Annotated in this window: 65 protein-coding genes (2 of these 65 cut by a window edge); 8 read left to right on the plus strand and 57 right to left on the minus strand. The window is 68.6% G+C overall.

Translation table 11 applies throughout. The features are described from left to right. The 3 genes in view from AB6V31_RS12610 to AB6V31_RS12620 are tightly spaced (at most 16 nt apart) and all read right to left on the minus strand, a layout consistent with a single transcriptional unit that may run on beyond the window. Window positions 1–236 carry the 5' portion of a PPOX class F420-dependent oxidoreductase gene (locus AB6V31_RS12610; RefSeq protein WP_369366027.1) on the minus strand. 142 nt of this gene lie to the left of the window's left edge, so the window shows 236 of its 378 coding nt (coding positions 1–236); it begins with the start codon at window positions 234–236; the stop codon falls past the left edge of the window. Beyond that, window positions 230–763, minus strand: coding sequence for a 2'-5' RNA ligase family protein (locus tag AB6V31_RS12615; protein WP_074696445.1), 534 nt, complete (start codon window positions 761–763; stop codon window positions 230–232). Before AB6V31_RS12615 ends, AB6V31_RS12610 begins: the two co-directional genes overlap by 7 nt. 16 nt (window positions 764–779) lie before the next feature. Next, the gene (locus AB6V31_RS12620) at window positions 780–1157 is read right to left on the minus strand and encodes a hypothetical protein (RefSeq protein WP_056226325.1); all 378 of its coding nucleotides are present in this window, start codon (window positions 1155–1157) and stop codon (window positions 780–782) included. Between the two features lie 168 nt (window positions 1158–1325). Between AB6V31_RS12620 and AB6V31_RS12625 the strand changes: the two genes are divergently transcribed. After that, window positions 1326–1619 carry a hypothetical protein gene (locus tag AB6V31_RS12625; protein ID WP_056226322.1) on the plus strand — a complete coding sequence of 98 codons (294 nt, stop codon included), beginning with the start codon at window positions 1326–1328 and terminating at the stop codon, window positions 1617–1619. A 3-nt stretch (window positions 1620–1622) separates the two neighbouring features. On the opposite strand, the gene AB6V31_RS12630 is transcribed toward AB6V31_RS12625, so the two are convergent. Further along, window positions 1623–1949, minus strand: coding sequence for a hypothetical protein (locus AB6V31_RS12630; RefSeq protein ID WP_369366030.1), 327 nt, complete (start codon window positions 1947–1949; stop codon window positions 1623–1625). 186 nt (window positions 1950–2135) lie between these two features. On the opposite strand from AB6V31_RS12630, the gene AB6V31_RS12635 reads away from it, so the two are divergent. After that, window positions 2136–2591: a MarR family winged helix-turn-helix transcriptional regulator gene (locus tag AB6V31_RS12635; RefSeq protein ID WP_056226316.1), complete on the plus strand. Its 456-nt coding sequence runs from the start codon at window positions 2136–2138 to the stop codon at window positions 2589–2591. Between the two features lie 6 nt (window positions 2592–2597). Here AB6V31_RS12635 and AB6V31_RS12640 read toward each other — a convergent pair whose 3' ends face one another. Next, window positions 2598–2918 carry a hypothetical protein gene (locus tag AB6V31_RS12640; RefSeq protein ID WP_056228297.1) on the minus strand — a complete coding sequence of 107 codons (321 nt, stop codon included), beginning with the start codon at window positions 2916–2918 and terminating at the stop codon, window positions 2598–2600. A 75-nt stretch (window positions 2919–2993) separates the two neighbouring features. Here AB6V31_RS12640 and AB6V31_RS12645 point away from each other — a divergent pair, with 75 nt between their 5' ends. Together AB6V31_RS12645 and AB6V31_RS12650 are read left to right on the plus strand one after the other, a co-directional pair. Beyond that, window positions 2994–4019, plus strand: a complete 1026-nt coding sequence (locus AB6V31_RS12645; protein ID WP_369366033.1) for a glycoside hydrolase family 6 protein — start codon at window positions 2994–2996, stop codon at window positions 4017–4019. A 121-nt stretch (window positions 4020–4140) separates the two neighbouring features. Next, entirely contained in the window at window positions 4141–5079 is a 939-nt protein-coding gene (locus AB6V31_RS12650; protein WP_176786377.1) for a response regulator transcription factor, read from the plus strand. Window positions 5080–5171: 92 nt separating this feature from the next. Here AB6V31_RS12650 and AB6V31_RS12655 read toward each other — a convergent pair whose 3' ends face one another. Beyond that, on the minus strand, window positions 5172–6641 hold the full coding sequence (locus AB6V31_RS12655; protein WP_056226312.1) for a glycosyltransferase: 1470 nt from the start codon (window positions 6639–6641) through the stop codon (window positions 5172–5174). A 143-nt stretch (window positions 6642–6784) separates the two neighbouring features. Between AB6V31_RS12655 and AB6V31_RS12660 the strand changes: the two genes are divergently transcribed. Then, a complete protein-coding gene (locus AB6V31_RS12660; RefSeq protein WP_369366036.1) occupies window positions 6785–7864 on the plus strand; it encodes a hypothetical protein in 1080 nt (359 codons plus the stop codon). Window positions 7865–7879: 15 nt separating this feature from the next. Here the strand turns inward: AB6V31_RS12660 and AB6V31_RS12665 are convergent, their stop codons facing one another. After that, on the minus strand, window positions 7880–8677 hold the full coding sequence (locus AB6V31_RS12665) for a fructose 1,6-bisphosphatase (RefSeq protein ID WP_369366245.1): 798 nt from the start codon (window positions 8675–8677) through the stop codon (window positions 7880–7882). 180 nt (window positions 8678–8857) lie between these two features. Between AB6V31_RS12665 and AB6V31_RS12670 the strand changes: the two genes are divergently transcribed. Further along, window positions 8858–10525: a sensor histidine kinase gene (locus AB6V31_RS12670; RefSeq protein WP_369366037.1), complete on the plus strand. Its 1668-nt coding sequence runs from the start codon at window positions 8858–8860 to the stop codon at window positions 10523–10525. After that, the gene (locus AB6V31_RS12675) at window positions 10525–11640 is read left to right on the plus strand and encodes a hypothetical protein (RefSeq protein ID WP_056226306.1); all 1116 of its coding nucleotides are present in this window, start codon (window positions 10525–10527) and stop codon (window positions 11638–11640) included. The genes AB6V31_RS12670 and AB6V31_RS12675 overlap by 1 nt, the downstream gene beginning before the upstream one ends. On the opposite strand, the gene AB6V31_RS12680 is transcribed toward AB6V31_RS12675, so the two are convergent. The 48 genes from AB6V31_RS12680 to AB6V31_RS12915 form a co-directional block, all read right to left on the minus strand. After that, window positions 11641–12279, minus strand: coding sequence for a hypothetical protein (locus AB6V31_RS12680; protein WP_369366039.1), 639 nt, complete (start codon window positions 12277–12279; stop codon window positions 11641–11643). A gap of 114 nt (window positions 12280–12393) precedes the next feature. Continuing rightward, on the minus strand, window positions 12394–13086 hold the full coding sequence (locus tag AB6V31_RS12685; protein ID WP_074696433.1) for an endonuclease/exonuclease/phosphatase family protein: 693 nt from the start codon (window positions 13084–13086) through the stop codon (window positions 12394–12396). Window positions 13087–13155: 69 nt separating this feature from the next. Beyond that, window positions 13156–14013 carry a tRNA pseudouridine(38-40) synthase TruA gene (truA, locus tag AB6V31_RS12690; protein ID WP_369366041.1) on the minus strand — a complete coding sequence of 286 codons (858 nt, stop codon included), beginning with the start codon at window positions 14011–14013 and terminating at the stop codon, window positions 13156–13158. Between the two features lie 114 nt (window positions 14014–14127). Further along, window positions 14128–14691, minus strand: a complete 564-nt coding sequence (gene rplQ, locus AB6V31_RS12695) for a 50S ribosomal protein L17 (RefSeq protein WP_056226294.1) — start codon at window positions 14689–14691, stop codon at window positions 14128–14130. Window positions 14692–14733: 42 nt separating this feature from the next. Continuing rightward, window positions 14734–15723, minus strand: a complete 990-nt coding sequence (locus AB6V31_RS12700) for a DNA-directed RNA polymerase subunit alpha (RefSeq protein WP_056226291.1) — start codon at window positions 15721–15723, stop codon at window positions 14734–14736. 178 nt (window positions 15724–15901) lie between these two features. Continuing rightward, on the minus strand, window positions 15902–16300 hold the full coding sequence (gene rpsK / locus AB6V31_RS12705) for a 30S ribosomal protein S11 (RefSeq protein ID WP_013583990.1): 399 nt from the start codon (window positions 16298–16300) through the stop codon (window positions 15902–15904). Between the two features lie 36 nt (window positions 16301–16336). After that, window positions 16337–16711 (minus strand): 30S ribosomal protein S13, encoded by a 375-nt coding sequence (rpsM, locus tag AB6V31_RS12710; protein ID WP_056226287.1) that lies wholly within the window; start codon window positions 16709–16711, stop codon window positions 16337–16339. Window positions 16712–16854: 143 nt separating this feature from the next. Beyond that, window positions 16855–16971, minus strand: a complete 117-nt coding sequence (rpmJ, locus tag AB6V31_RS12715) for a 50S ribosomal protein L36 (RefSeq protein ID WP_005050492.1) — start codon at window positions 16969–16971, stop codon at window positions 16855–16857. Between the two features lie 61 nt (window positions 16972–17032). Further along, entirely contained in the window at window positions 17033–17254 is a 222-nt protein-coding gene (gene infA / locus AB6V31_RS12720; RefSeq protein WP_013583992.1) for a translation initiation factor IF-1, read from the minus strand. Window positions 17255–17395: 141 nt separating this feature from the next. After that, on the minus strand, window positions 17396–18100 hold the full coding sequence (locus tag AB6V31_RS12725) for a thioredoxin domain-containing protein (protein ID WP_056226285.1): 705 nt from the start codon (window positions 18098–18100) through the stop codon (window positions 17396–17398). Then, window positions 18100–18939, minus strand: a complete 840-nt coding sequence (map, locus tag AB6V31_RS12730; protein WP_369366043.1) for a type I methionyl aminopeptidase — start codon at window positions 18937–18939, stop codon at window positions 18100–18102. Before map ends, AB6V31_RS12725 begins: the two co-directional genes overlap by 1 nt. A gap of 1 nt (window position 18940) precedes the next feature. Then, entirely contained in the window at window positions 18941–19537 is a 597-nt protein-coding gene (locus tag AB6V31_RS12735) for an adenylate kinase (RefSeq protein WP_056226282.1), read from the minus strand. Beyond that, window positions 19534–20856: a preprotein translocase subunit SecY gene (gene secY, locus AB6V31_RS12740; protein ID WP_056226277.1), complete on the minus strand. Its 1323-nt coding sequence runs from the start codon at window positions 20854–20856 to the stop codon at window positions 19534–19536. The genes AB6V31_RS12735 and secY overlap by 4 nt, the downstream gene beginning before the upstream one ends. 109 nt (window positions 20857–20965) lie before the next feature. Next, on the minus strand, window positions 20966–21499 hold the full coding sequence (rplO, locus tag AB6V31_RS12745) for a 50S ribosomal protein L15 (protein ID WP_369366044.1): 534 nt from the start codon (window positions 21497–21499) through the stop codon (window positions 20966–20968). Further along, the gene (rpmD, locus tag AB6V31_RS12750) at window positions 21499–21684 is read right to left on the minus strand and encodes a 50S ribosomal protein L30 (RefSeq protein WP_013583998.1); all 186 of its coding nucleotides are present in this window, start codon (window positions 21682–21684) and stop codon (window positions 21499–21501) included. The genes rplO and rpmD overlap by 1 nt, the downstream gene beginning before the upstream one ends. Further along, on the minus strand, window positions 21684–22340 hold the full coding sequence (rpsE, locus tag AB6V31_RS12755) for a 30S ribosomal protein S5 (RefSeq protein WP_225310208.1): 657 nt from the start codon (window positions 22338–22340) through the stop codon (window positions 21684–21686). The genes rpmD and rpsE overlap by 1 nt, the downstream gene beginning before the upstream one ends. 20 nt (window positions 22341–22360) lie before the next feature. Next, window positions 22361–22720, minus strand: coding sequence for a 50S ribosomal protein L18 (rplR, locus tag AB6V31_RS12760; protein WP_056226271.1), 360 nt, complete (start codon window positions 22718–22720; stop codon window positions 22361–22363). 2 nt (window positions 22721–22722) lie between these two features. Beyond that, window positions 22723–23259, minus strand: a complete 537-nt coding sequence (gene rplF, locus AB6V31_RS12765; RefSeq protein ID WP_056226268.1) for a 50S ribosomal protein L6 — start codon at window positions 23257–23259, stop codon at window positions 22723–22725. Between the two features lie 6 nt (window positions 23260–23265). Next, complete coding sequence (rpsH, locus tag AB6V31_RS12770; protein WP_013584002.1) at window positions 23266–23664, minus strand: 30S ribosomal protein S8; 399 nt, start codon at window positions 23662–23664, stop codon at window positions 23266–23268. 92 nt (window positions 23665–23756) lie between these two features. Continuing rightward, window positions 23757–24347 (minus strand): 50S ribosomal protein L5, encoded by a 591-nt coding sequence (gene rplE, locus AB6V31_RS12775; protein WP_056226265.1) that lies wholly within the window; start codon window positions 24345–24347, stop codon window positions 23757–23759. A 2-nt stretch (window positions 24348–24349) separates the two neighbouring features. Continuing rightward, entirely contained in the window at window positions 24350–24709 is a 360-nt protein-coding gene (gene rplX / locus AB6V31_RS12780) for a 50S ribosomal protein L24 (RefSeq protein ID WP_056226262.1), read from the minus strand. Between the two features lie 2 nt (window positions 24710–24711). Next, window positions 24712–25080 (minus strand): 50S ribosomal protein L14, encoded by a 369-nt coding sequence (gene rplN, locus AB6V31_RS12785; protein ID WP_013584005.1) that lies wholly within the window; start codon window positions 25078–25080, stop codon window positions 24712–24714. A 35-nt stretch (window positions 25081–25115) separates the two neighbouring features. Beyond that, window positions 25116–25442: a 30S ribosomal protein S17 gene (gene rpsQ / locus AB6V31_RS12790; protein ID WP_369366047.1), complete on the minus strand. Its 327-nt coding sequence runs from the start codon at window positions 25440–25442 to the stop codon at window positions 25116–25118. Then, complete coding sequence (gene rpmC / locus AB6V31_RS12795; protein ID WP_056226256.1) at window positions 25442–25753, minus strand: 50S ribosomal protein L29; 312 nt, start codon at window positions 25751–25753, stop codon at window positions 25442–25444. Before rpmC ends, rpsQ begins: the two co-directional genes overlap by 1 nt. Further along, on the minus strand, window positions 25753–26172 hold the full coding sequence (gene rplP / locus AB6V31_RS12800) for a 50S ribosomal protein L16 (protein ID WP_056226254.1): 420 nt from the start codon (window positions 26170–26172) through the stop codon (window positions 25753–25755). The genes rpmC and rplP overlap by 1 nt, the downstream gene beginning before the upstream one ends. Then, complete coding sequence (gene rpsC, locus AB6V31_RS12805; RefSeq protein ID WP_013584009.1) at window positions 26172–26930, minus strand: 30S ribosomal protein S3; 759 nt, start codon at window positions 26928–26930, stop codon at window positions 26172–26174. Before rpsC ends, rplP begins: the two co-directional genes overlap by 1 nt. Further along, on the minus strand, window positions 26930–27328 hold the full coding sequence (gene rplV, locus AB6V31_RS12810) for a 50S ribosomal protein L22 (RefSeq protein ID WP_013584010.1): 399 nt from the start codon (window positions 27326–27328) through the stop codon (window positions 26930–26932). The genes rpsC and rplV overlap by 1 nt, the downstream gene beginning before the upstream one ends. 22 nt (window positions 27329–27350) lie before the next feature. Further along, on the minus strand, window positions 27351–27632 hold the full coding sequence (gene rpsS / locus AB6V31_RS12815; protein ID WP_013584011.1) for a 30S ribosomal protein S19: 282 nt from the start codon (window positions 27630–27632) through the stop codon (window positions 27351–27353). Between the two features lie 12 nt (window positions 27633–27644). Then, a complete protein-coding gene (gene rplB / locus AB6V31_RS12820; protein WP_013584012.1) occupies window positions 27645–28484 on the minus strand; it encodes a 50S ribosomal protein L2 in 840 nt (279 codons plus the stop codon). Window positions 28485–28508: 24 nt separating this feature from the next. Beyond that, entirely contained in the window at window positions 28509–28808 is a 300-nt protein-coding gene (gene rplW / locus AB6V31_RS12825) for a 50S ribosomal protein L23 (protein ID WP_056226248.1), read from the minus strand. Beyond that, window positions 28805–29467, minus strand: a complete 663-nt coding sequence (gene rplD, locus AB6V31_RS12830; protein WP_369366049.1) for a 50S ribosomal protein L4 — start codon at window positions 29465–29467, stop codon at window positions 28805–28807. The genes rplW and rplD overlap by 4 nt, the downstream gene beginning before the upstream one ends. 2 nt (window positions 29468–29469) lie before the next feature. Then, window positions 29470–30129 (minus strand): 50S ribosomal protein L3, encoded by a 660-nt coding sequence (gene rplC / locus AB6V31_RS12835; protein ID WP_369366051.1) that lies wholly within the window; start codon window positions 30127–30129, stop codon window positions 29470–29472. Between the two features lie 8 nt (window positions 30130–30137). Then, complete coding sequence (gene rpsJ / locus AB6V31_RS12840) at window positions 30138–30446, minus strand: 30S ribosomal protein S10 (protein ID WP_013584016.1); 309 nt, start codon at window positions 30444–30446, stop codon at window positions 30138–30140. A 443-nt stretch (window positions 30447–30889) separates the two neighbouring features. Further along, window positions 30890–31105, minus strand: a complete 216-nt coding sequence (locus tag AB6V31_RS12845; RefSeq protein WP_369366053.1) for a hypothetical protein — start codon at window positions 31103–31105, stop codon at window positions 30890–30892. A gap of 179 nt (window positions 31106–31284) precedes the next feature. Then, on the minus strand, window positions 31285–32478 hold the full coding sequence (gene tuf / locus AB6V31_RS12850) for an elongation factor Tu (protein WP_056226238.1): 1194 nt from the start codon (window positions 32476–32478) through the stop codon (window positions 31285–31287). A gap of 161 nt (window positions 32479–32639) precedes the next feature. Next, complete coding sequence (gene fusA / locus AB6V31_RS12855) at window positions 32640–34754, minus strand: elongation factor G (RefSeq protein ID WP_056226235.1); 2115 nt, start codon at window positions 34752–34754, stop codon at window positions 32640–32642. A gap of 87 nt (window positions 34755–34841) precedes the next feature. Continuing rightward, a complete protein-coding gene (gene rpsG / locus AB6V31_RS12860) occupies window positions 34842–35312 on the minus strand; it encodes a 30S ribosomal protein S7 (protein ID WP_013584050.1) in 471 nt (156 codons plus the stop codon). Between the two features lie 5 nt (window positions 35313–35317). Then, entirely contained in the window at window positions 35318–35686 is a 369-nt protein-coding gene (gene rpsL / locus AB6V31_RS12865) for a 30S ribosomal protein S12 (protein WP_013584051.1), read from the minus strand. A 355-nt stretch (window positions 35687–36041) separates the two neighbouring features. Continuing rightward, on the minus strand, window positions 36042–37115 hold the full coding sequence (locus AB6V31_RS12870; protein WP_369366055.1) for a hypothetical protein: 1074 nt from the start codon (window positions 37113–37115) through the stop codon (window positions 36042–36044). Continuing rightward, window positions 37112–38671, minus strand: coding sequence for a DUF5684 domain-containing protein (locus AB6V31_RS12875; RefSeq protein ID WP_369366056.1), 1560 nt, complete (start codon window positions 38669–38671; stop codon window positions 37112–37114). The genes AB6V31_RS12870 and AB6V31_RS12875 overlap by 4 nt, the downstream gene beginning before the upstream one ends. Continuing rightward, entirely contained in the window at window positions 38668–41178 is a 2511-nt protein-coding gene (locus tag AB6V31_RS12880) for a DUF3488 and transglutaminase-like domain-containing protein (RefSeq protein ID WP_369366058.1), read from the minus strand. The genes AB6V31_RS12875 and AB6V31_RS12880 overlap by 4 nt, the downstream gene beginning before the upstream one ends. Beyond that, a complete protein-coding gene (locus AB6V31_RS12885) occupies window positions 41175–42551 on the minus strand; it encodes a DUF58 domain-containing protein (protein WP_369366060.1) in 1377 nt (458 codons plus the stop codon). Before AB6V31_RS12885 ends, AB6V31_RS12880 begins: the two co-directional genes overlap by 4 nt. A 46-nt stretch (window positions 42552–42597) precedes the next feature. Next, window positions 42598–43563, minus strand: a complete 966-nt coding sequence (locus tag AB6V31_RS12890) for a MoxR family ATPase (RefSeq protein WP_056226224.1) — start codon at window positions 43561–43563, stop codon at window positions 42598–42600. A gap of 49 nt (window positions 43564–43612) precedes the next feature. Continuing rightward, window positions 43613–49564, minus strand: coding sequence for an Ig-like domain-containing protein (locus tag AB6V31_RS12895; RefSeq protein ID WP_369366062.1), 5952 nt, complete (start codon window positions 49562–49564; stop codon window positions 43613–43615). Continuing rightward, window positions 49561–50697, minus strand: a complete 1137-nt coding sequence (locus AB6V31_RS12900) for a serine/threonine-protein kinase (protein WP_369366064.1) — start codon at window positions 50695–50697, stop codon at window positions 49561–49563. The genes AB6V31_RS12895 and AB6V31_RS12900 overlap by 4 nt, the downstream gene beginning before the upstream one ends. 101 nt (window positions 50698–50798) lie before the next feature. After that, on the minus strand, window positions 50799–51461 hold the full coding sequence (locus tag AB6V31_RS12905) for a hypothetical protein (protein WP_056226214.1): 663 nt from the start codon (window positions 51459–51461) through the stop codon (window positions 50799–50801). A gap of 68 nt (window positions 51462–51529) precedes the next feature. Continuing rightward, window positions 51530–52012: a hypothetical protein gene (locus AB6V31_RS12910; RefSeq protein ID WP_295841943.1), complete on the minus strand. Its 483-nt coding sequence runs from the start codon at window positions 52010–52012 to the stop codon at window positions 51530–51532. A gap of 10 nt (window positions 52013–52022) precedes the next feature. Beyond that, complete coding sequence (locus AB6V31_RS12915) at window positions 52023–53114, minus strand: ABC transporter (protein WP_369366066.1); 1092 nt, start codon at window positions 53112–53114, stop codon at window positions 52023–52025. Between the two features lie 119 nt (window positions 53115–53233). Here AB6V31_RS12915 and AB6V31_RS12920 point away from each other — a divergent pair, with 119 nt between their 5' ends. Beyond that, the gene (locus tag AB6V31_RS12920) at window positions 53234–53821 is read left to right on the plus strand and encodes a hypothetical protein (RefSeq protein WP_369366067.1); all 588 of its coding nucleotides are present in this window, start codon (window positions 53234–53236) and stop codon (window positions 53819–53821) included. Between the two features lie 22 nt (window positions 53822–53843). On the opposite strand, the gene AB6V31_RS12925 is transcribed toward AB6V31_RS12920, so the two are convergent. Both AB6V31_RS12925 and rpoC read right to left on the minus strand, forming a co-directional pair. Next, entirely contained in the window at window positions 53844–54443 is a 600-nt protein-coding gene (locus tag AB6V31_RS12925) for a hypothetical protein (protein ID WP_369366069.1), read from the minus strand. Window positions 54444–54625: 182 nt separating this feature from the next. Then, window positions 54626–55443, minus strand: the end of a protein-coding gene (gene rpoC, locus AB6V31_RS12930) for a DNA-directed RNA polymerase subunit beta' (protein ID WP_369366071.1). 3058 nt of this gene lie beyond the right edge of the window; 818 of the gene's 3876 nt are visible here — the last part of the coding sequence; its start codon lies off the right edge, out of view — the gene reads right to left on this strand; its stop codon occupies window positions 54626–54628.

Here is a 55443-nt window from a genome sequence, read left to right on the forward strand (position 1 = left end):
CGCGCCGCACCCTCGAAACTGATCCACTTCGCCCCGTCGACCGAGCAGATGGAAGCCCGACCACTGCGCTCCGCGTTGACGAACTTCTGCGTTCCCCGCGAACCGATGACGCGGACGACGCCGTCCTCGTAGGTGAAGCCGACCGGAACGGAATGCACCCGCCCCGACCGCCCGATGGTCGACAGGGTGGCCAGGTGGTATTCGCGGAGGAACTCGAAGGCGTCGTCGGTCAGCACGATTCCAGGGTGCCACGTCCCACGAGATCCGTGACCGTCTTCGTCGCAGCGTCCCACCGGCGGATGCCGACCGCTCGCGCTGCGAGATCCTCGCCGCCTCGTTCCTCCAGGACGCCGAGCGCGTCGCCCAGGCGCTCCAGGGGCACCCGCCGGGCGAGTGTCACGTGCGCCGTCCACGCGCCGGGAACCGAGTGGTCGACGTCGGCCCCCGGCCCGGCGAGCTCGTGGACTCGCGCGTGCAGCGAGAGGAGCTCCTCCGTCGGGACCACGGAGCGCGCGATGACCCGGTTGCGTCCCCTCCCGAACAGGACGGGGGCCCCGAGGCGGAGCGCGAGCGGAAGAGCCGCCTCCAGGGGCGCGACATCGAACGGCGCCAGGTCCGGTCGGACGAGGAGGGTCACGTGGGGGCGGTTGCTCTCGCCACGGTGACGGGCCTGACTGGGCAGGTCGGCGCTGACGAGGGCGTCCCACTCTGCGCGGACGGCGGAGTCGGTCTCGTCGTCGAAGACCAGCTCCAGGCTGACCACATCCGTCATCGTCGCGTCACCGGGTGGACCACCACGCGGCCGCCACCAGGACGGGCTGGAAGAACAACCGCCCGAAACGCTTCTGGTCGGTGTCCAGCCCGAACGCCGAACGACCCTTGCGCCACTGGTCGATGTTGCCGGGGAAGATCGCCACGAAGAAGGCGGCGAGCGCGGCTCCGATCCGACGCCGCTCCTTCGGGAGGACGAGGAGCGCAAGCCCGAAGGCCGCCTCCACCACGCCGGATGCCACGACCACCGCGTCGCGATCGAGCGGACCGTTCTCGACCAGCACGTCGGGCACCTGGGCCTGGAAGTCGCGGCGGGCGAAGGTCAGGTGCGAGACACCGGCGAACAGCATTGCCAGGGCGAGAGCCCAGCGCACGACAGATTTCATGGAGACACCGTACGACGGTCCTCGGTCGCCGCGGGCAGGCTTGACGCCACGTTCCGGCGCTCCCGCGCTCCCCTCACCGATCGCTACGGCACACGTCCCGATCGCGCAACCCCAGGCCGCCGACGGCGCACGGCGGTTGACTGGCATCACGGACGAAGGAGGTGCACCGTGACCATGACCGATACCGCGACCCGCGAGAGTCGAGAGCAGGATCTCGACGCCCTCCTCGTGCGCGCAGCCTCGGGCGACTGCGACGCCTTCGTCGAGTTCTACGACGCCACCTCACCCCGCATCTATGCGGTGCTGCTCTCCCTCACGGGGATCGCGGCGCGCGCCGACGCGCTTCTCGAGGGCATCTACGTCGAGGCGTGGGAACGCATGCGCGGGCGTTCGGCTCCCCCGTGCCCCGGCATGGAGTGGATGTCGGCCATCGCTCACCGCCACGCCACGGCGTCGCGGTGAGTCTCAGCGGGCGTCCGCGACGAGTGCAACGGTGCTGTCGCCGAGATCGAGCGTGAGACCGCTCGATGAATTCGCCGCGTTCGCCAGGCTCTGTAGCACGGCGGGGTCGAGCACCTCGGGCTCCGCAGACCCGAACACGAACCGCAGGGGAATCGACGGCTGGATCCAGAGGGTGCTCCGCCCGGCGGGTTCATCCGATGGATGCCGCCACGAGACGGTGAAACTCTCGCCGCGACGCAACTTGGTCGCGATGACGACCTTGACGTGGGCGAGGACGCGATCGGGGATGCGGATCGGGCTCGGAGAAGATCCGTAGAACAGTGAGCCCATCGGCGTCTCCTTCCGGGTGGTTCCGGTCCCCTGATCATACGAGATCCGCCCGGCTGAGCACATGAACCGAAAGGGAAGTCTCAGCGTGATCTCCCTTGTCGGACTCGAGCCGGAATGCATCGTTCGGCTGGAATCTCGGCGACCTAACTAGAATGCCTACACGGGGGCTCTACCCCGAGGAGACTCATGACGCTCGAGACGCAGGACGATCACGCGATGACGGCGGCGCGCGCGGTCGAAAGGCTCCGCCTCGCGGAGGCCCGGCTCGCTCGGCGGCGGCAGACGGATTGCGGTCCCAGCGAGAACGCCCGCGCGGCAATGCGTCTGATCCTGGAACGCGCCGACGCCGGAGTCACCGTCACCCCGACGGAGATCGCCCAGGCGCTCGGAATCTCCACCGCCTCGGTCACGGGGATGCTGGACCGCCTGCGCGCGGGCGGGTTGATCGATTTCGTCGCGAACCCCTCGGACCGCCGGAGCAAGTTCGTCGTCCCCTTCGATCGCGGCGCCGATCCGGATGCCATCGACCCGGTGACCGCGCGCATCCGCGAATTCGCCCTGGGCCTTCCGGAAGACACCGCGGATCAGCTCGCTGTGTTCCTGGACCGTGTGCGCGAGGTCGTCGACGCCGAGTGCGCCTGAGGGAGCTCAGCCCACCGAGGCGGAAACCGCGTCGGGGTCGGGCTCGGCCGTGATGCTCAGTCCCTGCGGGGAACTCGCCTCGTCCATGAGAGCTTCAACCCACCGACGATTGAGCTGCGGCGCTCGACTGCCGTAGAAGTGGAAGACCAGCGGGATCGACGGTGAGATCCAGAGCGTGCGGGTCCCGCTGCCGTCCCCCATCGGGAACTGGAACATGAAGGGTTCGCCGCGGCGCAGCTTGTTCATGAAGACCACTCGGAGGTGGGACAGGGTCCGATCCTCGATGTCGAAAGAATGCCCGAGGGTGTTGTAAACCAGTTTGCCCACGGCCACAGTCTATAACGCTTCACCCCCTTAACTACCTCGGCCCTGGCCCCGCTCACCTCGACTAGAGTCCTGAACGTGGCGAGATCACCCCGGCCGAGGCGGCCCCGACGGCGGGCCCCGCGCGCGCTCATCGTCGCCGGCGCGATCGTCGCCGTCGTCGCTCTCATCGCCGGAATCGGCGTCGTCGGGAGCCTGGTCACGAACCTCTTCCAGACGCTGTCGGCGAAGCCGCCGGCGGTCGGCACCCGGATCGTCGCGCCGGACGAGTCGAAGGCCGCGCAGGCCGCACGCTCGGGAGAGGGCGACACCGACCAGGTCGCGGCCGCGCAGTGGCTCTCCACGCAGCCCACCACGTACTGGCTGACGCCCGAGCTCGACCCCATCGATGAGGTGTGGGACCGAATCGCTCACCTCGCGGCCGAGGCGCGAGACCAGAAGGCATCCATCTCGGTCGCGGTGTACGGACTCCCGGACCGCGATTGCGGCAATCATTCCGCGGGGGGCCTCGACCCCGCGTCGTACGCGCAGTGGACCAAGCGCATCGGCGACGCCCTCCGCAACGCCTCCGACATCCAGAAGATCGTCGTGCTCGAGCCGGACTCCATCGCCCTGTCCTCCTCGTGCGGGTCGGTGAGCGATCGCGCGGGCTATCTGCAGCAGGCGGTTCAGAACATCCGTGGAACGAACACCTGGATCTACGTCGACGGCGGCCACTCCGCGTGGCATCCCGCCGCCGAGATGGCGAGCCTGATCCAGGCGATGGGAGTCCTCCCCGACGTCCGAGGCGTGGCCCTGAACGTCTCGAACTACCAGGACACCGCCGCGGAGTTCGCCTACGCCCACGAGCTGTCCGACCTTCTCGGCGGAACTCACGCGGTCGTCGACACTTCGCGCAACGGCGCAGGCCCCGCCGGGTCGGAGTGGTGCAACCCCTCGGGCCGCCTGGTCGGCAGCCCCGGCGGCTCCTACGGCGATGGAGTGGTCGACACCAACCTGTGGATCAAGCCGGCCGGTGAGAGCGACGGCGAGTGCAACGGGGGTCCCGTCGCCGGCGCATGGTGGCCGGCCGCAGCGGCGGAATTGACCCGCGAACAGCGCTGACCCAGGGGTCGACCGCGACCGTGCCGGGAAGTGTGTCAAAATTGCGCTCGTCGCGCTGCGACACCGCGACTCGGGGGAGAACGCGGGCACGGTCCCGTGCGAAGCCGGAAGAGTGGGTGACATGAGCGACAGCACCGAGATGCTGAAGACAGCCGTAATCGTGGAAGACGATCCCGATATCCGCCACCTGCTGGTCGAGGTGCTCGAATCAGCGGGCTTCTCCACCGTGTCCGTCGGCAACGGGATCGACGGGGTGCGCGCGGTCATCGCCTATCAACCGCTCATCACCACGCTGGACGTGAACATGCCCGGCATCGACGGCTTCGAAGCCGCGCGCCGGATCCGCCAGCAGAGTGACACCTACATCATCATGCTCACCGGTCTCGAAGAAGAGGCCGACGTGGTCCTCGGTCTCGGCGCCGGCGCCGACGAATACGTCGTGAAGCCCTTCCGCCCGCGCGAGCTGCGCGCGCGCATCGAGGCGCTGCTGCGTCGCCCCCGGGGCGGAGAGTCGGCCGTCTCGTCGGCACCGCGCCAGGACAGCGTCGGCCCGTCCTTCCCGGCGGGCCGCTCCGAGGTCCCCAGCGTGCAGCCCGCCGCCACCGGTCCCACGGCGGCCGTCATCGTCCCGTCGTCGCAGGGACCGGAGCCTCGACAGGCCGCTCCGGGCGGAGAGGTCGTCCCGCGGTCGGCACCGGGAGAGCTCACTCCGACCGGCGGCGCCTGGGTCGCGCACCGCGACCTGCTCCTCGACCCCGACAGCCGGCTCGTCCGGGTCGGTGGGGAAGAGCTGGAGCTCACGCGGACCGAGTTCGACCTTCTCGCGACCCTCATGGAATCGAAGCGACGCGTCCGCAGCAAGGCCGATCTCACCCTCGTGCTCCGCGGGGAGTCCTACGTCACGAGCTATTTCGTCGGCGAGGCGGACAAGCGCGCGATCGAGGCGCACATGACGAACCTGCGTCGCAAGCTCGGCGACAACCCCGCGAACCCGCGCTACATCGAGACCGTTCGCGGAGTGGGCTACCGGCTCACCTCCGAGCTGCTCGCGACGCCCTGACGCTCCGCGCATACAACGGATGCCTCGACCCTCCCCAGGGCCGAGGCATCCGTTTTCTCTGATGCGTTCGGGCGTATCAGACCGGGTGTCCGTCAGACCTTGAACCCGTGGTGGCGACGGACGAGCTTGGAGAACATGAGGAGCGTCTGAAGGACGGTCACGACGCCGACGATCGGCCAACCGATCCACAGGATCGACGACTGCACCATCGGACCGACCATCACCCAGATCACGGCGAGCGCGATCGCGACGGCGACCAGCACGACCATCGGGGTCCAGTGGCCGAGACCGCCACCGCGTTCGGCCTTGGCCTGCATGGCCCAGTTGTCGACCTTCTTGCGCGAGAGGAATCGGGTCCAGGAGCGCACGAAGTGGCTGATGCGGATCCACATGAAGATCTCGGCGGGGAAGAACAGGACGGCGAAGAGCACGTCCGTGCGATCGACGTTCTTCATCGTGCGGGCGATGCGCAGGTTCAGCAGCATCGCGATCACCGGCGGGATGAGCCACAGCGGCGAGAACACGAAGGCGCCGATCGAGAGCGAACCCGCCAGCAACGTGAGGAAGGCCACGCGGACGAAGAGGTTCGTGAGCATGCCGAAGTTCTCGAACCAGCGCAGGCGCAGGTTGGGGTGGAACGGCTGGCCCTTCGTATCGCCGCGCTGGCCCGGCCACATCAGCTCGATGGCACCGTAGGTCCACTTCACCTGCTGGGCGTCGTAGCCGGAGAGGGTGGTCATGCCGCCCACGTCGGCGCGGGCGTACGGGCTGATCTTCGTGAGGTAGCCCGCGCTCTTGATCTGCAGGGACAGCAGCGAGTCCTCGACCTCGGAGTCCTTCACCCAGGGGGTGGACTGGTGGTTCTGCTTCATCGCGTCGCGCAGGGCGTTCGTCGAGAAGATCGAGAACTGCCCACCGAGCACGGCCATGTTACGGCCGCGGAGCATGTTCTGCAGGTTGAACGCCGCGAACTGCGTGCGCTGACCCGCGGTGAGGAACCGCGCGACGAGACCCTTGATGGGCTTGTCGTCGATCGTGTAGATCGCCGAGATGCCACCGATGCGCGAGTCCGAGATCGCCTCGGTCTCGAGGTACTCGACGGCCTTGGAGTCGGCGATGGTGTCACCGTCGACGCCGAGAAGGTAGTCGTACCCCTCGACGAGCGAGTAGCCGTAGTTGAGCGCGCCGACCTTCTTGTCGGGGTTCTTCCCGATGTCGTGCACGAAGACCTCGGTGAACTGCTCGCCGAGTTCGGTGTGCAGCTCGTGCGGTCCGCTGAACTCCGACGCGATCTTCACCGTGGCATCCGAGGTGTTGTTCACGACAACGTGGATGACGTCGGGCACACGGGTCTGAGCGAGGAGGGCCTCGATCACGTCCGCGATCGACTCCTCCTCGTTGTAGGCCGGGATGACGCAGCCGATGGTGGACCGGTGCACGGAGGTGTTCTCCAGCACGGCCGCGAAGTCGTCGGCGAAACCGTGCTCACCCGCGGCCTCGAGCGCACCCTGGTGCATGTCGAAGTCCCTCGTGTGGGGGGTGAAGCTGCGCGCATCAGTCATGGCGGTGTCTTCCTGTCGGTTCTCGCGGCGTATCGGCCGAGTCCTACTCTGATAGGTTCGCCGCAAGACGACCGCTGTACACGACCACCGTCGCCGCAAGATTTGCTCAAGATTGCGGCGGCACCCGAAGGAGACGTCCGTCCGTGATCGTCCTCGCCCTGCTGGCATCCATCGCCGCCGCGGGAGTCGCCCTCACGATGCTCTTCCTGGCCCACGGTCGACCCGACGACGATCGGGGCGGAGAACGCGCCGACATGGTCCGGTACTTCGGTATGTCGGCGATCGCCGCCCTCGTGTGCGGGGCGATGAACGTCATGGAGACCGCGTGGGACTCGGTCGCCGCCGCGGCCGCCGGGAACGCGACCAACATCGTGGCGGTCGGACTGCTGTGGGCCGGCGCGCGTCGATTGAACGGTCGACGTGCGATCGGCGCCGTGAGCACGGGCGCCGGCGGCATCCTCCTCTTCGGCCTGACCTTCCTCGTCCCCCTGGACGACGCGACTCTCCTCAAGACGGCCGGTCTCGTCGTGTTCTCGGCGCTGTGCGCGCTGGAATGCGCGCGCCCACCGGTCGGGCAGCTGGGCGGGGCCCGGCTCCTCTCCTGGACGTTGAGCCTCTACGCCGCCTACAACCTCGCCCGCCTCACCGTCGCCGCCGCCTTCGGCATGGGGCCGCTGCTTCGGCCCGGGCCGGTATCGGCTGAGACCACGGCGGCCGTGAGCGCGGTCGCGATCGCCCTGGTCTCCGTGGGCGCCGTCTGGGTCGGTCGGCAGCTCGACGACGACCCCGCGCCCGGAACGCGGGCCTTCGCGCGGGGAGCCCTCCGCCGTGAGACCAGTCGCCTGCTCTCGGAGCACGCCATCATCCGCGCGACCCTCGTCCGCGTCCCCGAGATCGACCTGATCCGCGCCGCCCACAGCGGCGAGCGGGGAGAGACGATGCTGCGCACCGTGGCCGCCGCCGCGATGGATGCGGTGCCCGGTGCCGTCACCGGGATGCCGGCGCGCGACACGGTGTTCGTCGTCGCCCCCGCAGCGACGGACGCAGCCGGGGTCGAGGAGTCGCTGCGCAACGCCTTCGCGCGCCGGATGCCGTCGATCGATTACGACGACGTCCCCGATCTCGCCTTCGAGCACCATCTACTCAGAGACGTCGACGACCTCTCGTGGCTCATGGAGAGCCGGCGGTCGCGACCGCGTCGGACGCAGTCCGGAAGCGAGTGAGTCCGACGCGCAGGGTCAGCCCTGGTTCGTCGTCTGTCCCCAGCCGGGCGCGCGTCCGTTCGTGCTCGATGTGCCCGTGCTCTGCCCGTTCGTAGACTGTCCCTCGTCGGCGAAGATCGCGATCGGGAGGTACTGGTAGACGGTCTGCTGGCTGAACGAGGTGTCGGTGTTGGCCGTTCCCTCGACGGCGACGTTCAGCGCGAACTCCAAGGTGATGCCGTAGGTGTCCGTCGGCAGCTGCCGGATCGAGGTGGTCGGCACGAGAAGACCACCCTGGAAGCTGTTCAGAAGCAGTCCCCGGTCGGAGCGCAGGGTGTCGGAGGGAACCAGGGTCCGCGGGTCGGCGCTGAACTGGAAGGGACTCGACACCTGGCCGCTGGTCTGCGCGGTCTGCGAAGTGATCGAGATGGACGAGACGTAGACGCGACGCTTCTGGGCGAGGACGGCCTTCTCGTCCACGCGGTTGTCGACGATGTTGACCGCGAACCCGAGCTGCTTCTCGTTGGTCGCGGTCCACTCCATCGTCCGCTTGGGATCGACCGCCCAGACGTCGAGGCGCAGCTCGAGGCCGTCCGCGACTTCCGACGTCAGACGCACGGACCCGTCGTAGGTGAACTGCGAGTCGAAGGGCTTCGTGCCCGCCGACGACTGCGGCACGGGTGCGGGGACGACCACGGAGGCGTTGCTTCCGGCCTGTCCGGGGAATTGTCCGATGGCGTCGGCGATCTGGCTGCAGCCGGACAGCATCGTCGGGACGACGAGGGCGAGGGCGACGGCGGTTGCGGCTACGCGTGCACGACGGCGAGAGGGCATGCTCACAGGTATCTCCTGAGGAACGAGCGCGAAACGCGCGAGAGGTCGATGATCGACCATCACGCTGCAGGATGCAGGCCTCAGGGGGAGTCTGACCGGGCGACGCGATCGGGATCACGCGCGGCGAGCAGAGACAGGATGGCGCGCAGAAGACTACACCACTCTCTATACACTCGGAGAATGGCATCCTTGAGGAGCGTCCCCCCGGCGGTTCCTCCGGAGGGCATTCCCGACGACGACACGACGAATCCGGGCAGTCGCACGCGTTCGGTGTGGCTCCTGCAGTTGGTGCTGGGCGCGAGTGTGGTCATCACGGTGCTGCTGGTCCAGGCTCTCGAGCCCTCCCTCTTCTCGCTGTGGCCGTTCTCGTCCGGTGTGGGCGTCATCATCGCGCTCACGGCGATCGCCATCGTGGTGCCCTGGCAGAAGTTCCCTCGGTCGGCGGTCGCCGCGATCCCGTTCGGCGACATCATCGGCATCGGTCTGCTGAGCTTCGGAACCGACCTCCGCTTCGGTTACTTCTGGGTCTTCCCCATCATCTGGATCGCCACCCACTTCACCCTCGTCTACCTGATCTCGGCGATCAGCGCGGTCGGCGTCATCATCGTCGTAGATGCCACGGTGAACGCGTCCGGCCCGGTGACGGCGCTCCGACTGATCGTCGTCCTCCTGTCGCTCGCCTTCATCGCCATCACGTCGTTCCTCTCGGCCCGGCAGACGAGGGCGTTCAAGCAGCTGCTGCGACGGCAGGCCAGCCGTCTGCAGGGAACTCTCCAGCGCGTGTCCGGTCAGGAACGGCGCGTCTCGCAGATGCTGAACGGGCTCGACACCGGCATCGCGCGCCTGTCGGTGGACGGCGAGGTGCTCGCCCTGAACGACACCTACGTCGCCCTCTACGGGGTCGAGCGCGACGAACCGCAGCGCCCCGGGTCGGCTGTCGAATACGCGACGCTGAGAGGCGAGCCCCTGCCCGAGGCGGAGCGACCCTTCGCGCGCGCGTCGCGGGGCGAGCAGTTCGACGACGAGCGTGTGTGGCTGTTCGATCCGCACGGGGAGTGGCACGCCCTGTCCGCCTCGACCCGACGACTCATCTCCTCAGACGAGCCCGAGAGCACGCTGCTGATCGTCCACGACATCACCGCACTGATCGAGTCGGAGCGCGCCCGTGAACGCCTCGCCGCCACGGTGTCCCACGAGCTGCGCAACCCGCTGACGGCGATCATCGGACACGCGGATCTCGCCCTCGACGATCCGAACCTGTCCCCCAAGGTCCGGGAGCAGCTCGAGGTGATCGCTGGCGCCGGCGAGCGGATGCAGAAGCTCATCTCCGAGATCCTCGCGACGTCTCGAGGTGTGTTCCGCGAAACCTCCTCCCCCGTCGCCGCCGACGCGAGTCGGATCATCGCGTCGTCGCTGGCGTCGTTCCGCCCCGCGGCCGCAGCGCGTCGGGTGAGCGTCGTGGACGATCTGCCGGAATCGGCCGAGGTCGGAGGAGACGCCTTCCGTCTCCGCCAGGCGTTCGACAACATCCTGAGCAATGCCATCAAGTACACCCCGGCGGGGGGAACGATCCGCATCTCGGGCGAGGTCTCGGAGGAGGACGTGATCCTGAACTTCGCGGACACGGGGATCGGCATCCACCCCGATGACCTCGAGCGCGTCTTCGATCCGTATTTCCGCGCGCAGTCCGTCCGCGAGAGCCCCACACCCGGGACCGGGCTCGGAATGGGCATCATCCGCAGCATCGTCGAGGATCAGGGCGGTTCGCTCTTCCTCGAGAGCGAGCTGGGCGCAGGCACGACGGTCACGGTGATCCTGCCCGCCCGCGCCGAAGCCGGAGCCGCCTGATGCCGTCGGACGTCCTGTCCAATCTCGGTTTGGCGCAGGCGACGGTCGCGACCCTCGGGACCGTGATGATCATCGGGTTGGGCTTCTTGCACCGTCCCTCCCGATCCGCGCTGCTGTGGTCGCTGGCGTTCGTGTTGGCGATGTCGAGCACCTGGGTCTCGGTCACCGGGGCGATCCTCGAGGACGAGACCGTCCGTCGCGCCGGCCTCGGTCTCATGCTGGGGGCCCCCGCCCTCATTTGGTCGGGCTTCCGTGCGCGTCGCGGGGCGCGCGCCCTTCCCTGGGTCGGGGCCGCCCAGGCCGTGGCGACGGCGCTCGTGTTCGTCCTCGTCACCGATCTCAGCGCCTACGGTCTGGTGTTCCGCTTGGCGTTCGTCGGCTCCTCGGTCTTCGCGGGTCTCACCGTGTGGGAGTTGCGTCTCGCCGCCGACCGCCTTGAACGCTTGGCGCTCCCCCTGACGGTCGTCTCGGCCGCCTTCGTGGCGCTGGGGGTCGGGACGCTTATCTCGGGGCTCGCCGCGCCCACGACGCTGGGCGATCTCGAGCTGCCGCGAGTCCTCAACGGGCTGGGGATGCTGATCTTCCTCGTGTGCGCCACGGTCTCACTGCTGTATTTCACCTCGGTCTCCCCGAGTGGCCGACGCGCGGCATCGAGCTGGCCGCACTTCGTCGTCACCGCCACCGACCGCCTGTCTCGCGCGGAGCGCGCGCACGAGGAATCGTGGGCCGTCTTGAGCGTCCGTCTCGACGACCCCGCCCAGCTGCGCAGTGCTGCGGGCGAGAGCGGTTGGCTCAGCCTGGTCGCGCAGTTCGAGGCGATCGTGGCCGATACCTTTCCCGCCGAGGCGGACTTGGGCCGGGAGATCCGCGGCCGCGTGGTGGTCGTCGTCTCCCGTCCGGACTCGGTACTCCGCGAGCACGTGCGCTCCGTCCTCCGCCGGGTCACCGAACTCGACGTCTCCGCCTTCATCGACATCCAGCTCTCCGCGAGCGTCGGATGGGTTCCGGCGGCGACCGGCGGTTACGATCTGACCTCGCTCATCGCCGCAGCGGACGCGGCGGCCGGGGAGGCGACGCGCCACGGCGGCGACCGGTGGGAGCGCGTCAGAGCCTGATCAGCCGCCGGTGCCGGCGTCTCCGCCACCCGCGATCGCCACGGTCAGCGAATCGCTGGCCGTCTGCTTCGCGAACTCGTTCGACGTGGGGGTGGTCTGAACCAAGAACTCGAAGGTGAACTGAAGGGTGACGAATGTCGCCTCCGCCGGAACCTCTCCGACGTTGAACGTCTGCGAGTAGCTGTACGGCGAGAGAACCAGGTAACCCGGAGCATCCGTCTGGTCGCTCTGGGGCGAGAGCGCCGCGAACGACTGCGACGCGTTGCCCGGTACCGCCGTCATCGTTGCCCGCTGCAGGTACACCTTCTGCCCGTCGTTGGGCGTCACCGTCGTCTCCATCGAGAGGTTGACGGGCTTGAGAGCGGTCGCCGTCCAGCGGTCCATCGAGAGCGTGGACCAGTAGTTCACCGTGGCGGCGACGGATCCTGCCGTGAGCGAACGTTGCGTGGACCCGCTCGACAGGTCGTTGCGGACGGGCTGCGGGGCCGTCGTCATCGTGGCCGTGGGCGACGCGGACGCGGGCGCTTGACCGCCACCCTGAGCCCACGGAGGAGCTCCGCACCCGGTGAGACCGAGGACGGCCGTCACCGCCACGGCCGTGACGAAAACCGCTCTGCGGCGACGCGCTGCGAGACGCATGAATCCTCCCCCGGACCTTTCCCCCCAGTGTAGGTGGCGTGGAGGCGGGTACCGCCGACCACAGGTGCTGGCCTCGTTGGCGCCGGGGGCGCGGGGATTCATCGCCGTACCGGTTCACGACGCCGCGAAGCTGTGGCCCTGCGTCACCTCTGCGGTGATGAGGATGGGCAGGTGGTCGCTGAGCCCCTGGGGCAGCGTCTTGATGTGCGCGATGTCGAACCCGATCGACGTCGCGAAGTCGTAGTGGCCCCGGAAGAAGCGGTAGCGGGTGTAGGTGCGGGCATCGCTGAGGGTGAGCTCGTACCCCTGGTCTCGCACTTTCTGCCCCAGGTTCTCTTTGAACACCGGGTAGTTGTAGTCGCCCACCATCAGCGCGGGCAGACCGGGGCCGAGGTTCTGCAACTCGGCCAGAGCGGTGCGGATCTGGTGGCGGCGCAGGGAGTTGAGCGCGGTCAGCGGCGCCGCGTGGAACGACGCGACGATGACGTCGCGCCCGCCGTCGATGTCGCGCAACCGCACGCCCAGCATGCGCTCCTCCGCGGGCTTGAGGACGTAGTCGTGCAGGGACTTCTTCAGCCCGATGGCACGGACCTCTTCGGCGCGGAAGGTGTTCTCGCGGTAGTAGACGGCGAGACCTAGGCGGTTGCGCTGAGTCGCCTCCGCGAGCCGGAGACCGCCGATGTGCTCGGGGATGTCGGTGGAGTCGCACTCCTGCAGGCAGAGCACGTCGACCTCGTGCGTGTCGACGAGGGCGACGAGCTCACCGGCGGCGCGGTGCTTGTTGAGGTTGTACGAGATGACCTTCATGGCCCACACAGCATACGACCGGCGTCGAAGAGCGGGGCGAGGGTTGCGCTCACGCCGCCCGAGGCGGATTCAGGATGCCGCGTCGTCGGCGTCGCGACGGTTGCGCGTCTGCTCGGCCCGCGCGGCGAGTAGGTCATCGGCGGGGTAGCCGACCTCGGCAAGCACGAGACCGCGGGCTGCCAGCACCTTGGTCTCTGGAATGCGCAGGCGCGCGTCCCGGATGGCGACGACGTCGTCGACTCCGATCCGCCCCTCCCCCACGGCGACGCACGCGCCGACGAGGGCGCGCACCATGCTGTGGCAGAAGGCGTCCGCGCGCACGTTGGCGACCAGCACACCGTCGTCACCGCGCCGCCAGTCGTATTCGAGCAGGGTCCGGATCGTCGTGGCCTCCTCGCGCGCTTTGCAGTACGCGGCGAAGTCGTGAAGTCCGATCAAGCGCCCCGCGGCGGCATCCATCGCCTCGACGTCGAGCGTGCTTCGCAGTGTGGTCGTCCGCAGCCGGTCGAGGGGGTCGTAGCCGGTCGTCGCGTCGGCCAGACGGTAGCTGTACCGGCGCCAGACGGCCGAGAATCGTGCGTCGAACCCTTCGGGGGCGATCGACGTGCGACTCACCGTCACGTCGGGATACGCACCGAGGACTCCCCGCACGCGGCCGGCGAGGGCGGCGACGGCATCCCCCTCGTCGTTGTCACGCCTGCGGCGGGGCAGACGGGCCGCCTGCTCCTCGTCGAGGTCGAGATGCGCGACCTGCCCGCTCGCGTGCACACCTGCATCGGTGCGCCCGGCCACGATCAGTCGCGGTGAGCCCCCGACGATGCGCTCGAGCGCGGTCTCGAGATCGCCCTGCACCGTGCGCAGCCCGGGCTGGCGGGCCCAGCCACGGAAATGCGAGCCGTCGTAGGCGATGTCGAGACGGATGCGCACGCCTCCAGCCTACGAGCGCCGAGGGGCGCTCGCGAACGCGAGCGGGCGACAACCGTGCGCGAACGACGAAGCCCCCACCCTGATCGGGTGGGGGCCTCGTACGAGCGAGAAGGCTCAGGCCTTGGCGTCGTCCTGGACGGCGTCGTCGGCGGCGGCCTCGGCGGCAGCGCCCTCCTCGGGCGACTCGGCGCCGGCCTCGGCGGCCTCGTCGTTCGAGGTCTCCTCAGCAGCGGTCTCGTCGGCGGTGGGCTCCTCGGCGGCGGCCGGGGCGGCAGCGGCGGCGGGGGCCGCAGCGGCCTTGTTCGACGCCTTCTTCGCGACGGGCTCGAGCACGAGCTCGATCACGGCCATGGGGGCGTTGTCGCCCTTGCGGTTGCCGACCTTGGTGATGCGGGTGTAGCCGCCGTCACGCTCGGCCACCAGGGGCGCGATCTCGGTGAAGAGGGTGTGCACGACCTCTTTGTCGCCGATGACGCTCAGCACGCGACGACGCGCGTGGAGGTCGCCACGCTTGGCGAAGGTGATGAGGCGCTCAGCGAGCGGGCGGAGGCGCTTGGCCTTCGTCTCGGTCGTCTTGATCGACTTGTGCGTGTAGAGGGCTGCCGCGAGGTTCGCGAGAAGCAGACGCTCGTGGGCCGGGCCGCCTCCGAGGCGGGGACCCTTCGTGGGCTTGGGCATGTCTTATTACTCCAGGAGAAGGTTCGGTCGGGTCCGACGGGGTCAGACGGTTTCTTCGTCGTAGCCGCTGTAGAACTGAGCGCCGTCGAAACCGGGCACCGAGTCCTTGAGCGACAGGCCGAGGGAGGTGAGCTTGTCGCGCACCTCGTCGACCGACTTCTGACCGAAGTTGCGGATGTTCATCAGCTGCGTCTCGGAAAGGGCGACCAGCTCCGAAACGGTGTTGATTCCCTCGCGCTTGAGGCAGTTGTACGAGCGGACCGACAGATCGAGGTCTTCGATCGGCATCGACAGCTCGTTCGAGAGGACGGTCTCGACCGGCGCGGGGCCGATCTCGATGCCCTCGGCCTCGACGTTCAGCTCGCGGGCGAGGCCGAAGAGCTCGACGAGGGTACGACCGGCGGAGGCCACGGCATCGCGCGGGGCGATGGAGGCCTTCGACTCGACGTCCAGCACCAGCTTGTCGAAGTCGGTTCGCTCACCCGCACGGGTGGCGTCGACGCGGTAGCTGACCTTGAGCACGGGCGAGTAGATCGAGTCGATCGGGATCTGACCGGCCTCGGCGTACTCGTTGCGGTTCTGGGTCGCCGAGACGTAGCCGCGGCCACGCTCGATCGTCAGTTCGAGCTCGAACTTGGCGGTGTCGTTGAGCGTCGCGATGACCAACTCGGGGTTGTGCACCTCGACACCCGCGGGAGCGGAGATGTCGGCGGCGGTGACCTCACCGGCGCCGGTCTTGCGCAGGTACGCCGTGATGGGCTCGTCGCGCTCGCTCGAGACGACCAGCTGCTTAATGTTCAGGATGATCTCGGTGACGTCTTCCTTCACGCCCGGGATGGTGCTGAACTCGTGCAGGACGCCGTCGATGCGGATGCTCGTGACGGCCGCGCCGGGGATCGACGACAGGAGGCTGCGACGCAGCGCGTTGCCGATCGTGTAACCGAAGCCGGGCTCCAGCGGCTCGATGACGAAACGGCTGCGGAACTCCCCGATCTTCTCCTCGGTCAGAGTGGGACGCTGTGCGATGAGCACTATGTGTTCCTTTCGATCACGTGCCCGCTATATGACACGTGTAATGGGGTGAGGTGTTGAGTTGTACTCGCGGGATGCCAAGTGACCTCGACGGTCGCTCGGGGCATCCGGAAGTCTGAATCGCGCGGGAGCGCGGCGTTCCCGGGGAGTGACGAGCACTCCCCGGGAACGAAACGCATCAGACGCGGCGACGCTTGGGCGGACGGCAGCCGTTGTGGGCCTGCGGCGTCACGTCCTGGATCGAGCCGACCTCGAGGCCGGCCGCGGTGAGCGAACGGATCGCGGTCTCACGACCCGAACCCGGACCCTTCACGAAGACGTCGACCTTCTTGACGCCGTGCTCCTGCGCCTGGCGAGCGGCCGACTCCGCGGCCATGCCGGCGGCGTAGGGCGTCGACTTGCGCGAGCCCTTGAACCCGACACCGCCGGACGAAGCCCAGCTGATGACGGCACCCGAGGGGTCGGTGATCGAAACGATGGTGTTGTTGAACGTCGACTTGATGTGGGCCTGACCCACGGCGATGTTCTTCTTTTCCTTGCGGCGCGGCTTGCGCGCGGCGGACTTGGCCTGTGCCATGTGCGTTCTCCTGAATCCTGACGCTCAGCCCGCGGCTTAGCGCGCCTTCTTCTTGCCGGCGACGGTGCGCTTGGGACCCTTGCGGGTACGCGCGTTCGTCTTCGTGCGCTGACCGCGCACCGGGAGGCCGCGGCGGTGGCGCAGGCCCTCGTAGGAACCGATCTCGACCTTGCGGCGGATGTCGGCGGCGACCTCGCGACGGAGGTCACCCTCCACCTTGTAGGTGCCTTCGATGTGGTCGCGCAGAGCGACCAGCTGGTCGTCGGTGAGGTCCTTGACGCGGATGTCCTGGCTGATGTCCGTTGCGTTCAGGATCTCGACGGAGCGGGTGCGACCCACGCCGTAGATGTAAGTAAGTGCGATCACCACGCGCTTGTCGCGCGGGATGTCGACGCCGGCGAGACGTGCCATGCGGCTCTCCTCAGAGTGTCGTGGAGGTGTGGAGCAGGATCGGTGCTCGGGCCTCCGACCCGAGGTGTCCCCCATCCGCCTTCGCGGACGGGATCTGATCCTGCCGTTGTGTATTCAGTTGGAAAAGGTGTCGAGCTGGAAGCTCAGCCCTGGCGCTGCTTGTGGCGCGGGTTGCTCTTGCAGATCACCATCACGCGCCCGTGACGACGGATCACCTTGCAGTGGTCGCAGATGGGCTTGACGGAGGGGTTGACCTTCATGATGTTCCTGATTTCGCTGTCTTCGAGACCGCGGAAGCGGCTCGTTACTTCTCGGCCGGACTCAGCGGTAGCGGTAGACGATACGACCACGGGTGAGGTCGTAGGGGCTCAGTTCGACGACGACGCGGTCCTCCGGGATGATGCGGATGTAGTTCTGCCGCATCTTGCCCGAGATGGTCGCGAGCACTTTGTGCCCGTTCGTCAGCTCGACACGGAACATCGCGTTGGGCAGTGCTTCGGACACCGTGCCCTCGATCTCGATGACACCGTCTTTCTTCGCCATAAACTCGCTCACGCTCAGTTGCAGACCGGCCGGTCTGCGGTGGATGGGGATTCGGTGCTTCGACACGCCAATGAAGGCGCAACGCACCAAAGATCAAGCATACGTGGTATCGCCTGACCCGGCAACTCGCCGGGAGTGTCGTCAGCCGTTGAGGCGGGCGACGATGTCCTTCTGCGGGTCGCCGGACAGGTCGGTCTGGTTCTGCAGGACGGTGCCGTTGACGGCGATCGTCGGCGTGGCCACACTGGTCGCGTTCGGCTGCAACGGGGTCTTCTGCGTCATCGCCGTCACGAACTTGGTGTACGTGCCCGACGTGATGCAAGAGGACACGGCATCCGATGCTCCCGCTGACGTCGCGATCGAGGCGAGGGTCGCGTCATCGAGGCCCGCGGTGTTCTCCTTGGGCTGCTGGGCGTAGAGCGCCTTCACGAACGCCGGGATGTTCGCGGAGTTGTCCACCGCGACGCAGTACGCGGCGTTGGCCGCACGCGTCGAGTACTGGGTGCCCTGCGAGAGACGGTCGAGGATGGCGATCGGGTGGATCTTCAGCGTGATCGTGCTGTCGTCGACGAGCTGTTGCAGGGTCGGGCCGTACGCCTGCTCGAACGAGTTGCACACGGGGCACATGAAGTCGATGTAGGTGTCGACGGTCTTCTCACCCGATCCGACGGAGATCGCACCGGTCTCGGTGTCGACCGCGGAGGCCTGCGGCAGCGTGCCGGGCGAGGTCGCCTGGCTGTTGGCGAACCACACCACTCCCCCGACGATCAGGACCACGACCAGAGCGGCGGCGGTCACCCCGATCGCGAACCAGTTGGTGGTCTTCCGCGCGGCGGCCATCATCATCAGTCGATCTCCTTCGGCACCACACCGAACGGCGCCAGTTTCTCGGCACCGCCGTCATGCGCGGTGAGGACCCAGATGCCTCCATCATGCACGGCGACACTATGTTCCCAATGGGAGCCGGCCGTGCCGTCGACGGTCGAGACGGTCCACCCGTCGTCCTCGGTGAACGTCTCCTGGTCGCCGATGACGACCATGGGCTCGATCGCGACGGCCAGGCCGGGGCGCACCTCGGGTCCGCGGTCCGGAACCGCGTAGTTGAAGATGCTCGGCGACTCGTGCATCTTGCGGCCGATGCCGTGACCCACGTAATCGCGCAGGATGCCGTAGCCCCCCGCGGGCGCGTGCTCCTGGATGTACTGCTCGATGGCCGCGCCGACCTCGGCGAGGTGGCTGGCGCGGCTGAGCGCCGCGATCCCCGCCCACAGCGATCCCTCGGTCACCTCGGACAGTCGCCGACGCGGTGCCACGAGTTCTTCGGGCGCCTCTCCCGGCACGATCATCGTGAAAGCGGAATCGCCGTTCCATCCGCGGAACTCCGCTCCCGCGTCGATCGAGAGGATGTCACCCGCCTGCAGAGGACGATCGTTCGGGATGCCGTGGACCACCTCCTCGTTCACGGAGGCGCAGATGGTGTGCCGATAGCCGCGCACCATCTGGAAGTTGGACACCGCTCCGCGCGCCGTGATCAGCGAGGACGCCGCCGCATCGAGCTCGAGCGTCGTGACGCCCGGCGCGATCAGTGCGCGGACGGCATCCAGTGCATCGGCGGTGATGAGTCCGGGTTCGACCATCGACCGCAGCTGCGCGGGCTTCTTGTAGATCGAGGAGCGCAACCCCACGTCAGGCGGCCGGGGTCGCGGCGATGCCGCGCGCTTCGAGAGCAGCGAAGATCCGGGCCGTGACCTCGTCGAGGCTGCCCACCCCGTCGATCTCGTCCACGATGCCGCGCGTGCCGTAGACATCGAGAATGGGGGCCGTCTCGCGCTCGTAGATCCCCAGACGGGTCGCGATCGCCTCTTCGGTGTCGTCGGCGCGGCCCTGCTCGGCGGCGCGGGCGGTGAGACGCGACAGCGACTCCTCTCGGGGCACCACGAGCGCGATCACGGCATCGAGGGACTCGCCGCGGCCCTCGAGGAACTCGTCGAGGTGCATGACCTGCGCGAGGTTGCGGGGGTACCCGTCGAGGAGGAATCCCTCGGCGGCGTCGTCCTGCGCCAGACGGTCGCGTACGACGGCGCTGGTCAGCTCGTCGGGAACGAGGTCGCCCCCATCGATGATGGACTTCACCTGTAGGCCGAGCTCCGTGCCGTCCTTGACGTTGGCGCGGAACACGTCACCCGTGGAGACGACCGGGATGCCGAGGGCGTCGCCGACGCGGACGCCCTGGGTTCCCTTGCCCGAGCCCTGCGGCCCGACGATCAGAAGGCGAGCGGTCATCGCAGCAGCCCTTCGTAGTGGCGCTGCTGAAGCTGCGCGTCGATCTGCTTCACCGTCTCGAGGCCGACACCCACGATGATGAGGATCGAGGCTCCGCCGAAGGGGAAGTTCTGGTTGGCGCCTACCGTGGCCAGCGCCACCAGAGGCAGCAGCGCGATCAGACCGAGGTAGATCGAGCCCGGCAGCGTGATGCGGGTGAGCACGTAGTCGAGGTACTCGGCGGTGGGGCGACCGGCACGGATGCCCGGGATGAACCCGCCGTACTTCTTCATGTTGTCGGCGACGTCGACCGGGTTGAACGTGATCGCCACGTAGAAGTACGCGAAGCCGATGATCAGGAGGAAGTACACGAGCATGTACAGCGGGTGGTCGCCACGCGTCAGGTACTGGGAGATCCAGGTCACCCACGGGGCCGGCTCCTGGCCCGCCTGCGGCTGGTTGAACTGGGCGATGAGCGCCGGGATGTACAGCAGCGACGAGGCGAAGATGACCGGCACGACACCGGCCATGTTGACCTTGATCGGGATGTACGTGTTCGTGCCGCCGTAGGTGCGGCGTCCGACCATGCGTTTGGCGTACTGCACCGGGATTCGACGCTGCGACTGTTCGACGAACACCACGAGGGCGACGATCACGATGCTGACGGCGAGCACGAGGAGGAAGACCTCGACGCCGCGGGCGTTGAGGATCGAGATCATCGCGCCGGGGAACGTGGCGGCGATCGAGGTGAAGATGAGGATCGACATGCCGTTGCCGACGCCGCGCTCGGTGACGAGCTCGGCGAACCACATGACCAGGCCGGTGCCGGCGGTCATCGTGATGATCATGAGCAGCTGCGCCCACCAGATGTCATTGGTGAGGAGCTGCTGGCACTCGGGCACACCGGCGGAGCCGAAGAGCTGGCCCGAGCGCGCCACCGTGACGAGCGTCGTCGACTGCAGAAGAGCGAGCGCGATCGTGAGGTAGCGGGTGTACTGCGTGAGCTTGGCCTGACCCGCCTGGCCCTCTTTGTAGAGGGTCTCGAAGTGCGGGATGACCACGCGCAGCAGCTGCACGATGATGGTCGCCGTGATGTACGGCATCACCCCGAGGGCGAAGATCGACAGCTGCAGCAGAGCGCCACCGGAGAACAGGTTGACCAGGGAGAGCAGACCCTCGGTACCACCCGACTGGTTCAGACACTGCTGAACGTTCGGGAAGTCGACGAAGGGCGTCGGCACGTGGGCACCCAGCCGGTAGATGGCGATGATGCCCAGCGTGAAGGCGATCTTCCGCCTCAGGTCGGGCGTGCGGAAAACCCGCGCGATGGCGCTGAACAAGGGAGATTCCTCCAGAACGATCTCGGCACGCGACGGGGCGCACACCAAATCAGACTAACCCAGAAGGGGCCGACGGCCGTAAGGCCGCCGGCCCCTCCAGGGTCGGGCGTCAGTTGACGGAGCCGCCAGCGGCGACGATCTTCTGCTCAGCGGAGCCGGAGACCTTGTCGACCGAAACGGTCAGCGCGACCGAGACGTCGCCGGTGCCGAGCACCTTGACCTTCTCGTTCTTGCGGACGGCGCCCTTGGCCACCAGGTCGGCGACGGTCACGTCGCCACCCTGCGGGTAGAGCTCGCCGAGCTTGTCCAGGTTCACGACCTGGTACTCGACACGGAACGGGTTCTTGAAGCCGCGGAGCTTCGGGGTGCGCATGTGCAGCGGCATCTGCCCACCCTCGAAGCCGACCTTGACCTGGTAACGGGCCTTGGTTCCCTTGGTACCGCGACCCGACGTCTTACCCTTCGAGCCCTCACCGCGACCCACACGGGTCTTGGCGGTGCGGGCGCCCGGGACGGGACGCAGGTGGTGGACCTTGAGCACGCCGGGGCGCGCCGCGGGGGCTTCCTTCTTCTCGGCCGTCTTACGAGCCGATGCCTTCTTCGGGGCGTCGACCGTGGCGGTCTCGTCCTTCTTGGCAGCCATTAGTCGATCTCCTCAACCTTGACGAGGTGGGCGACGGTCTTGACGTAACCGCGCGTCTGCGCGTCGTCGGGACGGACGACCGAGTCGCCGATCCGCTTGAGACCGAGCGAACGCAGCGTGTCACGCTGGTTCTGCTTCTCGCTCACCTTGGACTTGATCTGCGTGACCTTCAGACGCTCGGCCATCAGGCACCTACCTTCTGAGCGGCGGCCTCGGCGCGCACGAGGCGGGCCGGGGCGACCTGGTCGAACTCCAGGCCACGGCGGGCGGCCACGGCGCGGGGCTCCTCGAGCGACTTCAGCGCCTCGACGGTCGCGTGCACGATGTTGATCGTGTTCGACGAGCCGAGCGACTTCGAGAGGACATCGTGGATGCCGGCGCACTCGAGGACGGCGCGGACGGGACCACCGGCAATAACACCGGTACCGGCAGCGGCGGGGCGCAGGAGCACCACACCGGCAGCGGCCTCACCCTGGACGGGGTGGGGAATGGTCGAGCCCGAGCGGGGGACGCGGAAGAAGTTGCGCTTGGCCTCTTCGACACCCTTCGAGATGGCGAGGGGGACTTCGCGGGCCTTGCCGTAACCGACACCCACGACGCCGTTGCCATCGCCCACGACGACGAGCGCCGTGAAGCTGAAGCGACGGCCACCCTTGACCACCTTCGACACGCGGTTGATCGTCACGACGCGCTCGAGGAACTGGCTCTCGTTGCGGTCGCGCGAACCACGGTCGCGCTGGTTGGTGTTGCGCTCGCGACCACCGCGACGCGGCTCGCGCTCACGCTCGGCGGGGGCCTGAGCCGCAGCCGCACCCTCAGCCGGTGCAGTCTGCTCGGTCACTTCGGTCTCCTTGTTGTCACTCACAGGTTCAGCCCTCCTTCGCGAGCTCCGTCGGCGATCGCGGCGACACGACCGGCGTAACGGTTACCGCCGCGGTCGAACACGACGTCGGACACGCCGGCGGCCTTCGCACGCTCGGCGACGAGCTCGCCGACCTTGCGGGCCTTGGCGGTCTTGTCACCGTCGAAGCCGCGCAGGTCGGTCTCGAGGGTGGAGGCGGAGGCCACGGTGTGGCCCTTGCTGTCGTCCACGACCTGGACGAAGACGTGGCGAGCGGAACGCGTCACCACGAGGCGGGGGCGCAGCTCGGTACCGACGATCTTCTTGCGAAGACGAAGGTGGCGACGCGAGCGAGCGACGGACTTTGTCTTGACAGCCATGGCTACTTACCACTCTTTCCGGCCTTGCGGCGCACGACCTCGCCCGCGTACCGCACACCCTTGCCCTTGTAGGGCTCGGGCTTGCGGATCTTGCGGATGTTGGCGGCGGCCTCGCCGACGGCCTGCTTGTCGATGCCGCTCACGGTGACCTTGTTGTTGCCTTCGACCGTGAGGGTGATGCCGGCGGGCGGGTCGATCAGGACGGGGTGCGAGAAGCCGAGGGCGAACTCGATCGAGCTCCCCTTCTGCGCCACGCGGTAACCCGTACCGACGACCTCGAGGCCCTTGGTGTAGCCCTCGGTGACACCGATGATGTTGTTGTTGATGAGAGTGCGGGTCAGGCCGTGGAGCGACCGCGACTCGCGCTCGTCGTCCGGACGCGTGACGAGAACCTGGTTCTCTTCGACCGCGACCTCGAGGGGCTGGGCAACGGTGAGCGCGAGCTCGCCCTTGGGGCCCTTGACGGAGACCTCCCGGCCGTTCACCGAAACGGTGACACCGGCGGGGATGTCGATGGGAAGACGTCCAATACGCGACATGTCAGATCACCACACGTAGGCGAGAACTTCTCCGCCCACGCCCTTCTGCTCGGCCTGACGGTCGGTGAGGAGACCGGAGGAGGTGGACAGGATGGCGACGCCGAGGCCACCGAGGACCGTGGGGACCTCGGTCGACTTCGCGTACACGCGGAGGCCGGGCTTCGACACGCGCTTGATGCCGGCGATCGACCGCTCGCGGTTCGGGCCGTACTTCAGCGTCATGTTGAGGGTCTGGCCGACGCGAGCGTCTTCGACGCTCCAGTCGGCGATGTAACCCTCCTGCTTGAGGATGGCGGCGATGTTCGTCTTGAGCTTGGAGCTCGGCATCGACACGGAGTCGTGGTGCGCCGAGTTCGCGTTGCGCAGACGGGTCAGCATGTCTGCGACCGGGTCTGTCATCGTCATGTGTTGCTTCTTTCGATCATGAGGTTTCGACTGCCGTTACGCGACAGTCGACCTTCTATGAGGGGCCCCCGGAAACCCGGGGGCCCGAGGTGTCAGGCCTGCGCGTCGGCCGACTGGAAGGGGAAGCCGAGCTGGCGGAGCAGCGAGCGACCCTCGTCGTCGGTCTTGGCGGTGGTGACGATGGTGATGTCGAAACCACGCACGCGGTCGATGCGGTCCTGATCGATCTCGTGGAACACGGACTGCTCCTGGAGACCGAAGGTGTAGTTGCCGTTGCCGTCGAACTGCTTGGCCGACAGTCCGCGGAAGTCGCGGATGCGGGGCAGGGCGAGGTTGACGAGGCGGTCCACGAACTCCCACGCACGGTCGCCACGGAGGGTGACGTGCGCACCGATGGCCTGGCCCTCGCGCAGCTTGAACTGCGCGATGGACTTGCGGGCCTTGGTGACGATGGGCTTCTGACCGGTGATCTTGGTGAGGTCGTCGACCGCACCATCGATCACCTTGCTGTCACGAGCCGCCTCACCGACACCGGTGTTCACGACGACCTTGACCAGACCGGGGATCTGCATGACGTTCTCGTAGCCGAACTCGTCCTGCAGCGCCTTCTTGATCTCGGCGTTGTACTTCTGCTTCAGGCGGGGCTGGATCTTGCCAGCCGCCGCGGCAGTCGAGGTGCTCATGTTCAGAGGTCCTTGCCTGACTTCTTCGCGAAGCGCACGCGGACGGTGCGCTTGACGCCGTCCTTCACCTGCTCCTCGACCCGGCGACCGACACGGGTCGGCTTCTTGGTCGAGGGATCGACGATCGCGACGTTGGAGATGTGGATCGGAGCTTCGAAGGTCTCGATGCCGCCGGTCTTGGTGCCGCGCTGGGACTGACCCACGCGGTTGTGCTTGGTGACGTAGTTCACGCCCTCGACGATGACGCGGTTCTGCTCGACGAGGACCTCGAGGACCTTGCCCTGCTTACCGCGGTCGCCGCCGCGCTCGGGCTTGGCGCCCGAGATGACCTGAACCAGGTCGCCCTTTTTGATTTTCGCCATGATCAGATGACCTCCGGGGCGAGCGAGACGATCTTCATGAACTTCTTGTCGCGAAGCTCACGGCCGACCGGTCCGAAGATACGGGTGCCGCGGGGCTCCCCGTCGTTCTTCAGGATCACGGCGGCGTTCTCGTCGAACTTGATGTACGAGCCGTCGGGACGGCGGGTCTGCTTGACGACACGGACGACGACGGCCTTGACCACGTCGCCCTTCTTGACGTTTCCACCGGGGATCGCGTCCTTGACCGTGGCGACGATGACGTCACCGAGGCCGGCGTAGCGACGGTTGGAGCCGCCGAGCACGCGAATGGTGAGCAGCTCCTTGGCGCCGGTGTTGTCGGCGACCTTCAGCCGGGATTCGTTCTGAATCACTTTTTACTCCTTGGATTCCAAGTAAGCCGCGAGGCTTACTTGGCCTTCTCGAGGATCTCGACCAGGCGCCAGCGCTTGGTGGCGCTCAGCGGACGGGTCTCGTTGATGACGACGAGGTCGCCGATGCCCGCCGAGTTGGACTCGTCGTGCGCCTTGACCTTCGAGGTGCGGCGGATGACCTTGCCGTAGAGCGGGTGCTTCACACGGTCCTCGACCTCGACGACGATGGTCTTGTCCATCTTGTCGCTGACGACGTAGCCACGACGCGCCTTGCGGTAACCGCGGGCGTTCTCGTCGCGAACGTCGTTCTCGGAGTGCTCGTGACCGGGGACCTGCGCCTCGGCCTTCTTCGCGGTAGCCATTACTCCGCCTCTTCCTTCGCGGCGTCGTCAGCGGAGTCCGCCTTCTTCGCCTTGCTCTTCTTCGCCTTCGTCGCCTCGACCGGGGCCGGGGTGGCGCGGATGCCGAGCTCGCGCTCACGGATCACGGTGTACAGACGCGCGATGTCGCGCTTGACTGCACGGATGCGACCGTGGCTCTCGAGCTGGCCGGTGGCCGACTGGAAGCGCAGGTTGAACAACTCTTCCTTGGCCTTACGCAGCTCCTCGACGAGGCGCTGGTCTTCGAACGTGTCGAGCTCGCTCGGGGCGAGCTGCTTGGTGCCGATCGCCATTACGCGTCGCCCTCCTCGCGCTTGATGATGCGTGCCTTCAGGGGCAGCTTGTGAATTGCTCGGGTCAGAGCTTCGCGAGCGAGCTGCTCGTCGACGCCCGCGACCTCGAAGAGGACGCGGCCCGGCTTGACGTTCGCAACCCACCACTCGGGGGAACCCTTACCCGAACCCATGCGGGTTTCGGCGGGCTTCTTCGTGAGGGGGCGGTCGGGGTAGATGTTGATCCACACCTTTCCACCGCGCTTGATGTGACGCGTCATGGCGATACGAGCGGACTCGATCTGACGGTTGGTCACGTAAGCGGGGGTCAGCGCCTGGATCCCGAACTCACCGAACGACACCTGGGTGCCACCGGTGGCCTGGCCCGAACGGCCGGGGTGGTGCTGCTTGCGGTACTTGACCTTGCGGGGGATGAGCATTACGCCGACGCTCCTTCTGCCACGGGGGCCTCGTTACGAGGGCCACGACGACGGTCGCCGCCGCGGTCGTCACGACCGCGGGACTTGGGCGCGTTGGCCTGCTCGCGGGCGAGCTCCTTGTTGGTGAGGTCGCCCTTGTAGATCCAGACCTTCACGCCGATGCGGCCGAAGGTGGTCTTGGCCTCGTAGAAGCCGTAGTCGATGTTCGCGCGCAGGGTGTGCAGGGGCACACGGCCTTCGCGGTAGAACTCCGAGCGGCTCATCTCGGCGCCGCCGAGGCGGCCCGACACCTGGATGCGGACACCCTTGGCACCGGCACGCTGCGCGCCCTGGAGACCCTTGCGCATCGCGCGACGGAACGCCACGCGAGCGGTGAGCTGCTCCGCGACACCCTGAGCGACCAGCTGAGCGTCGGCCTCGGGGTTCTTGACCTCGAGGATGTTCAGCTGGATCTGCTTTCCGGTGAGCTTCTCGAGGTCGGCACGGATGCGCTCGGCCTCGGCGCCGCGGCGACCGATCACGATGCCCGGACGGGCGGTGTGGATGTCGACGCGGACACGGTCACGCGTGCGCTCGATCTCGATGTTGCTGACACCGGCGCGGTCGAGCGAGGTGGTCAGCAGGCGACGGATCTTGATGTCCTCGGCGAGGTAGTCGGCGTAACGCTGACCGGCCTTCGTCGAGTCCGAGAACCACCGCGACACGTGGTCGGTCGTGATGCCGAGGCGGAAGCCGTACGGGTTGACTTTCTGTCCCATTACTTGCTCGCCTTCTTGTTGGCGCGAGCCGGGGCCGCTTCAGCGGTCTCGGGCGTCGCGAGCACGACCGTGATGTGGCTCGTGCGCTTCTTGATCTGGAAGGCGCGACCCTGAGCGCGGGGCTGGAAACGCTTGAGCGTCGTGCCCTCGTCGACGTACGCGTTCTTCACGTACAGGTCGGCGTCATCCAGGTACTCGTTCGTCTTGTCGGCCGTGACGCGAGCGTTCGCGATGGCCGAGGCGACGAGCTTGTAGATCGGCTCGCTCGCGCCCTGCGGCGCGAACTTCAGGATCGCGAGGGCCTCTTCGGCCTGCTTGCCCTTGATGAGGGCGACGACGCGACGAGCCTTCTGAGGGGTCACGCGGATGTGTCGCACACGTGCGATGGACTCCACCATTTCTCTCTCCTCCTCGGTCGCCTTAGCGGCGACGGCCCTTCTTGTCGTCCTTCACGTGGCCGCGGAAGGTGCGGGTGGGCGAGAACTCGCCCAGCTTGTGGCCGACCATGGTCTCGGTCACGAACACGGGGATGTGCTTGCGACCGTCGTGCACGGCGATGGTGTGTCCCAGCATGGCGGGGATGATCATCGAACGGCGCGACCAGGTCTTGATGACGTTCTTCGAACCGGCTTCGTTCTGCGAGACGACCTTGCGAAGCAGGTGCTCGTCGACGAAGGGGCCCTTCTTAAGGCTGCGAGGCATCTTCCTCTACTCCTACTTGCGCTTCTTGCCGGCGGTGCGACGGCGGACGATGAGCTTGTCGCTCTCCTTGTTCGCGTGGCGGGTGCGGCCCTCGGCCTTACCCCACGGCGACACAGGGTGACGACCACCGGAGGTCTTACCCTCACCACCACCGTGCGGGTGGTCGACCGGGTTCATAGCGACACCACGCACGGTCGGGCGGACGCCCTTCCAGCGCATGCGGCCGGCCTTGCCCCAGTTGATGTTCGACTGCTCGGCGTTGCCGACCTCGCCGATCGTCGCGCGGCAGCGGACGTCGACGTTGCGGATCTCGCCGGAGGGCAGACGCAGCTGCGCGTAGGGGCCGTCCTTCGCGACCAGACGCACGGAGGCGCCGGCCGAACGGGCCATCTTCGCGCCGCCACCGGGACGGAGCTCGATCGCGTGGATCACGGTACCGGTGGGGATGTTGCGCAGCGGCAGGTTGTTGCCGGGCTTGATGTCAGCACCGGCACCCGACTCGACGACGTCGCCCTGCGACAGCTTCGCCGGAGCGAGGATGTAGCGCTTCTCACCGTCGGCGTAGTGCAGCAGCGCGATGCGCGCGGTGCGGTTGGGGTCGTACTCGATGTGAGCGACCTTGGCGTCGATGCCGTCCTTGTCGTTACGACGGAAGTCGATCAGACGGTACTGACGCTTGTGTCCACCACCGATGTGGCGGGTCGTGATGCGGCCCTGGTTGTTGCGGCCACCGGTCTTCGACAGCGGGCGCAGCAGCGACTTCTCAGGCGTCGATCGGGTGATCTCGGCGAAGTCGGCCACCGACGAGCCGCGGCGACCGGGGGTCGTGGGCTTGTACTTGCGAATAGCCATTGTTCTTGTCCTCTATCCCGACCGTCAGCCGACAGACGTGAAGATGTCGATGGTGCCCGACTTGAGCGACACGATGGCGCGCTTGGTGTCCTTGCGCTTGCCGATGCCGAAGCGGGTGCGACGGGCCTTGCCGACGCGGTTGATCGTGTTGACCGAGGCCACCTTGACGCCGAAGATCTTCTCGATGGCGAGCTTGATCTCGGTCTTCGACGAACGGGGGTCCACCAGGAAGGTGTACTTGCCCTCGTCGATGAGCGAGTAGCTCTTCTCCGAGACGACCGGCTTCAGGATGATGTCGCGCGGGTCCTTGTTGACGGTGGTCATGCCGAGACCTCCTCGGTGGCTGCGGACTTCGACGCGACGAACGCGTCGTAGGCGGCCTTGGTGAAGACGATGTCGTCGGAGACGATCACGTCGTAGGTGTTCAGCTGGCCGACGGTCAGCACGTGGACGTACGCGAGGTTGCGGACGCTCTTGATCGTCAGCTCGTCGTCGCGGTCGATGACCACGAGGACGTTCTTGACGGCACCGAAGGCCTTCAGCGCGGCGGCAGCGGCCTTGGTCGAGGGGGCACCCTCGATGGCGAAGCTGTCGACGATGTGCAGACGCTGCCCACGAGCACGGTCGCTGAGCGCACCCAGGAGGGCGGCCGCGATCATCTTCTTGGGGGTGCGCTGGCTGTAGTCGCGGGGCTTGGGGCCGTGGACGACGCCACCACCGGTCATGTGCGGCGCGCGGATCGAGCCCTGGCGGGCGTTACCCGTGCCCTTCTGCTTGAAGGGCTTGCGACCGGCACCGGAGACCTCGCCACGACGCTTGGTCGAGTGCGTGCCCTGGCGAGCCGCAGCGCGCTGCGCCACGACGACCTGGTGGATCAGCGGGATGTTCGTCTTGACGTCGAAGAGCGCGGCGGGCAGCTCGACAGAGCCGGCCTTCTTGCCGTCGGCCTTCACGACGTCGAGCGCGAGAGTCGAGTCAGCCATGATCAGGCACCCTTCACTGCGTTGCGGACGTAGACGATGCGGCCACGAGCACCGGGGACGGCGCCCTTGACGAGCATGAGTCCCTTCTCGGCGTCGACGGCGTGCACCGTGAGGTTGAGGACGGTCACGCGCTCGCCACCCATACGGCCGGCCATGCGCATGCCCTTGAAGACGCGGCTCGGGGTCGACGAGGCGCCGATCGAGCCGGGCTTGCGGTGGTTGCGGTGCGCACCGTGGGATGCGGAGACGCCCTTGAAGTTGTGACGCTTCATGACACCGGCGGTGCCCTTGCCCTTGCTGGTGCCGACGACGTCGACCAGCTGGCCGGCCTCGAACAGACCGTCGACGGTGAGCTCCTGGCCCAGCGCGTAGTCTGCGGCGTCAGCCGTGCGCACCTCGGTGAGGTGGCGGCGAGGGGTGACGCCCGCGGCGTCGAAGTGAGCCGTGAGCGGCTTGTTCACCTTGCGGGGGTCGATCTGGCCGTAGCCGATCTGAACGGCGTTGTAGCCGTCCTTGTCGAGCGAGCGCAGCTGGGTCACGACGTTCGGTGCGACCTCGATGACGGTGACGGGAACGAGCTTGCCGTTCTCGTCCCACACCTGGGTCATGCCGAGCTTGGTGCCGAGGAGGCCCTTGGAGATCTTGGAGTTGATGTCAGCCATGTCGAACCTCAGAGCTTGATCTCGATGTTGACATCGGCAGGAAGGTCGAGGCGCATCAGCGAGTCGACGGCCTTGGGCGTCGGGTCGATGATGTCGATGAGGCGCTTGTGGGTGCGCATCTCGAAGTGCTCGCGGCTGTCCTTGTACTTGTGGGGCGACCGGATGACGCACACGACGTTCTTCTCGGTCGGAAGGGGAACCGGGCCCACCACGGTGGCACCGGCACGGGTCACGGTGTCGACGATCTTGCGCGCCGACGAGTCAAGCCCGGCGTGGTCGTACGACTTCAGGCGAATGCGGATCTTCTGTCCCGCCATTGTCTGCTCTCTCTCTTTCTCGCGTCTTACCCGACCTGGGGCATTGGACGCACGGTGGCGCTTTCGCGCCCTGGCACTTCCCCTCGCTTTCGCGAGAGATGCTGCACCGCTGTTCAGCTGTGAAACCGGATGCCATGGCATCCGGCCCGCCCCTCGCACGCACGCGCGCGAATCTCACAAGGAGATGAAGGGGGTTCGGTGTGGTGTTCTGCTGCCCGCGGCCCAGGACCCTGCGCTGACGCGCCGCCTGTGCACTGCCGAGACAGTGATCCTGGCGCACGCCGAGCGCGCACCGGAATGTGGAACTGGACTAGTCTACGTACCGCTCGGGCGAGTCGCAAACCCGGGCGTGTCGCGCCCGGCCGATGCACAGCAAACCGCAGTCCGAACGACAGCGGCGCCGCCCCGATGCTCGGGGACGGCGCCGCTCCGGGCTGCGTTCGTCAGGCGTTGCCGATGTGCTTGTCGACGTTCGCTCGGGTCTCGTCGACCTTCGCGTGGTGTTCCGCGGGAACGACCTTCTTGATGGCGTCGGCCGCTCCATCGAGCACCTTGTCGCTGACCTCTTCGGCCTTCTCGCTCATCAGAGCCTCTTCGATCTTGTCGCGGTTCTCGTCCAGGAGCTTTTTGCCCTTGGCGATGATGTCGTCCACTCCCATGCGCATCTCCTTCGCAGACACGGCCGGCGATTCCGCCGACTCTCGCCTCATTGTGGTCACGGACCGGCGCGGAACGGAACCCCCGGCTTCGGAGATCGCACTCGAGGGAGAATCCCCCGCGGCAACGACAAAGGCCGGGCCCGAAGGCCCGGCCTGTGCCGAGTGAAGTCTGGAAGGACTTACTTGAGGATCTTGGTGACGGTACCGGCACCGACGGTGCGGCCACCCTCACGGATCGCGTAGCCGAGGCCCTCTTCCATGGCGATCGGCTGGATGAGCTCGACCGACATCTCCGTGGTGTCACCGGGCATGACCATCTCGGTGCCCTCGGGCAGCGTGATGACGCCGGTCACGTCGGTGGTGCGGAAGTAGAACTGCGGGCGGTAGTTCGTGAAGAACGGGTTGTGGCGGCCGCCCTCTTCCTTGGACAGGATGTACGCCGTGCCCTCGAAGTTGGTGTGCGGGGTGACCGAACCGGGCTTCACGACGACCTGGCCGCGCTCGACGTCGTCACGCTTGGTGCCGCGGAGGAGCAGACCACAGTTCTCGCCGGCCCAGGCCTCGTCGAGCTGCTTGTGGAACATCTCGATACCCGTGACCGTGGTCTTCTGCGTCGGGCGGATGCCGACGATCTCGACCTCGGAGTTGATCGCGAGGGTACCGCGCTCGGCGCGACCCGTGACGACCGTTCCACGACCGGTGATGGTGAAGACGTCCTCGATGGGCATGAGGAACGGCTTGTCCTTGTCACGCACCGGGTCGGGGATCGACTCGTCGACGGCTTCCATGAGCTCGACGATCGCGTTGACCCACTGCTCGTCGCCCTCGAGAGCCTTGAGGCCCGAGACGCGGACGACGGGGGCGTTGTCGCCGTCGAAGTCCTGCGACGACAGCAGCTCGCGAACCTCGAGCTCGACGAGCTCCAGGATCTCCTCGTCGTCGACCATGTCGCTCTTGTTCAGCGCGACCAGCAGGTAGGGAACGCCGACCTGCTTGGCGAGCAGAACGTGCTCACGGGTCTGAGCCATCGGGCCGTCGGTGGCGGCGACCACGAGGATCGCGCCGTCCATCTGAGCGGCACCGGTGATCATGTTCTTGATGTAGTCGGCGTGACCGGGCGCGTCGACGTGAGCGTAGTGACGCTTCGGGGTCTCGTACTCGACGTGCGAGATGTTGATCGTGATACCGCGCTGACGCTCTTCCGGCGCCGAGTCGATCGACGCGAAGTCGCGCTGAACGTTGGTGGCCGACGGGAACTTGTCGGCGAGCACCTTCGAGATGGCAGCGGTGAGCGTGGTCTTGCCGTGGTCGACGTGACCGATCGTTCCGATGTTCACGTGCGGCTTGGTCCGCTCGAACTTGGCCTTAGCCACTGGGTCCTCCTCAGGACGTTGGTTGCGAGGTCTCGGGCACTGGATTGCGACCGGTTCTTCGCGGGGATGGTTCTCAGATTACTAGAGAGTCGGTATTCAGTTTGAGCGGATGCCGGGAACCTGAGCAGAACCCGGGGTTCCCGGCATCCGTGAGAGCGGTTTTACTCGCCCTTGTTCTTCTGGATGATCTCGTCGGCGACGGCCTTCGGGACATCGGCGTAGCTGTCGAACTCCATCGAGTAGACGGCGCGACCCGAGGTCTTCGAGCGCAGGTCACCGATGTAGCCGAACATCTCGGACAGCGGCACGTTGGCCCGGACGACCTTGACGCCGGCGGCGTCTTCCATCGACTGGATCTGGCCACGACGCGAGTTCAGGTCGCCGATGACGTCGCCCATGTACTCCTCGGGAGTACGGACCTCGACGGCCATGATCGGCTCGAGGATCGTGGGGTTCGCCTTGCGGACGGCCTCCTTGAAGCCCATGGAGCCGGCGATCTTGAACGCCATCTCCGAGGAATCGACGTCGTGCGAGGCACCGTCGAGGAGGATCGCCTTGACACCCACCATGGGGTAGCCGGCGAGCACGCCGACGTTCATGGCGTCCTGGAAGCCCTGGTCGGTCGGCGAGATGTACTCGCGCGGGATACGACCACCGGTGACCTTGTTCTCGAACTCGTAGGTCTTGTCGGCCGTGACCTCGAGGGGCTCGATCGCGAACTGGATCTTCGCGAACTGACCCGATCCACCGGTCTGCTTCTTGTGCGTGTAGTCGTGACGCTCGACCGACTTGCGGATGGTCTCGCGGTACGCGACCTGCGGCTTTCCGACGTTGGCCTCGACCTTGAACTCGCGCTTCATGCGGTCGACCAGGATGTCGAGGTGCAGCTCGCCCATGCCCTTGATGACGGTCTGACCGGTCTCGGAGTTCTGCTCGACGCGGAACGTCGGGTCTTCCTCCGCGAGCTTCTGGATGGCGACACCCAGCTTCTCCTGGTCGGCCTTGGTCTTGGGCTCGATGGCGACCTCGATGACCGGCTCCGGGAACGTCATCGACTCGAGGACGACCTGGTTGGCCGGGTCGCACAGGGTGTCACCGGTGGTGGTGTCCTTGAGGCCGATGACCGCGTAGATGTGACCGGCGGTGACCGAGTCGACCGGCATCTCCTTGTTGGCGTGCATCTGGAAGATCTTCCCGATGCGCTCCTTCTTGCCCTTGGTCGCGTTGACGACCTGGGCGCCGGAGTCGAGGTGACCCGAGTACACGCGGATGTAGGTGAGGCGACCGAAGAACGGGTGCGTCACGATCTTGAACGCGAGAGCCGCGAAGGGCTCCTCGCGGTCGGCGTGGCGCTCGATGACGATCTCTTCGTCCTTGGGGTCGTGGGCCTCGATGGCCGGCACGTCCAGGGGCGAGGGGAGGTAGTCGACGACCGCGTCGAGCATGGGCTGCACGCCGCGGTTCTTGAACGCCGAACCGCAGAGCACGGGGTAGAGCTCCGAGTTGATCGTCATCTTGCGGATGGCGCCCTTGATCTCGGCGACCGTGAGCTCCTCGCCACCGAAGAACTTCTCGAGGAGGGCGTCGTCGGACTCGGCGACGGTCTCGAGGAGCTGCTGGCGGTACTCGGCGGCCTTGTCGGCGAGGTCGGCCGGGATCTCCTGGATCTCGTACTTGGCGCCCATGGTCACGTCACCCTTGGCGTCGCCGGGCCACACCAGTGCGCGCATCTCGACGAGGTCGATGACGCCGACGAAGTCGTTCTCGGCACCGATCGGCAGCTGGATGACCAGCGGCTTGGCCTTCAGGCGGTTGACGATGGTGTCGACCGTGAAGTAGAAGTCGGCGCCCAGCTTGTCCATCTTGTTGACGAAGCAGATGCGGGGGACGTCGTACTTGTCGGCCTGACGCCACACGGTCTCGGACTGGGGCTCGACGCCCTCCTTGCCGTCGAAGACGGCGACGGCGCCATCGAGCACGCGCAGCGAGCGCTCGACCTCGACCGTGAAGTCGACGTGACCGGGGGTGTCGATGATGTTGATCTGGTTCTTGTCCCAGAAGCAGGTCACAGCAGCGGAGGTGATCGTGATGCCACGCTCCTGCTCCTGCTCCATCCAGTCGGTGGTCGCCGCACCATCGTGCGTCTCACCGATCTTGTGGTTGACGCCCGTGTAGAACAGGATGCGCTCGGTCGTCGTGGTCTTGCCGGCATCGATGTGGGCCATGATGCCGATGTTGCGGACCTTGTGAAGGTCGGTGAGCACGTCTTGTGCCACGGGTGTCTTCCTTACCTGTTGGGAGGTTGATGCCGGGCCCATCGGAGGGTCCGCGACCGGGGTGCGGTCACGGACCCTCCGCGGGTTTTACCAGCGGTAGTGCGCGAAGGCGCGGTTCGACTCGGCCATCTTGTGGGTGTCTTCGCGGCGCTTGACCGCGGCACCGAGGCCGTTCGAGGCGTCGAGGATCTCGTTCTGCAGACGCTCGGTCATCGTCTTCTCACGACGACCCTTCGCGTAGCTCACGAGCCAGCGCAGCGCGAGGGTGTTCGCACGGTGCGGCTTGACCTCGACGGGAACCTGGTAGGTCGAGCCGCCGACGCGGCGGCTCTTGACCTCAAGGGTGGGACGGACGTTGTCGAGCGCCTTCTTGAGCGTGGCGACGGCGTCCTGGCTGTTTTTCGCCTCGACACCCTTGAGGGCGTCGTAGACGATCGACTCGGCGATGGACTTCTTACCGTCGACGAGGATCTTGTTGACCAGCTGGGTGACGACGGGAGCGCCGTACACCGGGTCGTTGACGACGGGACGCTTCGGGGCAGGACCCTTACGAGGCATGTTTCTCAGCCCTTCTTCGCGCCGTAGCGGCTGCGAGCCTGCTTACGGTTCTTGACAGCCTGGGTGTCGAGTGCACCACGGACGATCTTGTAACGGACACCGGGGAGGTCCTTGACGCGACCGCCGCGAACCAGCACGAGCGAGTGCTCCTGCAGGTTGTGGCCCTCGCCGGGGATGTAGGCGGTGACCTCGGTGCCGTTGCGCAGCTTCACGCGGGCGACCTTGCGCATGGCCGAGTTCGGCTTCTTGGGGGTCGTGGTGTACACGCGGGTGCACACGCCGGCCTGCTGGGGGTTCGACTTCAGCGCGGGAGCCTTGGTCTTCGAGACCTTCGGCGAGCGGCCCTTGCGAACCAACTGCTGAATGGTTGGCACGTTCTCTCCTTGATTGGCTGGACGTTCCCTCGCGGTGGCGCCCAGGGTGCTGCACGGTGACAGCGTCGTGTCTCCCCCGTCATGTCGCTCATCTTGCGATTCGTGACGTGTCGGGCTCACGTGTGATCCACCGCGCGCCAGAATGATCTCGCGCGATTCGTGGTGGATATGCCGTGGGGGCGACCTGTTCGCAGGCCGATCCCTGAGATGGTGCGAGCGTTGATCCGAACGACTCACCCGAAGGCATGACGCACGGCGCGCGTGAACGCACACCCGGCCAATGATACGCGTTCCCCGGGACGTGGGCAAACGAGTACGGGTCCGGTCACTGGGAGTATCCCGGATGCCGAGCCCCTCAGCCTGTCAGCAGCAGGACGGCCCCGACGATCGAGGCGACGAGCACCACCGCGATGACCGCGACGAGGACGATGACGCGGCCGGCGCCCCGGTTCGCGCGCGGACGGACCGTCCCGACGTCCGGGGCCGACGGCGCTCGGACGGCGGCGACACGCTCGACTCGCGCGGGCGCCTCGCGTCGCGGTTCGTACGACTCCGTGGCGAGGGCGTCGGGGACACGGGCATCGCGAACGGCGCCCTCGACCACCGGTTCCGTCCGTCCCCCTGCCGCTTCGCGGCGACGACGGCGCGAGCCCGAGGCGGTCTCGTCGTCGACGTCCGCGGCGGGACGAGCGCGCGTGGCCTCGTCGAGCGGATCCGGGTCGGAGCTTCGGCGACGGGTGAGCTCGTCGGGGACGGCATCCTCCGCCTCCGACGTTGATCGGCTCCGCCTCGCCCCGTCGGGAACGGCGGCGTCGAGCGGGGGAGCCGTGGCGGCGCGCCGCGGAGCGGTGGTGCCCACCTCGTCGTCGGCGGGACCGGCCCGGCCGGGAAGTGCGGATCGCGCCGGGGGCGAAGCGATGGTCGCGTCGTCGAGGACCTCACGGTGCGAGACGACCGTCGCGTCGTCGGGAAGATCCACCCGCGACCGCGACATCTCACCCGCCGACAGGTCCGCGCGCGACACGATCGTCTCGTCGTCCGGAAGCTCCACGGGGAGAGCCGAGAGCTCCTCCACCGGAGCCTCACGACGCGACACGACCGTCGCATCGTCCGGAAGCTCCACCCGCGAAGCCGAGGACTCCTCCACCGTCGCCTCACGACGCGAAACCACCGTCGCCCCGTCCGGAAGCTCCACCCGCGAAGCCGAGGACTCCTCCCCCGGCGTCCGCCGCGAGACGAAAGTCTCGTCCTCGGGGGCATCGGCCGCCGACAGAACCGTGTCGTCGTCCGGGGTGTCCCGACGGGAGAGGACCGTCTCGTCGGCGAGCTCGTCGTCCTCCGCCGGCGCCGGGGTCGGCCACGATCGGAGTCGCCCTGCCCAGAGCGTGACCTCGTCGGGGTCGTCCGGGCGGTCGTACGGGCCGCTCACGCGTCGCTCCGCGAGAGGCGCACCTCCGCGTCACCGAGGAAGAAGCGCTCACCGGCTTCGATCTCCTCGCCCGGAGGGGCCTCGACCTCGGTACCCATGAGCGTGGCGAAGAGGACGCCGTTGGTGGAGTGCAGATCGGTGACGTACCAGGTGTCGCCGCGGAGCTCGAGACGCGCGTGGGTCTTGGAGACCGTCCGCGTCTCGTCCGAGATCGGCACGAGCTGCGCATCCGGATAGGCGGAGTCGGGGCCGGGACGGCGACCCAGGATCACCACCGCGGAGGTGAGATCGACGGGCGTGCCACTCGGCGGCACGAGAGCCCACGGGATTCGCTTGCGACGCGTGACGACGGTCCGATCGAGGGCGTCGAAGTCGTCCTCTGCCGACACCGCCGGAACCTCGGGCTGCGTGTAGAGCGCCGACACCGACGTGCGCGCGGAGCGGGGGGAGCCGGCATCCGGAGCCTCAGCCACCGCGGAGACCGCCTCGGACAACTCGGGGAACTCGTCGAGGGCCGCGGCCACCGAGGGGCGAGGAGCGGGGACCGCGTCGGGTGCGGGGCGAGTGAGGGGCACGTCCGCGATGGGCGCGGATGCGGCACCCTGCGAGGAACGACGCGGCGGGTTGGCCCACGGAGCGACGGGGTCGGACTCCTCCTCGACCTCGTCGGCCGGAGCGAGCGAGGGCGTCGGTGCGACCACGGGCGGCGCCCAGGTGGGGACGGCCGCCGGAGCGTCGGCGACGTGGGAGCGGGGAGCCTCGGGCGCTGCGGACGGAACCGGCGGGGCGGCGGGGGCGGCTGCGGGACGGTCGTCCTCGACAGGTGACCCGTCGCGCAGGGCATCGAGCACGTCGAAGACGGACGTCGCGGGCGCGGCGTCGCGGGCCTGCCCGACCCGCTCGTCCTCTGCAGGAGGGCGCTCCGCCGCGGGCGCGGGGACGTGAGCCGGCGGGGCCCAGTCGTTCACCGAGGGAACCGCGTCGGCGAGCGACGGCGAGGGACCGGCGAAGGGGAGGGTGACCGGGGCGGACACCGGCGCGGGCGGCGCGGAGGGAGCCGCGGCATCCGGGGCGGGAGCCGAGGGCCCCTGTTCCGGGGTCCATCCGCCGATGAGGGGGACGTACGGGCCGTCGAAGTCCTTGCCGCGCCGGACGGGAGCGGAGTTCTCGTCGGGGCGGCTCGTACGGCGCTCCCCGTGCCACCGCGCGGACCCGAAGCCCAGGATGCTCGCCCAGATGACGGGGAACAACGCCCCCACGACGGTGAGGCCCGCTCCGACCCCGAACCCCGTGTTGATGCGATGCACCGCCACGATGAAGACCGCGATGAAGGCGATCCCTCCGAAGATGGGCACGAGGTTCAACAGGATCAGCCACGGCGAGAACCCGCCGAGCTTGAGCACGGTAGCCCCGTTCAGGACGGGCACCCACGCCTTCCAGGCGGGTTCTCCGACCTTGCGGAAAAGCGCCGCGAGGGCGAGAGCGAGCCAGACGTACAGGACGACGACGAGGGCGAAAGACGTCGCCCCGAGCACCACCATGGTCGAATCGTTCATGTCGTGTCGCGTTCCACCAGGGCGGTGGAGCGCTTCCCCCTCTCGTCGCGGTGCGGCGACCCCCGCCGCGAAGGGCGTGGAGCGAGGAACCGCAGGAACGATCTCAACGATACGGCCGCACGCAGGCGCCGCCAGAAGCCCCGCTCACGGGTGAGAGTACGGCGTTCCTCGTCGACGATGCGCCAGAACGCCTCCACCTCGTCGGAATCCACCTGCTCCGACGAGAACACGGCCCGGTCGGCACCCTCGGCGAGAAGCGTTCCGGAGGGGGTGGCGAAGGCCTCCGCCACCTCGCGACGCGTCGGCGCGCGCGGAACGGTGCGACCCGCATCGACGCCCGCGTCGACGTACTCGTCCCAGCCTCCGGCGATGGCCGTCCGCGGATCCGCGTCGCGACGACGGCCACGACGGCGCACCGCCTTGGCGATGACGACCGCGAGGAACGGGCCGAAGAGCACGAGCAGGACGAGCAGCGAGATCCCCGCGATGCGCAGGCTCGCCCACAGCCAGGCGAGGTCGACCCCGTCGTCCGTGCGCGGGTCGTCGTTCTGGGCGTTGTCCTCCTGGACCGGCTCGGGAGGCACGACCTCCTGAACGGTGTCGGGCCGCACCTCCGTGACGTTCTCGGGATCCTGCTGCTGAGTGACCTCGAGGCTCGGCGACTGCTCCCACTGCGGGGTGACATCGATGGGAGCCCATCGGCCGTCGGATCCCTGCACCTCGGTCCACGCGGTGAGATCGCGCGCTCGACACTCCCCCGCCTCGCAGGTGGAGAGCTTCGCGTCCGTGGACACCAACCGCGTGCCCACGACCACCCGAGCCGGGAAGCCGAGCTCGTGGGCGATGAGCGCCGTGGCGACGGCGAACTGCTCGTCATCGCCGACGGCGGCGACGAAGTTACCCGAAGCGGCGGCTCGCGGGTCGTCTTCCCGCTCGAGCAGACGCTCGAACATGCGGTCGATACGGGCCAGGGAGTGTCCGGACGCGCTGGGCTGGAGCTGGTACCCCTGCAGACCGGCCGCCCACTTCGGCGTCGGCCCACCCTCCGGGGCGAGGCTGTGGCTGAGGTAGCCCCGCTGACGGAGCATCTGGACCAGGCTCTGCAGGGCCGCGCCGTCGTTGCCGCTGGCGTGCTCCTCGACCCAGCGACGGAGGTTGTCTCCCCCGGAGACGCCGTCTCCCGCGCCCGGCGGCGTCATCGTGGCGAGATCGACGGTGACGGGCTCGACGGCGTCGAGGCGGTAGCGATCCCCCGCGACGAGCCCGCCGTCAGCTGTCTGCACGCCCGCCTCGGCGTCGGAGCTGTAGTAGAACCGGTCGGCGAGAAGGCCGCGGCGGTCTCCCTCGAACGTCGCCGACGCGAGACGGCCGGCGGTCGGCATCCAGATGCCTCCGAGGTCGACGATCTCGACCTCCGCCTCGACGGGCCTGCCCTCCCCCGCATCGCGCGTCGACGGAAGGCGCACGAACCCGGCACCCTCGTTGCCGGAAGCCCGGAAGATCTCGCCGTCGTAGGCGTCGAGGGTCGCGATGCGGATGCGCTCGGGCTCCGCCCCCGTCCCGCTGACGCGGAACAGCACCTGATCGGAACGTGCATCGGAGAACATCGAGCGGTACTCCGACAGGGGACTCACGGCCTCGGCGATCAATCGCTCCGGACCGGCAGCCGATCGGAGGACCTGGCGATCCGCGTCGCGGGTGGCCGCGGGGACCACGGCGACCGTGACGGCGACCGCGACCACGAGCATTCCCGCACCGAGGCCCAGCCTCCGGCGATCCGCGCGCGAGCGTCCAGGACCCACGGGAACGGCCGAGACGTCGCTCGCTCGGCGGAGGGCGCGCCCACGCTCGTCCTGCGCCCTCCAGGCCAACCACAGCACCGAGACCAGCAGGGCGCTGAGACCCACGAAGGTCTCCACCGGCGCGGGCAGGTCGAACGAGCCGATCGACAGGGGCGCGCTGGTCGAGGTGCGCCCGAAGAAGAGGCCGAACCCGGTCATGCCCAGACCGCCCACGACCGCGAACGGCGCCCAGCGATCGCCGCGGGTAGCGAGAGCGAAGGTGAGGGCGGTTCCCACGAGGAAGATCACGAGCGCGGGGATCAACAGGTTGCGGTAGGCCCCCACCGGCAGATCGACCGTGACGAGGTCCTTCCAGGCGACGATGACGCCCGCGAACGACTCGCCCAGCCCGCGCAGGACGTCGAGGGGAGAGGTGAGCCGCGAGGGGACGGCCAGCGGAACCGCGAGCACCGTGAACGCCCCCAGCAGACCGGCGGCGAGGATCCACCCGCTCCACCGGCGCCACGACACGACCCCCACCACCGCTCCGGCGACGATGACCGACACCGCCACCAGCAGCAGGAAGGAGCCCGACGCGTAAACGGGCCAGGCGGCGACGGTGGCCAGCGCGACCGACAGCACGGTGTAGACGGCAGCGGCCGCATTGCGCGGCAGGTTCGTCTCGCGCCGGCGCATCCCCGCGCGCGTGCTCCGACGCCCGCTCACGAGGTCGCCCCCCTCACCAGCAGACCCGAGAGGTCGTCGAGGGTGCCGATGGTCAGCACCGTCAGGCCCGCGATGTTCTGCATCCGCGGGTGCGCGCGCTCGTCGCAGATCACGGCGGCGACGGCCGTATCGGCCGGGAACGCGAGGGCCGCCTGGCGCAGGCGGCTGAGCGGCACTGCGGCGCCCACGACCACGAAGGCGATCGAGAGGCGTTCGTTCGCCTCGGATGCCAATCGGCAGACGTCCTCGACGGGCATGGTGTTCTCGTGCCGCTCGATCGCGCTGAAACCGTCGAGCATCGTGCGCGGGGCCACGACGGGGATGTGGCGGATGGCGCGCAGGCGCCCCTTCACGACACGCGGGATCTCGGACCCGGTGACGATGTCGATGTCACGCGCGTCGCGCACGGCCCGAAGGCCCAGGGAGGCCGCGGCCGAGACAGCGAGCTCGTACTCGTCGGCGTCCGTGTACTCTTGCGTCGCCGCAGCGAGCACGACCGCCATCCTCGAGCGGCGCGACTCTTCGTACTGCCGCACCATGAGCCGGCCCGTCTTCGCGGTGGACTTCCAGTGCACCTGCCGACGGGAGTCCCCGGGGACGTACTCGCGGATGGCGTGGAACGACATGTCCGCATCGACCAGTCGGCGCGTGGCGTTGCCCTCGAGGTCGCGCACGAGACCCGCGCTCGTGGAGGGCAGCCCCACCGTGCGCGGGTGCACGAACAGGTCGTGCACGTCGTCGAAGGCGTGCTCCCGACGAAGCAGGCCCACGGGATCGCTGCGCACCGTCGTGACAGGCCCGACCCGGACGACTCCGCGCGGGAGCGGGGGGATCTCGAGCGGTTCGGTGGAGCTCTGCCCGGGGCGGAGGAAGGGCACCCCGAACTCCACGAGGCCCCGACCGACGGGGATGTCGAGGCGGCCGGGGAGCGCGGGACGCGCGCTCTCGTTGCGCACAACGATCTCTCCCGTCACACCGTTGCCGGCGGTCACGCGCTCGTGCTCGAGCGCCAGGTCGACCTCGTAGGCCCGAGCGCCGAACAGGAACGGCACGCTCATGACCAACAGGATCAGCGCCGCGCTGCCCGCGACCATCCACTCGACCCACCCGAACAGCACGCCCAGCAGCATGCCGACCGTCGCGGCGACCACGACCACCGCCCCGGCGGGACGCACGGTCCGGCCAGCCCATCGCACCGCGGCGGCGACGGCCTCGGTCGTGATCCGCCACCACTCCGCGACCTGGACCACCGCGCGCACGATCCGACGCTGTCGACGGACCGAGGTCGACGTGACCGAAGTGCGCGAGCCGGTCGCCATGGTGCCCGCGGAGGTCCGCGTGAGACGCGACTCGGTCAGATTCAGATCGGGCACGGCTCACCCCCCGAGCGGGGTGCGGACGCCACGGGACGCGCCACCGTCAGGCGCTCTCGCGCTGCGAGGGCGGCTGGGTGTCGAGGAGCACCTGGCCGACGACGGCCTCTTGGGTGACCCCGTCGAACTCGGCTTCGGGGTGCAGGATGAGCCGGTGCGCCAGCACCGCGACGGCCAGGGCCTTGACGTCGTCGGGGGTGGCGTAGGTCCGCCCCTGCGACGCGGCACGGGCGCGCGTGGCGCGCGTGAGGGCGAGGGCCCCCCGGATGCTCACGCCGAGGCGGACCTCGTCGGCCGTGCGGGTGGCATCCACGAGACGCGCGATGTAGTCCAGCACGAGCGCGTCGACGTAGACGGATGCCGCGAGGTCGGCCATTCCGACCAGGGCCTGCGGCGTGATGATCGCGCGCAGCTCGGCCGTGGCGACGGGCGCACCGTCGAGGATGCGGACGGTCGCCGCGTGGTCGGGGTACCCGAGCGAGGTGCGCAGCAGGAAGCGGTCGAGCTGGGCCTCGGGGAGGCGGTATGTTCCCGCCTGCTCGACGGGGTTCTGGGTCGCCAGGACGAGGAAGGGCACGCCCACCTCTCGAGAGACGCCGTCGATGGTGACCTTGCCCTCTTCCATGACCTCGAGCAGCGCCGACTGGGTCTTGGGGCTCGCGCGGTTGATCTCGTCGGCCAGGACGATGTTCGCGAAGATCGGGCCGGTGTGGAACTCGAAGGTCCCCGTCTTCTGGTCGTAGACCGTGATGCCCGTGATGTCACCGGGCAAGAGATCGGGGGTGAACTGGATGCGCGTGTTCGTGCCCTGGACCGACGAGGCGACCGCCCGCGCGAGCGAGGTCTTGCCGGTGCCGGGGACGTCCTCGAGGAGGACGTGGCCGTCGCTGAGCATGGCGGTGAGCACCAGCTCGACCACGTGCCGCTTGCCGAGGACGGCGCGCTCGACGTTGTCGGCGATCTGCGAGAAGGTCTGGGAGAACCAGGTGGCCTGCTCCTGGGTGATCGTCATGTCGAAATCCTTCGGTGGGCGAGAGCGGGAATGGGGATGCCGGGAGGGCTCAGGACGAGGGCTTCGGGGCGGAGGCGCTGGGCTTGCATTCGCCGCCGAAGTCGGTGGACGCGGAATCGAGGTTCCAGCCCTGAGCGGACCAATCGACGGTGACGCGGATTTTGTCGACGCTCGCGGCTTCGGCGGGGACGGCCGTTGCGGCCGCACCCTCGGCACGCGGGAGCTGATTGCCGTTCTTGTCGAAGTAGCGGGCGTTGTCGTAGTTGAAGGTGACCTTGGCTTTGTCATTGCTCGAGGAGCCGTTCGCGGAGAGGGTCTTGCCGCCCTCGCAGCTCGCCACCTTCCATGACGCCTGGACCTGGTACGGGGCGCTCCCACTCGCAGGTGTCACGGCGCCGTACTGCGACTGGGTACCCCACATCTGGTGCTGGAAGTACACCTGGATCTCCGGGTCGCGGTCGAAGATCGTGTTACCCGGACCCCAGTTGACGAATCTCTTGTCGTTGAAGCGCGGCGGCGGATCGCCATCGTTGATGCGGTCGATGTACCACCGTGCTTCATTGCCCTTGATCGTCTCTTTCGCTCCGACCCGGAAGGTGTACCCCTTCGGCGCCGCCTTGCTCTGCTCGGCGTTCACTTGCTGGTCCAGGCTCACCGAGCCGTACGACCGGCCGTTGAACCACGACTCCGCGCACATCGTGAACGTGTACGTCTCGCCGTCGCCGAGTGCGGTGAATCTCTGGGTGTCACCACCGCTGCGGGGGATGCAGGGCAGCCCCTTCTGCACGATGTTGTAGCGCACCTCGGAATCCGTGCCGTTCTGCTGCGCGGTCGCGCGGGCGTCGACGGTCGAGGTGCCGTTCCCGTTCGAGGTCGAGGTCAGCGTGAGGGTCGGATTGGTCGGTGCCCCGACGCCGTGCGCGATAGCGCTCAGCTGATTGCCCGCCGAGGCGCCACCGAGACCCGGAGGCACGGTGAAGCGCGAGATCGGGGTGACGGTGACCTGCGTCGACGAGTTGGAACCCACGCGGAAGCGGGCGACCTGCACGACCTCCTGGTTGCGGCCGACGCTCACTTGGATCTTGTCGCCCGCGGCGCTCGCGATCTCGAGGGTCCCCGTCTCGGCGCTGTCGACGCCCTTGATGACGAGGTCGGCGAGGTTTCCCTCTCCCCCGGTCTGCGTCGGCGTGAAGTCCATGCCCTGCGGTGCGTTCGGCGGGCGGTACGCCCACCCGGTCGTGCGCACGGCCGTCTTGGACTCGCCGACGCTGTTCACCGCGGTCACGACGTACTCGCGCTGTTCGCCGTTGGGAGCAGCGATCGGCGGACAGGTGCCGTCCGCGCCGCACTGGCCGACGACCGCGCCGTTGGACCGCACGGTGAAGCCCGAGATCGCGGGGTAGGCGCGTCGCGCCTCGCCCGGGTCCACGCGGAGGGTGAGGGAGCCGTCGGCGTAAGCGGTCTGTCGCACGCTCCCCGGCGGGCGCGGGAATCCGAGCAGGTCGAGCACCACGCGGGCGTCGCGCGTCGACGCCGTCGTGCGCCCCTGCGCGTCGCGGAGCGTGACGCTCGCGCTGCAGGTGGCGCCGGGGGCGTCATCGCTCCACGAGGCGACGATGCCCGAGGCCGAGGCGACGCCGAAGCTCACGCCGGCGCAGGCAGCCGTCGGGCGCACGTCGACGACCTCGAGGGGCGTGCGCGGCAGCGGGTTGACTTCGCCGCTCGTTCCGACGACACCGATGGTGCAGCTCGAGCCCGAGGCCTGCGAGCACTGCTGCGAGGTGGTGCCTCCCTGCGGAAGGGTCGAGGGAGCAGCACCCACGCGCAGCACCAGGCGCGCCGGGGCGACCGCGTTGTGGCTCGTCACCGAGATGATCGCGGCGTTCTCGGTGCCGGGAACGGAGCGGTCGTTGCCCGTGACGGTCACGATCGACCCGTCGAGCGACACGCCGAAGGCGGATCCGCCGTAGTCCAGGGCGTAGCGGATGCCGTCCCAGTCCTCGCGACCCAGCTGCCAGCTCGTCATGTTGCGCAGATCGAAGGTGGCCGTCTCACCGGGCCCGACGGTCAGGGCTCCGGGCTTGAGCTCGGGCTGAGGGTCGCGCGCGACGATGCCGATGGGCACCGACACCACCGTCCATTCCTCGGTGCCCGCGATGCGCACCGGCACCTGGCAGGCATCGGTATACGGGGAGCCGGCGCCGGCGTCGTAGCGGACGACCGTCCCCGTAACGGAGCACCGTCCTTCGGCGCGCACCCCGGTCGCCGAGACATCGGTGCCGACCTCGAGCGTCGCCCGGCGTGGGAGCGCGACGAGCCCTGCCATGTCGAACTCGACCGAGGCGAGCTCGTCGACGCGCTGAGCGGCGCCCGGGCGCAGGGAGAGACTCAGGTCGTCGTCACCGGGGACGCGCAGGAACGCGTAGGTGGTCACGTCGGAGTCGCCGACGCGGCCGGTGATGGCGAACGGGATCACGCGTCGCGTCGCGGGCAGGGTGCCCGAGATCTGGCGACCGTTCAACGTGACGTCTGCGGGCGTGCCCCACAGCGAGACGTCGAGGTCGCTGACGTCACCGCCGGACCACGTGGCCTTGCCCGCGATCACATCGACGCCGGAGGTAAAATCGTCGCGGTTCTCGACCGTCAGCACGGTGTCGGTGACGACGGGATAGTCCGGCACGTTCTCGCGCACGACCTTGACCACGATGAGACCGCGGCCGGTGTTTCCCGAGTCGGAGGCGACGTCGTAGAGGAACGACATCGTTCCCGGCTGTTCGCCCGCCTCGATGACGACGCCGGTGTCGGACACCGCGTCGATGTATCCCTTAAGGCGGGCGTACTCAGGGTTGTCGCTCTCGTCGACGAGCTTCTCGGGCAGGTCGGGACGGACGCCGGTGAGCGTGAGCCGCCCCTGGGTGGGGTCGATGTCGTTGGCCAGGGGGCTCACGCGGATCGTGCGGTCTGCGCCGGCCTGCACCTGCACGTAGTCGGTGAAGGTGATGGGACTCGGGTTGGCCTGCGCGTCGAGCACGCCGATGCGGACGGTTCCCTCACCCGTCGCTCCCGAGGAGTCCGAGACGCGGTACCGGAAGGACACCTGACCACGGTCACCGGGGACCGAGGAGTACAGGATGCTGGACCCGTCCGGCGAGATCGAGGCGGTGCCGCGGTTGGGCTGCGCGACGATCCGGTCGAGCGTGACGGCGTCACCGTCGGGGTCGACACCGAAACCCTTGAAGTCGATCGAGGCGGTGCCGCCGCTGAGGACGCGGCCCTCGAGGGTGTCGGGCAGGGGAGCGCGGTTCGCCTCTCCGCCCAGGACCGTGACGTGCACGGTCGCTTCGTCCCAGAGAGCCGGAGTACCGGTCGTGTAAACGCGGTACGTCACCTCGTACGAACCCGGCGTCGTCGGGGCGAGGTAGCGCAGCACTCCCCCGGAGGTGAAGGCGAGGGCATCGCTGGCCGGCTGGGTCTGCACGCTCGAGGGGTCGAGCGTCGGGCGTCCGCCCGCCGGTGAGATGTCGTTGTCGAGGACGGGGATGTCGATCTGCGCGCCCACGCGCACCGTGACGTTGTCATCGACCGCGATCGGAGCGATCTCGGGGGCCGGCGGGAGCAGATAGACCGTCGCCTCACCCGTCACCCGCGAGCCCTCGTCGTCCGTTCCGTCGCTGACGGTGTACGCGACGGTGCCGAGCAGCCCCGCCGAGCCGTCGGCGGTGCTGCCCGAGACGCGCAGGTCGTTCTGGCCCACGGTGTCGACGGTGAGCGAGGCGCCCTCCTGGGCCGTCCCGGCCACGTCGCTGAGCAGGAGCACGCGACCGGTGGGATTCGACACCGCGCTGAAGACGTCGAGCGTGGCGTCCTCCTGAGGTCGGACGAACGCGACGACCGGGGAGGTCGCCAGCTGCGCCGGCGCGTCAGCGGGGAGCAGGGTGATGCGCGCGGTCCCCGTCGCGTCGCGACCCCCGCCGTTGACGGTGAAGTCGACGCGGTAGACGCCGGGCTGGTTCGCCGAGAAGTCGAACGTGGTGCTGCCGCCGACCACCGTCGCGGTGGCGGTGGCGTCGTCGAGGACCCGGACCGAGGTGAGGCTGACATTGCCGGCGGTCCCGGTCACGTGGGGGCCCACATCGACCGCGACCGACGACCCGACCGTGTCGATCTTCGCAAAGGACTGGACGGCCAACGTGGGATCGGGAGCCACGCGGATGACGAGGGGCTTGGTCGTCACGGCCCCCTCGGTGTCGGCCACGGTGACGTCGAGCTGGATGTTCTGCTCTCCGCCCGAGCCGTCGTCGGCGTGCTGGTAGACCACGTCTCCCGCGGGGGTCGCGGCGACCGTGCCCACGCCGCCGGGGTTGTGCACCGAGAGCAGCAGCAGCGGGTCGCCGTCGGGGTCCACCCAGCCGGGCAGGACGGGGACCGTGATGGTGCCGCCGCGAGCGACCTCGGGGGTCGGCCAGGGCTGCAGGCACTTGTCGACGCCGCACCACACGGGTGCCGCGTTCGACGAGGGCGCCGAGACCGAGAGGGTCACCGAGGCGGGGGCGGAGTTCAAGCCGTCGGCGGCGGTACCGTCGGTGACCGCGTACGAGAAGGTGGCGCTGCCGGTCGCGCCCGGCGCCACGCGCACGGCGAGACGCTGACCGGCGTCGGTCACCGTGAGGGTTCCGAAGCCCGGATCGAGTCCCGTGACGCTCTCGGCGATAATGCTGAGGACGTCCTCGTTGGGGTCGTGGTCGTTCAAGAGCACGGGGAGCGTCGTGAGACGACCGGGCCGCACGCCGAACGAATCGGGTTCGGCGATCGGCGGCTTCGGGTCGAGGACGACGCTCAGCTTCTCGTCGCTCTGCACGGCGGTCTGCTCGGTGCGGTCGTCGAGCGACCAGTTCTGGCTGGACGCGACGAGAGCCCCGTCGGGCACGGTCCAGACCCACCCCGTGCGCGTCTCGTTCAGGATGACGGCGTGGTCGGTCGCGACGAAGACCGGCCGCCGCTGGTCGGGCATGGTCGCTCCGCCGTAGTCGAGGTCGGTCTCGCCCTGGTCGGAGCGCCACAGCGTGCCGCGTGCATCCCCCGGCAGGAGCCAGGCGGCGTACGCGACGCCCTGGTGCGACAAGGGGCGGGCCGGCTGGCCGAGGACATTGCCGCCGCCGCCGACCTCGCGCCGGGGCTCGGAACCGTCTGCCGGGATGCTCCACAGCGACTGGTCGTCGGCCACGTACACCGCCCGTGCGTCGGCGTCGGCATCGGCGACCACGAGCTGATCGGCCGCGTCGATGGTGACGGGGTCCGCGCCGCGCACCCATACTCGCCCGGCGTCCGCGTCGACGAGCACCCAGGTGTCCCCGGCCGCCGAGAGGACGGGAGCCGCGAGCTCGGCCTCGAGCGCGTCGCGGCCGCGCAGCTCGTCGGCGTCGATGTCGTACCGGATGACCGAGCCGTCGGCGGACGAGTAGGCGAAGAGCATGCCGCGGGCGTCGAGGGCGATGGCATCCGCGGTGTAGGACGGCGCGTTCTCGTCCTGCGATGTGTCAAAGGGGTCGAGCTCGGTGGGCTTCTGCCCCGCCTGGCTCAGGCGGCTCGCGAAGAGCGTTCCGGTGTCGGTGCGATACACCGCGTAGTCGCCCGCCGTGACCACCGATGTCGTACCGGGCGGGGTGTCGGGGGCGGCCTCGAGCTGATCGTCGGACAGGTCGACGGGCTGAGCCTCGTTGATCCGGGTGAGCTTGCTGAAGCTGTCGGTGAAGAGGTAGGCACCGTCACCGCTCTGCACCACCTGGCTGGGGTTGCCCGCCGTGCGCACGGTGTCGAGTTCGCCGACGGTGGTGTTCACGCGCGCGTAGCGCTGGCCGTCACCGGTCTGCAGCGCCCACACCGATGTGTCGACCTCGGGGGTCTGCTGGGCGTCGAGACCGGGCCACACGATGCTCGCCGTGATGACGAGGGCGGCGGCGGCGAGGGTCGAGGCCAACCCCGCGATCGTCGAGCGCTTCACCGGAGGGCTCCCGTGGCGAACAAGGCGGCGACGACGACGGCCCCCGCGGTCACGAGCGTCGCCGAGGCGAGGATCCACGGCAGCGCCTTGGAGCCGGTCGAGGCCGGCGCGGCGATGTCGGTGTCTTCGTCGCGGACATAGCCCGCCATGCCGGAGGTGCCGCGGAGCTTGCGCCCACCCTCGCGCTCGATGCGCGACCGCGCCGGGCCGCGCAACGTCCCGTCGGCGAAATCGACCGCCCGAGCGGCGGGCGCCCACTCGGCGGCGGGGACCTCGAGCGGCGTCGAGGGCAGGCCGCTCTCGACCTGGACGGCCTGGATCGCCTCGCCGAACTCACGCGCGCTGGCGTACCGGTCGGCGGGGTTGCGGGACATCGACTTCGCGAGCACCGCCTGCAGCGAGGCGGGGACGTCGCTGCGGGTGATGTCGGTGTAGGTCGCGCGAGCGATGCGGCGTCGCAACTGCTCGCGGGAGTTCTGCCCCTTCTCGCGTCGTTCGAAGGGGCTCTGCCCCGCCAGCAGAGAGTAGATCGTGGCGCCGAGGCTCCACACCTCGCTCGACACGGTTCCGGCGGTCTGCTCGGCGACGACCTCGGGAGCGCTCCACGGCACCGACATCGCCAGCATCTCGTCCGCCCCCTGGCGCACGAGGGACGAGGAGATACCGAAGTCGGCGAGGACGGGGGCTCCGAACGTCGTCACGAGGATGTTGCTCGGCTTCACGTCGCGGTGGATGAGTCCCGCGTGGTGCGCCGATTCGAGGGCCCCCGACATGCGGACGCCGATCGAGAGGACCTCGGGCACGGGCATGCGCTCGACGCGGTAACGCTGAGCGAGCGAGCCCGGGCAGAACTCCATGACGATGTACGGCCGGCCGTCGGCCGAGATCCCCGCCTGGTAGACGGTGACGATCGAGGGGTGGGCCGAGAGATGGGCGAGGACGTCGGCCTCGGCATTGAACATGCGCAGCAGATCGGTGTCGCGCACATCGCTCGGAAGCACCTTGACCGCGACATCGCGGCGCGGCATGTCCTGTCCGTAGAGGAAGACGTCGGCGAATCCTCCGGACCCCAGCGGTCGGATGTACGCGAGCCCGGGCAAGATGGGCGGCGACGACGGCAGGCGCTGCGGCATCGAGCCCCCTCCCCCTGAGACGCGTCCGCGACTCGATAAGCGGACAACCCGTTGATGCTAACAAAAGCGCGGCCTCCCGCCGTGCCCTTGTGAACAGAGCTTCAGGATGCCGGAGGCTCCACGTCGCGCGGATCGAACGGCGCATCGAGCGAGCGGGTCAGGTCGTCCAGCAACGCGGCGATCTGCGGCTCGACGAATTCCGCCACCGCCGCCTGGATCCGGAGGCGGTGATGGAGGAGGATCGTGCACACTTCGCGGCCGATCATGTTGGCGTAATCGTCGGCGAGGCCCACCTCTTGTCGCAGCGCCGCCTTCGCGGCATCCGACAGCGGGGGAAGAGCGGGGATGGCCGCGTCCTCTTCGGCCGCGAGGCCCGACAGGGTGAAGAGGAAGGGCGATCCGGGCTCGGGGTCGGGGTCGAGCGGCATCCCGTCGAACTCGGGTTCGAGTCCCTCGGCCGGACGGTAGGAGCGTCGTCGGTTGCGTTCGGCCTGCTGGTCGAGCTCGGCCTGCAGCATCGGGAGGTTGCGGGACGTGTACTCGGCAACCGCATGATCGACGATCGCCTTCACCCGCGTCGACAGGCCATGCTGCACCCCGTGCGGAACATCGGACCCGAGGCCCGCGGCCGACAGGACCGGCGAGCCGAAGCACCGACGGCACGGAGCGACACGTCCGCGGTGGTTCGCGGGCTCCCACCGGGGCAGCCAACGGAGCCAGGCGTCCACCGCCTGACCGACCTGGCTCTCGAGTGACCGCTCCACGCCCCTACGCTAGCCCGACACGCCCGGGAACACGCGGATGCGGGCGGACCCGCGCGTCACGGGTCGCTTCACGGGCCCTCGTCCTCGTCTTCCCAGCGCCAGCGCGGGCCCGTCGTGCGGGCCCGCACCAGCAGGATGCCGAAGAGTCCCGCGAGCACAGCCGCGCCGGCCACCACCGGACCGGGGAATCCCAGCGCGACGCTTTGCGCCGCGGCGACGCCGCGAACCGGATCGGCCCCGCTGACGAGAGCGCCGAGCACGACCCCGAGTACTTCGCCCAGATAGGCCGCGATGGCGCACGGGACGGCGGTCAACCAGCCGGGCGGATCGGCCCGAAGGCCCCACCACAGCGTCGCCGCGAATCCCGCGAGGGCCAGCACCTGACCGATGACGCCGGGGATCGCGCCGAGACCGCGGACGGGGATGACATCGGCATCGACGACGAGGCTCGTCACCCCGAGGCCGCCGATCGAGAGGGCGATGAAGACGACGGACGCGAAGACGACAGCGACCGGCGGGGAAACCCCCGCCGGTCGCTGTTCGTTGGTCATCGACTCCGGCTCAGCGCTGCGAGAGCTGCGGACCGGCCTCGAGGGTGCGCTCGTACTCGCGCTGGGCTTCGGTGTTGATCTCGGTCACGCGGCGACCGCGTGCCGACACCCACGAGCCGAACCAGATGGTGAGTTCGCGGCCGAGGACGAAGGCGACGATCGCGAGCGGGGCGAGGACGTTGTTCTGGAGCAGTTCGACCGACTGGCGGGGGGAGATCTCCCAGAACGGCGCGGCGAAGAGGGCGCCGAGCAGGTGCCCGGCCCAGGCCACGACACCGACGACGAGACCCCAGACCACCCAGTGACCCCAGCGCCCACGGTTGATCAGGGCGCCGAGGAACCAGAACCCGAAGTAGAACGCCACGGTGGGCACCCACAGGTCCCACGTGGCCAGCGCCGAGAGGGCCGCCTGACCGAGGTCGGCGGTGGCGGTGCGGCCGGTCAACAGCCCCAGGCCGAGAGTCGCGGCGAGATACAGCACCGCGAAGACCAGAGCGGCGAGAAGGCCGATGGCACCGGCCGCACCCCGGTTGTTGCGGGGACGAGGGGCTTCGGGCGCCTGCACGAAGATCGGCTGCGCCCCGCCCACCGTGCGGGTGGGCTCTTCGGCGACGGGAGCGGCGGCGGCCGCGGCGGCGGCACCGGCGGCGGGGTACGCCGTCGTGCTCGCGTCGTCGTAGCGCGACGTCGCGGTCGTGTCGTCGTGACGGACGTCGTCGCGGCGGACGTCGTCGCGCGCCGGCTCCGCGGAGGCGGCGTACGCGGCCCAGCGGGCGTCTTCGTCCTCGAGGTCGACCGACCCGGAGGACGCCGTGGACCCCTGCGGGGCGACCGGCGACGCGTCGTGCACGACGGGCGCCGCGTGCTCGCTGCGGGCCGTCGTCGGAGCGGAGGCGGCGTGCTCGTGCGCCTCGCGCTCGTCCCACGCGGCTTTGGCCGTCGCGGGGTCGACCGCGTCGCGGCGGGCGGCCTCGGCATCGGCGAGACCCTCGTGGGCTCGGCCGACGACATCCTGCGCTTCGTCCTTCGGCTCGACGACGGGGTCGCCGTACGAAGCCTTCGGTTCAGCGACGGGGTCGCTGCCCGACGTGTTGTCGCTCATGGGGTCTCCTCACGCGGTGCTTGCCGCGCAAGGCTAACCCGGGTATCCCGCGGCGCCGTGCAGGCGTGCCGTGGGATGTCCTTCTCGACCGTGTCGGTGGGGCGGCTTAGGGTGTTCCCATGTCCCGTCGCCCGCTCCGTCCGGCCGTCGCGGCGGCTCTCGCCGGCGCCACCCTCCTCGCGCTGAGCGCGTGCGCCCCCGCCGCAGACGACGCCGCGCCCACCCCCGCGGCACCGGTCGTGTCGTCCAGCCCGACCCCCATCCCGACGATCACCCAGACGGCACCGGCCGTCCGCATCCCGGCCGACTGCCGCTCGATGCTCTCGGCCGACGTCCTGGCTCAGCTCGGCCAGACTCCGTTGAACGACCCCGCGCTCGGGCCCTCGGGCGTGCAGTCCGACGGCTCGCTGATCTGCATCTGGCGCGACCCGGCGGCGGACACCACAGGCCTCGTCACGCACATCTCGCGCATGGACCGCGGCCCCGCGCTCGACATGCTGAACGGTCTCGTCGACACCCAGGGCTTCAGCTGCTACACCCCCGACGCGGGGACGCGCTGCGAGAAGACCTGGATCAACCCGAGCTACCCCGTCAACGACGGTCGGACGCTCTACTGGCGCGACGGCGTGTTGATCGACACGCAGTACTCGAACCTCGCCCCCACGGGATACACCGGCAGCATCATCGCCTCCGTCTTCGGCGGCTGACCCCGCGAGGGGGCTCCCCCCGTCACTCGCCGAAGAAGGCGTGGGATGCCACGATCGCGGCGTACCCGTCGGGCATCCACCCGGAGAGCGTCGACGACACCCACCGGTCGGCACGCAGATCGTGGACCTCGAGGAGCTCGCCCGAGGCGCGTTCGCAGTGGGTGGCGTCGGCCGCGACCGAGCACGTGAAACCCTGTGCGGCGAGCGTGGTCGAGACCGCTGCGGCCCCCTCGGGCGTCACCGTCGACACGGTCGTCTCGATCGAACGCCCGGCTTCGCCCCGCCAGTGGCAGGTGATCACGACCGTCGGAGCGGCGGCGGCGACCGCCTCGGGCGTCGACGCCGGCGCGGTACGCCGCTGGGAGAGCAACGCCTGCGGAGACCACACGAGGGAGGACCACAGCGGTTGCGAGTACAGGTGTCGGCAGTCCGAAGCCGGCGCGGGAGGGGTGGTCTCGACCGCCGCGTGCCGCCCCGTGGCGGCCCTCAGCGTGTCGCCCACGAATCCCACGGCCATCGGCACGCCGGGGGTGGCGATGACCACCAGAGCGGCGACGGCGGCCGCGCACAGCAGACCCGCCGGCCATGCCAGCCACAAGCTGCGTCCCCCGATGCGGGCCATGCGTTCCTCCACCACAACGGTAGGCGCACCGAGGTGCCTCCCCCGCGCCTCGACACGCCGCGAGCACGACGAAGGCCCCCGGCGTGAGCCGGGGGCCTTCGGGGATCAGGACGCCGCGCAGGGGCGTGGCATCCCTCCCGTCGAGTTCGGGAGGACGGGCGACCCGCCCTCCCGAGCCTCGATCAGTTGTACGTGCCGGGCGTGAAGTCGTCCGTCGAGAAGCTGTCGAAGTCGACGTAGCTCAGGTCGGCGTCGCTGTACGCGCCGTCCGAAGCGAAGATGCGGTTGGGGTACCGCTCGCTCTTCGCCTCTTCCGTCGCCTCGACCGTGACGTTGCGGTACTTCGCAAGTCCGGTTCCGGCGGGGATGAGCTTTCCGATGATGACGTTCTCCTTGAGGCCGACGAGCGGGTCGCTCTTGCCCTCCATGGCCGCCTGCGTCAGGACGCGGGTGGTCTCCTGGAACGATGCCGCCGACAGCCACGACTCGGTCGCGAGCGACGCCTTCGTGATACCCATCAGCTCGGGACGACCCGACGCGGGACGCTTGCCCTCGCCGACCGCCTCGCGGTTGATGGTCTGGTAGCGCTTGAAGTCCACCAGCTCACCGGGCAGCAGATCGGTGTCGGCGTGATCGACGACGGTGACCTTGCGGAGCATCTGTCGGACGATGACCTCGATGTGCTTGTCGTGGATCGGCACACCCTGCGAGCGGTACACGCCCTGGACGCCGTTGACGAGGTACTTCTGCACCTCGCGGGCACCCTGCACGCGCATGACCTCCTTGGGGTCGAGCGTTCCGACCTGGAGGGGCTCGCCGACCGAGACGTGCTGGCCGTCCTCGACCAGGAGCGTCGCGCGCTTCAGGACGGGGTAGACCACCGGCTCGTCGCCGTTGTCGGGCGTCAGGATGACCTTCTTGGCCTTGTCGGTCTCGTCGATCGTGATGCGGCCGTCGGCCTCGGCGATCGGCGACGCACCCTTGGGGGTACGGGCCTCGA

Source organism: Microbacterium sp. 16-032, assembly GCF_041079455.1.
GTDB classification, from domain to species: domain Bacteria; phylum Actinomycetota; class Actinomycetes; order Actinomycetales; family Microbacteriaceae; genus Microbacterium; species Microbacterium testaceum_A.

Bases quoted from the DNA above. Each gene is read 5' to 3' on its own strand.
- AB6V31_RS12620 (WP_056226325.1), bottom strand. From the start codon at position 1,157: ATGAAATCTGTCGTGCGCTGGGCTCTCGCCCTGGCAATGCTGTTCGCC.
- AB6V31_RS12630 (WP_369366030.1), bottom strand. From the start codon at position 1,949: ATGGGCTCACTGTTCTACGGATCTTCTCCGAGCCCGATCCGCATCCCC.
- AB6V31_RS12635 (WP_056226316.1), top strand. From the start codon at position 2,136: ATGACGCTCGAGACGCAGGACGATCACGCGATGACGGCGGCGCGCGCG.
- AB6V31_RS12650 (WP_176786377.1), top strand. From the start codon at position 4,141: ATGAGCGACAGCACCGAGATGCTGAAGACAGCCGTAATCGTGGAAGAC.
- AB6V31_RS12655 (WP_056226312.1), bottom strand. From the start codon at position 6,641: ATGACTGATGCGCGCAGCTTCACCCCCCACACGAGGGACTTCGACATG.
- AB6V31_RS12665 (WP_369366245.1), bottom strand. From the start codon at position 8,677: ATGCCCTCTCGCCGTCGTGCACGCGTAGCCGCAACCGCCGTCGCCCTC.
- AB6V31_RS12670 (WP_369366037.1), top strand. From the start codon at position 8,858: ATGGCATCCTTGAGGAGCGTCCCCCCGGCGGTTCCTCCGGAGGGCATT.
- AB6V31_RS12675 (WP_056226306.1), top strand. From the start codon at position 10,525: ATGCCGTCGGACGTCCTGTCCAATCTCGGTTTGGCGCAGGCGACGGTC.
- AB6V31_RS12680 (WP_369366039.1), bottom strand. From the start codon at position 12,279: ATGCGTCTCGCAGCGCGTCGCCGCAGAGCGGTTTTCGTCACGGCCGTG.
- AB6V31_RS12685 (WP_074696433.1), bottom strand. From the start codon at position 13,086: ATGAAGGTCATCTCGTACAACCTCAACAAGCACCGCGCCGCCGGTGAG.
- rplQ (WP_056226294.1), bottom strand. From the start codon at position 14,691: ATGCCCAAGCCCACGAAGGGTCCCCGCCTCGGAGGCGGCCCGGCCCAC.
- rpsK (WP_013583990.1), bottom strand. From the start codon at position 16,300: ATGGCACAGGCCAAGTCCGCCGCGCGCAAGCCGCGCCGCAAGGAAAAG.
- rpsM (WP_056226287.1), bottom strand. From the start codon at position 16,711: ATGGCACGTCTCGCCGGCGTCGACATCCCGCGCGACAAGCGCGTGGTG.
- rpmJ (WP_005050492.1), bottom strand. From the start codon at position 16,971: ATGAAGGTCAACCCCTCCGTCAAGCCCATCTGCGACCACTGCAAGGTG.
- infA (WP_013583992.1), bottom strand. From the start codon at position 17,254: ATGGCGAAGAAAGACGGTGTCATCGAGATCGAGGGCACGGTGTCCGAA.
- AB6V31_RS12725 (WP_056226285.1), bottom strand. From the start codon at position 18,100: ATGATGATGGCCGCCGCGCGGAAGACCACCAACTGGTTCGCGATCGGG.
- AB6V31_RS12735 (WP_056226282.1), bottom strand. From the start codon at position 19,537: ATGACCGCTCGCCTTCTGATCGTCGGGCCGCAGGGCTCGGGCAAGGGA.
- rplO (WP_369366044.1), bottom strand. From the start codon at position 21,499: ATGGCTGCCAAGAAGGACGAGACCGCCACGGTCGACGCCCCGAAGAAG.
- rpmD (WP_013583998.1), bottom strand. From the start codon at position 21,684: ATGGCCGAGCGTCTGAAGGTCACGCAGATCAAGTCCAAGGTGAGCGAG.
- rplR (WP_056226271.1), bottom strand. From the start codon at position 22,720: ATGGCTGTCAAGACAAAGTCCGTCGCTCGCTCGCGTCGCCACCTTCGT.
- rplF (WP_056226268.1), bottom strand. From the start codon at position 23,259: ATGTCGCGTATTGGACGTCTTCCCATCGACATCCCCGCCGGTGTCACC.
- rpsH (WP_013584002.1), bottom strand. From the start codon at position 23,664: ATGACGATGACAGACCCGGTCGCAGACATGCTGACCCGTCTGCGCAAC.
- rplE (WP_056226265.1), bottom strand. From the start codon at position 24,347: ATGAGCACCTCGACTGCCGCGGCGGCTGGCAAGATCCAGCCCCGCCTG.
- rplX (WP_056226262.1), bottom strand. From the start codon at position 24,709: ATGGCGAAAATCAAAAAGGGCGACCTGGTTCAGGTCATCTCGGGCGCC.
- rpsQ (WP_369366047.1), bottom strand. From the start codon at position 25,442: ATGGCTACCGCGAAGAAGGCCGAGGCGCAGGTCCCCGGTCACGAGCAC.
- rpmC (WP_056226256.1), bottom strand. From the start codon at position 25,753: ATGGCGATCGGCACCAAGCAGCTCGCCCCGAGCGAGCTCGACACGTTC.
- rplP (WP_056226254.1), bottom strand. From the start codon at position 26,172: ATGCTCATCCCCCGCAAGGTCAAGTACCGCAAGCAGCACCACCCCGGC.
- rpsC (WP_013584009.1), bottom strand. From the start codon at position 26,930: ATGGGACAGAAAGTCAACCCGTACGGCTTCCGCCTCGGCATCACGACC.
- rplV (WP_013584010.1), bottom strand. From the start codon at position 27,328: ATGGTGGAGTCCATCGCACGTGTGCGACACATCCGCGTGACCCCTCAG.
- rpsS (WP_013584011.1), bottom strand. From the start codon at position 27,632: ATGCCTCGCAGCCTTAAGAAGGGCCCCTTCGTCGACGAGCACCTGCTT.
- rplB (WP_013584012.1), bottom strand. From the start codon at position 28,484: ATGGCTATTCGCAAGTACAAGCCCACGACCCCCGGTCGCCGCGGCTCG.
- rplW (WP_056226248.1), bottom strand. From the start codon at position 28,808: ATGACCACCGTCAACAAGGACCCGCGCGACATCATCCTGAAGCCGGTC.
- rplD (WP_369366049.1), bottom strand. From the start codon at position 29,467: ATGGCTGACTCGACTCTCGCGCTCGACGTCGTGAAGGCCGACGGCAAG.
- rplC (WP_369366051.1), bottom strand. From the start codon at position 30,129: ATGGCTGACATCAACTCCAAGATCTCCAAGGGCCTCCTCGGCACCAAG.
- rpsJ (WP_013584016.1), bottom strand. From the start codon at position 30,446: ATGGCGGGACAGAAGATCCGCATTCGCCTGAAGTCGTACGACCACGCC.
- AB6V31_RS12845 (WP_369366053.1), bottom strand. From the start codon at position 31,105: ATGGGAGTGGACGACATCATCGCCAAGGGCAAAAAGCTCCTGGACGAG.
- rpsG (WP_013584050.1), bottom strand. From the start codon at position 35,312: ATGCCTCGTAAGGGTCCTGCCCCGAAGCGTCCCGTCGTCAACGACCCG.
- AB6V31_RS12875 (WP_369366056.1), bottom strand. From the start codon at position 38,671: ATGAACGATTCGACCATGGTGGTGCTCGGGGCGACGTCTTTCGCCCTC.
- AB6V31_RS12890 (WP_056226224.1), bottom strand. From the start codon at position 43,563: ATGACGATCACCCAGGAGCAGGCCACCTGGTTCTCCCAGACCTTCTCG.
- AB6V31_RS12900 (WP_369366064.1), bottom strand. From the start codon at position 50,697: ATGCCGCAGCGCCTGCCGTCGTCGCCGCCCATCTTGCCCGGGCTCGCG.
- AB6V31_RS12910 (WP_295841943.1), bottom strand. From the start codon at position 52,012: ATGACCAACGAACAGCGACCGGCGGGGGTTTCCCCGCCGGTCGCTGTC.
- AB6V31_RS12915 (WP_369366066.1), bottom strand. From the start codon at position 53,114: ATGAGCGACAACACGTCGGGCAGCGACCCCGTCGCTGAACCGAAGGCT.
- AB6V31_RS12920 (WP_369366067.1), top strand. From the start codon at position 53,234: ATGTCCCGTCGCCCGCTCCGTCCGGCCGTCGCGGCGGCTCTCGCCGGC.
- AB6V31_RS12925 (WP_369366069.1), bottom strand. From the start codon at position 54,443: ATGGCCCGCATCGGGGGACGCAGCTTGTGGCTGGCATGGCCGGCGGGT.